Annotated in this window: 38 protein-coding genes; 25 read left to right on the top strand and 13 right to left on the bottom strand. The window is 68.5% G+C overall.

What is annotated here, in order from left to right:
• Nucleotides 1–22: 22 nt before the first annotated feature.
• Nucleotides 23–1,420 (top strand): 30S ribosomal protein S12 methylthiotransferase RimO, encoded by a 1,398-nt coding sequence (gene rimO / locus FHT26_RS20625; RefSeq protein WP_168561967.1) that lies wholly within the window; start codon nt 23–25, stop codon nt 1,418–1,420.
• Nucleotide 1,421: 1 nt separating this feature from the next.
• Nucleotides 1,422–2,648, top strand: a complete 1,227-nt coding sequence (locus tag FHT26_RS20630; RefSeq protein WP_168561968.1) for a PLP-dependent transferase — start codon at nt 1,422–1,424, stop codon at nt 2,646–2,648.
• Nucleotides 2,649–2,679: 31 nt separating this feature from the next.
• On the opposite strand, the gene smpB is transcribed toward FHT26_RS20630, so the two are convergent.
• Nucleotides 2,680–3,132, bottom strand: coding sequence for an SsrA-binding protein SmpB (smpB, locus tag FHT26_RS20635; protein ID WP_168561969.1), 453 nt, complete (start codon nt 3,130–3,132; stop codon nt 2,680–2,682).
• Nucleotides 3,133–3,178: 46 nt separating this feature from the next.
• Here smpB and FHT26_RS20640 point away from each other — a divergent pair, with 46 nt between their 5' ends.
• Nucleotides 3,179–3,643, top strand: a complete 465-nt coding sequence (locus FHT26_RS20640; RefSeq protein ID WP_168561970.1) for a type II toxin-antitoxin system RatA family toxin — start codon at nt 3,179–3,181, stop codon at nt 3,641–3,643.
• Between the two features lie 19 nt (nt 3,644–3,662).
• Nucleotides 3,663–3,944 carry an RnfH family protein gene (locus FHT26_RS20645; protein WP_168561971.1) on the top strand — a complete coding sequence of 94 codons (282 nt, stop codon included), beginning with the start codon at nt 3,663–3,665 and terminating at the stop codon, nt 3,942–3,944.
• 13 nt (nt 3,945–3,957) lie between these two features.
• On the opposite strand, the gene FHT26_RS20650 is transcribed toward FHT26_RS20645, so the two are convergent.
• Nucleotides 3,958–4,482 (bottom strand): DUF4124 domain-containing protein, encoded by a 525-nt coding sequence (locus FHT26_RS20650; RefSeq protein ID WP_168561972.1) that lies wholly within the window; start codon nt 4,480–4,482, stop codon nt 3,958–3,960.
• 210 nt (nt 4,483–4,692) lie between these two features.
• Here FHT26_RS20650 and guaB point away from each other — a divergent pair, with 210 nt between their 5' ends.
• From guaB to FHT26_RS20680, 6 genes are all read left to right on the top strand, one after another.
• Nucleotides 4,693–6,162 (top strand): IMP dehydrogenase, encoded by a 1,470-nt coding sequence (gene guaB / locus FHT26_RS20655; protein ID WP_056814637.1) that lies wholly within the window; start codon nt 4,693–4,695, stop codon nt 6,160–6,162.
• 26 nt (nt 6,163–6,188) lie between these two features.
• Nucleotides 6,189–7,472, top strand: coding sequence for an MFS transporter (locus tag FHT26_RS20660; protein ID WP_246868019.1), 1,284 nt, complete (start codon nt 6,189–6,191; stop codon nt 7,470–7,472).
• Between the two features lie 22 nt (nt 7,473–7,494).
• A complete protein-coding gene (guaA, locus tag FHT26_RS20665; RefSeq protein WP_168562017.1) occupies nt 7,495–9,078 on the top strand; it encodes a glutamine-hydrolyzing GMP synthase in 1,584 nt (527 codons plus the stop codon).
• Between the two features lie 146 nt (nt 9,079–9,224).
• Entirely contained in the window at nt 9,225–10,070 is an 846-nt protein-coding gene (locus FHT26_RS20670) for a DUF6502 family protein (protein ID WP_168561973.1), read from the top strand.
• A complete protein-coding gene (locus FHT26_RS20675) occupies nt 10,067–11,245 on the top strand; it encodes a DUF4382 domain-containing protein (protein ID WP_168561974.1) in 1,179 nt (392 codons plus the stop codon). Before FHT26_RS20670 ends, FHT26_RS20675 begins: the two co-directional genes overlap by 4 nt.
• Nucleotides 11,246–11,255: 10 nt before the next feature.
• The gene (locus FHT26_RS20680) at nt 11,256–11,726 is read left to right on the top strand and encodes a class I SAM-dependent methyltransferase (RefSeq protein ID WP_168561975.1); all 471 of its coding nucleotides are present in this window, start codon (nt 11,256–11,258) and stop codon (nt 11,724–11,726) included.
• Between the two features lie 154 nt (nt 11,727–11,880).
• On the opposite strand, the gene FHT26_RS20685 is transcribed toward FHT26_RS20680, so the two are convergent.
• The 6 genes from FHT26_RS20685 to FHT26_RS20715 form a co-directional block, all read right to left on the bottom strand.
• Nucleotides 11,881–12,906 carry a phage tail tip lysozyme gene (locus tag FHT26_RS20685; protein ID WP_246868020.1) on the bottom strand — a complete coding sequence of 342 codons (1,026 nt, stop codon included), beginning with the start codon at nt 12,904–12,906 and terminating at the stop codon, nt 11,881–11,883.
• Between the two features lie 165 nt (nt 12,907–13,071).
• The gene (locus FHT26_RS20695) at nt 13,072–14,304 is read right to left on the bottom strand and encodes an MFS transporter (RefSeq protein WP_168561976.1); all 1,233 of its coding nucleotides are present in this window, start codon (nt 14,302–14,304) and stop codon (nt 13,072–13,074) included.
• A gap of 98 nt (nt 14,305–14,402) precedes the next feature.
• Nucleotides 14,403–15,569 carry a mandelate racemase/muconate lactonizing enzyme family protein gene (locus FHT26_RS20700; RefSeq protein ID WP_168561977.1) on the bottom strand — a complete coding sequence of 389 codons (1,167 nt, stop codon included), beginning with the start codon at nt 15,567–15,569 and terminating at the stop codon, nt 14,403–14,405.
• A gap of 33 nt (nt 15,570–15,602) precedes the next feature.
• On the bottom strand, nt 15,603–16,298 hold the full coding sequence (locus FHT26_RS20705) for an SDR family oxidoreductase (protein ID WP_168561978.1): 696 nt from the start codon (nt 16,296–16,298) through the stop codon (nt 15,603–15,605).
• Nucleotides 16,288–17,265 carry a Bug family tripartite tricarboxylate transporter substrate binding protein gene (locus tag FHT26_RS20710; RefSeq protein ID WP_168561979.1) on the bottom strand — a complete coding sequence of 326 codons (978 nt, stop codon included), beginning with the start codon at nt 17,263–17,265 and terminating at the stop codon, nt 16,288–16,290. Before FHT26_RS20710 ends, FHT26_RS20705 begins: the two co-directional genes overlap by 11 nt.
• A gap of 29 nt (nt 17,266–17,294) precedes the next feature.
• Nucleotides 17,295–18,227 carry a dihydrodipicolinate synthase family protein gene (locus FHT26_RS20715; RefSeq protein WP_168561980.1) on the bottom strand — a complete coding sequence of 311 codons (933 nt, stop codon included), beginning with the start codon at nt 18,225–18,227 and terminating at the stop codon, nt 17,295–17,297.
• Between the two features lie 109 nt (nt 18,228–18,336).
• Here FHT26_RS20715 and FHT26_RS20720 point away from each other — a divergent pair, with 109 nt between their 5' ends.
• Both FHT26_RS20720 and FHT26_RS20725 read left to right on the top strand, forming a co-directional pair.
• Entirely contained in the window at nt 18,337–19,290 is a 954-nt protein-coding gene (locus FHT26_RS20720) for a LysR family transcriptional regulator (protein WP_168561981.1), read from the top strand.
• A 70-nt stretch (nt 19,291–19,360) separates the two neighbouring features.
• A complete protein-coding gene (locus FHT26_RS20725) occupies nt 19,361–19,771 on the top strand; it encodes a nuclear transport factor 2 family protein (protein ID WP_168561982.1) in 411 nt (136 codons plus the stop codon).
• A gap of 5 nt (nt 19,772–19,776) precedes the next feature.
• Here the strand turns inward: FHT26_RS20725 and FHT26_RS20730 are convergent, their stop codons facing one another.
• Genes FHT26_RS20730 through FHT26_RS20745 form a run of 4 tightly spaced genes read right to left on the bottom strand, consistent with a single transcriptional unit; the run spans nt 19,777 to nt 25,371 of the window.
• A complete protein-coding gene (locus FHT26_RS20730; RefSeq protein ID WP_168561983.1) occupies nt 19,777–20,589 on the bottom strand; it encodes an SDR family NAD(P)-dependent oxidoreductase in 813 nt (270 codons plus the stop codon).
• Nucleotides 20,586–21,539: a bifunctional helix-turn-helix transcriptional regulator/GNAT family N-acetyltransferase gene (locus tag FHT26_RS20735; protein WP_168561984.1), complete on the bottom strand. Its 954-nt coding sequence runs from the start codon at nt 21,537–21,539 to the stop codon at nt 20,586–20,588. Before FHT26_RS20735 ends, FHT26_RS20730 begins: the two co-directional genes overlap by 4 nt.
• 53 nt (nt 21,540–21,592) lie before the next feature.
• On the bottom strand, nt 21,593–22,903 hold the full coding sequence (locus tag FHT26_RS20740) for a M20/M25/M40 family metallo-hydrolase (RefSeq protein WP_168561985.1): 1,311 nt from the start codon (nt 22,901–22,903) through the stop codon (nt 21,593–21,595).
• A gap of 14 nt (nt 22,904–22,917) precedes the next feature.
• Nucleotides 22,918–25,371 carry an ATP-binding protein gene (locus tag FHT26_RS20745; protein ID WP_168561986.1) on the bottom strand — a complete coding sequence of 818 codons (2,454 nt, stop codon included), beginning with the start codon at nt 25,369–25,371 and terminating at the stop codon, nt 22,918–22,920.
• Between the two features lie 101 nt (nt 25,372–25,472).
• On the opposite strand from FHT26_RS20745, the gene FHT26_RS20750 reads away from it, so the two are divergent.
• The gene (locus FHT26_RS20750) at nt 25,473–25,652 is read left to right on the top strand and encodes a hypothetical protein (RefSeq protein ID WP_168561987.1); all 180 of its coding nucleotides are present in this window, start codon (nt 25,473–25,475) and stop codon (nt 25,650–25,652) included.
• Nucleotides 25,653–25,713: 61 nt separating this feature from the next.
• The gene (locus FHT26_RS20755; RefSeq protein ID WP_168561988.1) at nt 25,714–26,670 is read left to right on the top strand and encodes an NPP1 family protein; all 957 of its coding nucleotides are present in this window, start codon (nt 25,714–25,716) and stop codon (nt 26,668–26,670) included.
• Nucleotides 26,671–26,686: 16 nt separating this feature from the next.
• On the opposite strand, the gene FHT26_RS20760 is transcribed toward FHT26_RS20755, so the two are convergent.
• Nucleotides 26,687–27,115 carry a VOC family protein gene (locus FHT26_RS20760; RefSeq protein WP_168561989.1) on the bottom strand — a complete coding sequence of 143 codons (429 nt, stop codon included), beginning with the start codon at nt 27,113–27,115 and terminating at the stop codon, nt 26,687–26,689.
• A gap of 102 nt (nt 27,116–27,217) precedes the next feature.
• Between FHT26_RS20760 and FHT26_RS20765 the strand changes: the two genes are divergently transcribed.
• The 11 genes from FHT26_RS20765 (at nt 27,218) to FHT26_RS20815 (ending at nt 40,566) form a co-directional block, all read left to right on the top strand.
• Nucleotides 27,218–27,463 (top strand): DUF2191 domain-containing protein, encoded by a 246-nt coding sequence (locus FHT26_RS20765; RefSeq protein WP_168561990.1) that lies wholly within the window; start codon nt 27,218–27,220, stop codon nt 27,461–27,463.
• Nucleotides 27,453–27,893 carry a TA system VapC family ribonuclease toxin gene (locus FHT26_RS20770; RefSeq protein ID WP_168561991.1) on the top strand — a complete coding sequence of 147 codons (441 nt, stop codon included), beginning with the start codon at nt 27,453–27,455 and terminating at the stop codon, nt 27,891–27,893. Before FHT26_RS20765 ends, FHT26_RS20770 begins: the two co-directional genes overlap by 11 nt.
• Before the next feature lie 42 nt (nt 27,894–27,935).
• The gene (locus tag FHT26_RS20775; RefSeq protein ID WP_168561992.1) at nt 27,936–28,574 is read left to right on the top strand and encodes a 2'-5' RNA ligase family protein; all 639 of its coding nucleotides are present in this window, start codon (nt 27,936–27,938) and stop codon (nt 28,572–28,574) included.
• A gap of 151 nt (nt 28,575–28,725) precedes the next feature.
• Nucleotides 28,726–28,986, top strand: a complete 261-nt coding sequence (locus tag FHT26_RS20780; RefSeq protein ID WP_210427508.1) for a hypothetical protein — start codon at nt 28,726–28,728, stop codon at nt 28,984–28,986.
• Nucleotides 28,986–29,585, top strand: a complete 600-nt coding sequence (tadA, locus tag FHT26_RS20785) for a tRNA adenosine(34) deaminase TadA (protein WP_168561993.1) — start codon at nt 28,986–28,988, stop codon at nt 29,583–29,585. Before FHT26_RS20780 ends, tadA begins: the two co-directional genes overlap by 1 nt.
• A complete protein-coding gene (locus FHT26_RS20790) occupies nt 29,530–30,483 on the top strand; it encodes an LD-carboxypeptidase (protein ID WP_490362803.1) in 954 nt (317 codons plus the stop codon). The genes tadA and FHT26_RS20790 overlap by 56 nt, the downstream gene beginning before the upstream one ends.
• 215 nt (nt 30,484–30,698) lie before the next feature.
• Complete coding sequence (locus FHT26_RS20795; protein WP_168561994.1) at nt 30,699–32,942, top strand: ABC transporter substrate-binding protein; 2,244 nt, start codon at nt 30,699–30,701, stop codon at nt 32,940–32,942.
• A 3-nt stretch (nt 32,943–32,945) separates the two neighbouring features.
• A complete protein-coding gene (locus FHT26_RS20800) occupies nt 32,946–33,929 on the top strand; it encodes an ABC transporter permease (RefSeq protein WP_168561995.1) in 984 nt (327 codons plus the stop codon).
• 33 nt (nt 33,930–33,962) lie between these two features.
• Nucleotides 33,963–35,432 (top strand): ABC transporter permease, encoded by a 1,470-nt coding sequence (locus tag FHT26_RS20805; RefSeq protein ID WP_168561996.1) that lies wholly within the window; start codon nt 33,963–33,965, stop codon nt 35,430–35,432.
• Between the two features lie 21 nt (nt 35,433–35,453).
• The gene (locus FHT26_RS20810; RefSeq protein ID WP_168561997.1) at nt 35,454–37,307 is read left to right on the top strand and encodes an ABC transporter ATP-binding protein; all 1,854 of its coding nucleotides are present in this window, start codon (nt 35,454–35,456) and stop codon (nt 37,305–37,307) included.
• A 388-nt stretch (nt 37,308–37,695) separates the two neighbouring features.
• Nucleotides 37,696–40,566 carry a TonB-dependent receptor gene (locus FHT26_RS20815; protein ID WP_168561998.1) on the top strand — a complete coding sequence of 957 codons (2,871 nt, stop codon included), beginning with the start codon at nt 37,696–37,698 and terminating at the stop codon, nt 40,564–40,566.
• Nucleotides 40,567–40,823: the final 257 nt, after the last annotated feature.

A 40,823-nucleotide genomic window follows, 5' to 3' on the forward strand; every position in this document is an offset into this window, starting at 1 on the left:
GCGGATCTGGGAAAATCCGCGGATGACACAAGACACCCTGGCGCCAGCCACCCCTTCGGCCGCTGCGTCCCCCAAGATCGGCTTCGTCTCCCTCGGCTGCCCGAAGGCGCTGACCGATTCCGAGCTGATCCTCACGCAACTGCGCGCCGAGGGCTACGACACCTCCAAGACCTTCGCCGGCGCCGACCTGGTGATCGTCAACACCTGCGGCTTCATCGACGACGCCGTCAAGGAAAGCCTGGACACCATCGGCGAGGCGCTGGCCGAGAACGGCAAGGTCATCGTGACCGGCTGCCTCGGTGCCAAGGCTGGCGACGGCGGCGGCAACCTGGTGCGCCAGATGCACCCGAGCGTGCTGGCCGTCACCGGCCCGCATGCCACGAACGAGGTGATGGACGCGGTGCACCTGCACGTGCCGAAGCCGCACGACCCGTTCATCGACCTGGTGCCGGCGCAAGGCATCAAGCTGACGCCGCGCCACTACGCCTACCTGAAGATCAGCGAAGGATGCAACCACCGTTGCAGCTTCTGCATCATCCCGAGCATGCGCGGCGACCTGGTCTCGCGCCCGGTCGGCGACGTGCTCGGCGAGGCGCAGCGGCTGTTCGAATCCGGCGTCAAGGAACTGCTGGTGATCAGCCAGGACACCAGCGCCTATGGCGTCGACGTCAAGTACCGCACCGGTTTCTGGGACGGCAAGCCGGTGCGCACCCGCATGCTCGACCTGTGCGAGAAACTCGGTGAACTGGCCGAACGCCACGGCGCCTGGGTGCGGCTGCATTACGTCTACCCGTATCCGCATGTCGACGAGGTGCTGCCGCTGATGGCCCAGGGCCGCGTGCTGCCCTACCTCGACGTGCCGTTCCAGCATTCGCACCCCGACGTGCTGAAGCGCATGAAGCGCCCGGCCAACGGCGAGAAGAACCTCGACCGCCTGCAGCGCTGGCGCGAGATCTGCCCCGAGCTGGTGGTGCGCAGCACCTTCATCGCCGGCTTCCCCGGTGAGACCGAGGCCGAGTTCGAGCACCTGCTCGACTTCATGCGAGAGGCGCGCATCGACCGCGCCGGCTGCTTCGCCTACTCGCCGGTCGAGGGCGCGACGGCCAATGCGCTGCCCGACGCGGTGCCGGCCGAGCTGCGCGAAGAGCGCCGCGCCCGCTTCATGGCGGTGGCCGAGGAGGTGTCGGCGGCCAAGCTGCGCGAGCGCGTCGGCGCGACGATGCAGGTGCTGGTCGATTCGGCGCCGGCGCTCGGCCGCAAGGGCGGCGTCGGCCGCAGCTACGCCGATGCGCCCGAGATCGACGGCGTCGTGAAGCTGCTGCCGCCGGAGAAGGCGTCGAAGACGCTGAAGGTCGGCGAGTTCACGAAGGCGCGCATCGTCGGCACGCAGGGCCATGACCTCGTCGCGCAACCCATCTGAGATGGCAGGCGACGACAGCAAGCTCGATCAACGCACCGCGCTGATCCACCACCCGTACACGCCGCCGGCCGGCTTCGGCGCGGTGGCGCCCGGCGTCCACAAGGCGTCGACGGTGATCTTCCCGAGCACCGCCGCGCTGCATGCACGCACCTGGCGCGAGAAGACCGGCTACACCTACGGCCTGCACGGCACGCCGACCAGCTTCACGCTGGAAGAGCGCATCGCGACGCTCGAAGGCGGGCTGCAGACGCTGCTGGTGCCGAGCGGCCTCGCGGCGATCACGCTGGTCGACATGGCCTTGCTGAAGACCGGCGACGAGCTGCTGATCCCCGACAACGCCTACGGCCCGAGCAAGGAGCTCGCCCGCAACGAGCTGGCGCGCTGGGGCATCGCGCACCGCTTCTACGATGCGATGGACCCGGCCTCGCTGCAGGCCGCGATCGGCCCGGCGACGAAACTGGTGTGGCTGGAGGCCGCCGGCTCGGTGACGATGGAGTTCCCCGACCTGCCGGCGCTGATCGGGATCGCGCGAGACGCCGGCGTGCCTTGCGCGCTCGACAACACCTGGGGCGCCGGGCTGGCCTTCGATCCGTTCGCGCTCGGCGTCGACATCTCGATCCAGGCGCTGACCAAGTACCCGTCCGGCGGGGCCGACGTGCTGATGGGCTCGGTCACCACGCGCGACGAGGCGCTGCACCTGAAGCTGAAGTTCACGCACATGCGCATGGGCTGGGGCGTCGGCGCGAACGACGTGGAGTTCGTGCTGCGCGCGCTGCCGTCGCTCGCGCTGCGCTACGACGCGCAGGACCAGGCGAGCCGCACGCTCGCGCGCTGGTGGGCGGCGCGGCCCGAGGTGGCGCAGGTGCTGCACCCGGCGCTGCCGGCGTCGCCGGGGCACGCGGCCTGGCAGGCGCTGTGCACGCGGGCGGCGGGGCTGTTCTCGGTGGTGTTCGACGCGCGGTATTCGATCGCGCAGGTCGAGGCGGTGGTCGATGCGCTGCGGCTGCACAAGATCGGCTACTCGTGGGCCGGGCCGGTCAGCCTGGTGGTGCCGTACGACCTGGCAGCCATCCGCGCCAGGCCGGCCTGGCAGGGCGCGCTGCTGCGCTTCTCGGTGGGGCTGGAGGCGGTCGACGACCTGATCGCCGACTGCGAGCAGGCGCTGGGTGTTCTGCCCGGCGGCACCCGTGGAACCGGCTTTGCCGGGCCAACGGGTGCGCCCCCTTGAGGGGGTGGCGCGAAGCGCCTCCGGGGGTGGGTCAGCCTGAAACTTTGTGCCGCATCAGCCGGCCCTTCTCGCGCTCCCAGTCCTTTTCCTTCTCGGCGTGGCGCTTGTCGTGCTCGGCCTTGCCCTTGGCCAGCGCGATCTCCGCCTTCACGAGGCCGCCCTTGTAGTGCAGGTTCAGCGGCACCAGCGTGAAGCCGCGCTGCTCGACCTTGCCGACCAGGCGCTTGATCTCTTCCTTGCGCATCAGCAGCTTCTTCGTGCGGTCGGCCTCGGGGTTCACGTGCGTCGACGCGCTGCGCAGCGCATTGATCCGGCAGCCGATCAGGTAGAGCTCGCCGTCGCGGATCAGCACGTAGCCGTCGGTCAGCTGCACCTGGCCGGCGCGGATCGCCTTGATCTCCCAGCCGTGCAGCACCATGCCGGCCTCGTAGTGTTCCTCGAGGTGGTAGTCGTGACGGGCTCGGCGGTTTTCGGCAATCGACATGGGGTCCAGATGAGGTGCGTGGCGCTCAATACAATCCTGCGATTGTATGAAGCATGTCAAGAAGTCCGTCCTCCTCTGGTATTCGCCGCACGAGATGTACTCGCTCGTGACCGATATTCCGAGCTATCCGCAGTTCCTGCCGTGGTGCGAACGTGCCGAGGTGCTGAGCGAGGACGCCGGCGGCGTGACCGCCCGGCTCCAGCTGTCGTTCGCCGGGGTCGGCCAGGCGTTCACCACCCGCAACGAGCACGTGCCCGACGAAAGCGTCCACATGACGCTGGTCGACGGCCCGTTCTCGACGCTCGACGGCACCTGGCGTTTCCTGCCGCTGGCCGCGCCAGGTTCCGCGGGCCAGAACGGGCAGGCCGCCTGCAAGATCGAGTTCGAATTGCGCTACGAATTCGCCAACGGCGCGCTCGAGCTGGTGATCAGCCCGGTGTTCGACCGCATCGCCAACACGCTGGTCGATTCCTTCGTCAAGCGGGCGGAACAGGTGCATGGCGCCCGCTGAACCTGCCGGACCCGCTGCCATGCTCGCGGTCGAGGTGGCCTGGAGCCCGCAGGCCGGCGAGGTGAGGGTGGTGCCGCTGCGGCTGCCTGCCGGCAGCACGGTGCACGAGGCGCTGCGGCAGGCCGGGGTGCTGGAAGCGAGCGCGGGGCTGGACCTGACGCAATGCCGCGTCGGCGTGTGGGGCCACCTGCGCGAGCTGTCCGATGGCCTGCGGGATCGCGACCGGGTGGAGGTCTGGCGCGCGTTGCGCGTCGATCCGAAGGAAGCCCGGCGGCAGCGTTCCCGCCGGGGTCGAACCTGACTTGCAGTCCGCCTTACTTGCAGTCCGACGCGACGATCTCGCGGGTGCGCCTGGTTTCTTCGGCGCGGGCCTTGTCGTCGAGGATCTCGTGCTCGCCGCTGGCCGACGTGCGCGACATGCGGATGCCGTCTTCGAGCGCCTTCAACTGGCCCTTGGCCCGGGTGCAGTTGTCGGCACGTGCGGCGGCCTGCTTGTCTTCTTCGGCCTTGCGCTTCGCGACTTCATCCTGCTCGGTCTTGCGGCGCTTGGCTTCGAGCTCCGGATCGACCAGCTTCGGGCCGCTGGCCGCGCCGGAGGCCGGTGCCGCTTCAGCCGACGCGCCTTGCATCGGCGCGCGGCGGGCGCTGCCGGCCGGGCGCTGCAGGATGTCCGCGTCGGCGATGTTGCCGGGCGGCGGGATGTCGCTGTACTGCACGTGGCCTTTGCCGTCGCGCCACTTCCATTGGGCGAATGCGGCGCTGTGCAGGCCGATCGACAACAGCGCGAGGAGGGCGCAGGCACCGAGCCTGGCGGACGTGCGGGAAGGAAGAAATTGCATGGCCGAAAGTGTAGTTGCCTTGACATGTGTGCAGGCGCGGTGCTCTGTCACCTTTTGTATGGCGACGCCCGGTTGGCCGAAGATGGCCGTGAACTATTACCGCTTTGGCACGACACGCAGCGGCCGCCCCGATCGCTCGCGGCGAGACCCGCCCCGTGAACGGTCCGTCTGACATCCGTATAATTCGCTTTTGCGTCAGGAGTTTTTCTCATGCGCCTTCTTGGCAAAGCGCTCACCTTCGACGATGTGTTGTTGGTGCCAGCCTTCTCCCAGGTCCTTCCCCGCGACACCTCGCTCGCGACCCAGCTCTCCCGAAACATCCGCCTGAACCTTCCGCTCGTGTCCGCTGCGATGGACACCGTGACGGAGGCTCGCCTCGCGATCGCGATCGCGCAGGAAGGCGGCATCGGGATCGTCCACAAGAACCTCTCGCCGAAGCAGCAGGCTGCCGAGGTGGCGCGCGTCAAGCGCTATGAATCTGGCGTGCTGCGCGACCCGATCACCATCTCGCCCGGCGTGCCGGTGCGCGACGTGATCAACCTGTCGCGCCAGCACGGCATCTCGGGCTTCCCGGTGCTCGAGGACGGCAAGGTGGTCGGCATCGTGACCGGCCGCGACCTGCGCTTCGAGACGCGCATGGACATCCCGGTGCGCGAGATCATGACCCCGCGCGAGCGCTTGATCACGGTGCGCGACGGCGCGTCGCTCGCCGACGCCAAGGCGCTGATGCACAAGCACAAGCTCGAGCGCGTGGTGGTCGTCAACGACGCCTTCGAGCTGCGCGGCCTGTTCACCGTCAAGGACATCACGAAGCAGACCAACTTCCCGAATGCCGCGCGCGATTCGCACGGCAAGCTGCGCGTCGGCGCGGCGGTTGGAGTCGGCGAAGACACCGACGAGCGCCTCGAGCTGCTGGTGAAGGCCGGCGTCGATGCGGTCGTCGTCGACACCGCGCACGGCCACAGCGCCGGCGTGCTCGACCGGGTGCGCTGGGTCAAGAAGAACTACCCGCAGATCGACGTGATCGGGGGCAACATCGCCACCGGCGCGGCGGCGCTGGCGCTGGTCGAAGCCGGCGCCGACGGCGTCAAGGTCGGCATCGGCCCGGGCTCGATCTGCACCACCCGCATCGTCGCCGGTGTCGGCGTGCCGCAGATCACCGCGATCGACAACGTCGCCACTGCGCTGAAGGGCACCGGCGTTCCGCTGATCGCCGACGGCGGCGTGCGCTACTCGGGCGACATCGCGAAGGCCATCGCGGCCGGCGCCTGCACCGTGATGATGGGCGGCATGTTCGCCGGCACCGAAGAGGCGCCGGGCGAGATCGTGCTGTTCCAGGGCCGCAGCTACAAGAGCTACCGCGGCATGGGCTCCATCGGCGCGATGCAGCAGGGCTCGGCCGACCGCTACTTCCAGGACAACACCGGCGCCAACCCGAACGCCGACAAGCTGGTCCCGGAAGGCATCGAAGGCCGGGTGCCGTACAAGGGCTCGATGGTCAGCATCGTGTTCCAGATGGCCGGCGGCCTGCGCGCATCGATGGGCTACTGCGGCTGCCCGACGATCGACGACATGCGCGACCGCGCCGAGTTCGTCGAGATCACGTCGGCCGGCATCCGCGAGAGCCACGTGCACGACGTGCAGATCACGAAGGAAGCCCCCAACTACCGCATGGAGTGACGCCCGCACCCCGGGCGCCAGCGACCTTGACGACGAGTTCCACGACCTCGCCTGCGCAGCCGCCCGTCGGCCGCCCGGCCGCGATGCGCTTCATCCTGCTGACGGTGCTGATCGACATGATGGCGATCGGCCTGATCGTGCCGGTGCTGCCGGTGCTGGTCGGCCGCTTCGCCGCCAACCCGGCCGAGCAGGCGTTCTGGTACGGCGCGGTCGCGTTCACCTTCGGCTTCGCGAACTTCTTCAGTTCGCCGGTGCTCGGGGCGCTGTCCGACCGCTACGGCCGCCGGCCGGTGCTGCTGCTCGGCTTCTGCGGCTTCGCGTTCAGCTTCTTCGCGACCGCGCTCGCGACGCAGCTGTGGGTACTGGTCGCGGTGCGGTTGGTCAGCGGTGCGCTGCAGGCCAACGCGGCAGTGGCCAACGCCTACGTGGCCGACATCACGGCGCCGCAGGACCGGGCCAAGCGCTTCGGCCAGCTGGGCGCGATGTTCGGCATCGGCTTCATCCTCGGGCCGGTGATGGGCGGGCTGCTCGGTGCCATCGACATCCACTACCCGTTCTTCGCAGCCGGCACGCTGGCGCTGGTGAACCTGGTCTACGGGTACTTCGTGCTGCCGGAATCGCTGCCGCCGGAGCGCCGCAACAAGGCGTCGATGCGCTCGCTGAACCCGGTGGCCGCGCTGATGCACCTGGGCAGCCTGAAGGGCGTCGGCGGGCTGATCGCGGTGTCGGGCCTGTGCACGCTGGCGCAGTTCGTGTTGCACACCTCGTGGGTGCTGTACACCGGGCTGCGCTTCGACTGGGGCCCGCGCGAGAACGGCTGGTCGCTGTTCACCGTCGGTGTCGCGTCGGCCATCGTGCAGGGCATGCTGCTGCAGCGGCTGCTGAAGCGCTTCGGCGCGACGCGTCTGGCCACCATCGGCCTGGTGTCGAGCACGCTGGCCAACCTGGGCTGGGCGCTCGCGACCGAGGGCTGGATGATGTACGCGGTGATCGGCTTCAACCTGTTCGGCTTCACGGTGGCGGCGGCCATCCAGAGCATCGTCTCGAACGCCGCAGACCCGCGCACGCAAGGCCAGACCATGGGCGCGATGGCCGCGCTGACCAGCCTGACCGCGGTGATCGCGCCGGTGATCGGCGCGCCGCTGCTGGGCGTCGTGTCGCACCTGCCGCACAACGACTGGCGCGTCGGCGCGCCGTTCTTCTTCTGCAGCGCGTTGCTGGCCGCGGCCACCGTCGTCGCGATCCGCCATTTCTCTCGCCAGACCCTGTCGACCGCGCCGGCCACCGCCGCGCCGGCCGATGCCACCTGAAGACACCGACATCCGCTTCACCATGCACGACAAGATCCTCATCCTCGATTTCGGCTCCCAGGTCACGCAGCTGATTGCGCGCCGCGTGCGCGAGGCCCACGTGTATTGCGAGATCCACCCGAACGATGTCGGCGACGCGTTCATCCGCGAGTTCGCACCGAAGGGCATCATCCTGTCTGGCAGCCACGCCAGCACCTACGAAGAGCACGAGCTGCGCGCGCCGCAGGCGGTGTGGGACCTGGGCGTGCCGGTGCTGGGCATCTGCTACGGCATGTTCACGATGGCGGTGCAGCAGGGCGGGCAGGTCGAGGCCAGCACGCACCGCGAGTTCGGCTATGCCGAAGTGCGGGCGCACGGCCACACCGCGCTGCTGAAGGGCATCGAGGACTTCAGCACCCCCGAAGGCCACGGCATGCTGAAGGTGTGGATGAGCCACGGCGACAAGATCACCGCGCTGCCACCCGGCTTCAAGCTGATGGCGTCGACGCCGAGCTGCCCGATCGCCGGCATGGCCGACGAATCGCGCGGCTACTACGGCGTGCAGTTCCATCCCGAGGTCACGCACACCGTGCAGGGCCGCGAGCTGCTGAACCGGTTCGTGCTCGACATCGCGAAGGCGAAGCCCGACTGGGTGATGGGCGACTACATCAGCGAAGCGGTGGCGCGCATCCGCGAGCAGGTCGGCAGCGAAGAGGTGATCCTCGGGCTGTCGGGCGGCGTCGATTCGAGCGTCGCCGCGGCGCTGATCCACCGGGCCATCGGCGACCAGCTGACCTGCGTGTTCGTCGACCATGGCCTGCTGCGGCTCGACGAAGGCCGCATGGTGATGGAGATGTTCGCCGGCCGGCTGCATGCGAAGGTGATCCATGTCGACGCGAGCGAGCAGTTCCTCGGCCACCTGAAGGGCGTGACCGACCCCGAAGCCAAGCGCAAGATCATCGGCCGCGAATTCGTCGAGGTGTTCCAGGCCGAGGCGAAGAAGCTGAAGTCGGCCCGGTGGCTCGCGCAGGGCACGATCTACCCGGACGTGATCGAGAGCGGCGGCGCCAAGACGAAGAAGGCGGTGACGATCAAGAGCCACCACAACGTCGGCGGCCTGCCCGAGACGCTGGGGCTGAAGCTGCTGGAGCCGCTGCGCGAGCTGTTCAAGGATGAAGTGCGCGAGCTGGGCGTGGCGCTCGGCCTGCCGCCCGAGATGGTGTACCGCCACCCGTTCCCCGGGCCGGGCCTGGGCGTGCGCATCCTCGGCGAGGTGAAGAAGGAATTTGCCGACCTGCTGCGCCGGGCGGACGCGATCTTCATCGAAGAGCTGCGCAACGCGCGCGATGCCGGGACCGGCAAGACCTGGTACGAGCTGACGAGCCAGGCCTTCACGGTGTTCCTGCCGGTGAAGAGCGTCGGCGTGATGGGCGACGGCCGCACCTACGACTACGTGGTGGCGCTGCGCGCGGTGCAGACCAGCGACTTCATGACGGCCGACTGGGCCGAGCTGCCGTACAGCCTGCTGAAGAAGGTGTCGGGGCGGATCATCAACGAGGTGCGCGGCATCAACCGGGTGACGTACGACGTGTCGAGCAAGCCGCCGGCGACGATCGAGTGGGAGTGAGGCCTCGGCCGACTGGTTTCTCATCCGGGAAAAGCTCGCTGCGGCGAGCTTTTCTCATGGTGCGTCCAAATCAGAGCAGCCGGCGCCCTGAAGACATCCCGCGGAGGCATTTGACTCTTTCATGATTTGGGATAAAAATCCCAAAAATGAACCAAGCGACTGCCGTACAGAACGCCCTTGCCAGCGCCGTCACCCGCGTCTTGCGGCCCTTGGTGCGACTGCTGCTTCGACATTCGATCCCCTTCGCCGCCTTCCAGGAGTTGGCGAAGCATGTCTACGTCGAGGTGGCGCTCCAGGAGTTCGCGCTGCCGGGCAAGAAGGCATCGATCTCCCGCGCATCGATCCTGACAGGCCTTTCCCGCAAGGATGTTCAACGCTTGCTGGATGGCGAAGGCCCCGACAGCGCCGCCACCGCGCAGGAGTACAACCGCGCGGCCCGCGTCCTCACCGGATGGATCCGCGATGCGGACTACCTCGACCCCTCCGGTGAGCCCTTGCCGGTTGAATTCGACGGCGAGCGCAGCTTTGCGACGCTCGTCAAACGGTACAGCGGCGACATGCCTGCCCGGGCCGTGCTCGACGAATTGCTGCGCGTCGGCGCGATCGGCAGGCGCGAAGACGGGCTCATCGAGCCCTTGCAGCGCGCCTACGTGCCGCAGGCCGGCGTGCTGGAAAAGCTGAGCATCCTGGGGCGCGACGCCTCCGACCTGATCGACACCATCGATCACAACATCCAGCACGGTTCGACCGACCCGCGGTACCAGCGCAAGGTGATGTACGACAGCATCCCGTCGCGCGATCTGGGGGCGTTCCGCAAGCTCAGTGCCGCGAAGGCTCAAGCCTTGCTCGAGACCCTGGACGGCTGGCTTGCGGCGCATGACGTCGACGACGAGCCGGGCACGCTCCCCGTGCCTCGATCCCGCGTCGGGCTGGGCATCTATTACTTCGAGGAGCCGGTGACGGCTCCCGACACGCAAAGAGGTTCGACATGAAGACACTCAGAATCGCCGGCGCCGGCCTTGTTGCGTCCGTCCTGATCGCTGCGGGCTGCGGCGGCGGCGGCGGGATCGGCGGGACGGGACAGGACGCAGGCACGATGCGGGTGTCGATCGGCGACGCCCCGGCATGCGGGTACGAAGCGGTGAATGTCACCATCGAGCGGGTTCGGGTGAACAAGAGCCCGACTGCCGGTGAAGGCGACGCCGGCTGGTCGGAGGTGGTGCTGTCGCCGGCCCGTCGCATCGACCTGCTCACGCTCACCAACGGCGTGCTGGAAGACCTTGGGCAGACCTCGTTGCCGGCCGGCCGGTACACCCAGCTTCGGCTGGTGCTGGCGACCAATGATGCGGCGCATCCGCTTGCCAACTCGGTGGTGCCGACCGGTGGCCAGGAGACGGCGCTCGAGACACCCAGCGCCGAGCAGAGCGGTCTCAAGCTGAACCTCGACGTGGACGTCCCTGTCGGGAAGGTCGTCGACGTGGCCCTCGACTTCGACGCGTGCAGGTCGATCGTTCGACTCGGCAACTCCGGCCGCTACAACCTGAAGCCTGTCCTCTCCGCGACGACTGTCTTGTCGGACGCCGGGCAGCGGGTTGTCGGCTACGTGGACCCCGCCGCCTCGATCGCCGGAACGACGGTGTCGCTGCAAAGCGGCGGCACCGTGGTGAAGGCCGCTGCGCCGGACGCGACCGGGAAGTTCGTGCTGTACCCCGTTCCTGTCGGAAGCTACGACCTCGTGGTCAGCGCCACGGGCCGCGTGACGGCGGTGATGACGGGGGTGCCCGTGACCCTCGCGGCGTACACATACGTCGCCAGTGCCAGTGCACCGCTCGTTCCGCCGGTCTCCACGCCGGCCGACCGGCCGGTGGGCGGAACGGTGATGCCGGCACCGGCCACGGTTCGTGCGCTTCAAACGCTCGGCGGCGCCACCACCGTCGAGGTCCGAGGCGGCAACGTCGATGGCCTCACCGGCGCCTTCCAGCTGCTGCTGCCCAACGGCGCGCCCGTCGCATCGCCCTACGCCGCCGATCCGCTGTTGCTGAACTTCAAGGCGGACGCGGGCGCCGCGGGTCACTACGTCGTGGAGGCCACATCCTCCGGCGTCTCGAAGACGCAGGCGGTGGACACATCGGTCCCGGTCGCCGAGTTGAATTTCACATTCCCCTGATCCCGCAACGATGCCGCACACCAAAGAATACGCCCCGCGCTCCCAGGCTCGCGCCTTCACTCCGGGATGGGGGCCCGTCTCCGTGGCCATGTGGGAGCACGGCAAGGGCGGCCGTTCCATGAGGCTTCGCCCGACCTGCCTGTCCGTGATTGCCATCGGCGGGGAGAGCAGGGCGGATCTCGAAGACCTGCTGATGGAATGCGATGTGGAACTGACGGTCGTCGAACGATCCGCCGCCGTCATCGAAGACCTGAAGCAGCGTTTCGGCGCGCTTTCGAAGTACGTCGCGTGGAAGGTGGGAGACGTCGTCGACCTCGACCTGCCCGACCACGCCTACGATCTCTGGTTCGATGCGAGGCACTACCGAACGATGCTCTGCGAAGCGCAGCGAGCCAGGTACGTGGACAAGATGCGCCGTTGCGTGCGCACGGGCGGCACCACGATGGTGGCGGGGCATCCGGCCGGCCGGCGCGGCGATTAGGCGAGGGCGGGTCGAGAGTTCGAGGTTCGTCCGAGATCGCACGGGGCAGTCAGCTCCAGGCAGCCCCCTTCCGCGGTTCCAGTGCATCGCCGGATTCGAGCTGTCGCCGATGCTGACCCCCGCCGGCTGCCCGACCTCAAGGGCTGATGCCCGCTCAGCCCAGCTTCATCGCGTACTCCACCCGCGACGCCATCTGCGGGTCGCTCGGCTTCTCGAAGCTGTTGCAGAAGGCCGCGGTGGCTCCGGCCACGTCGTTCGTGCCCTTCACCGCGTCGATCGCGCCCTTGTAGTCGCCCTGCAGCTCCTGCTTCAGGTAGCCGTAGTTGGCGGCCTGGCTCGACGGATCGATGTTGTTGGCCTTGGCGAAGTCGATCAGGCCCTGCTTGCGCACGCCGCCCCACTGGGCGATGCCGTAGCCGTTGCCGTTGTCGTCGGCCATGTTGCCGTTCGGCCCGCCGATGCCGCCGCCCTGCGTGATGCCGGAATTCATGCCGCCGCTCTCGTGCCACAGGTTGCCGACGATGCCGGCGGCCTGCGCGTCGTTGAGGCCGAAGTCCTTCTTCAGGTTGTCCTTCCACTGCTGCGCGACCTGCAGGCTCTCGCCGGGCTGCAGCGCCTGGGTCTGGGCCGCGCCGCTCAGCGGGCCGGCATCGCCGCCACCGCTGGCCGGCTGGGCCGCCTGGGCCGGTGCCTCGGTCACCGCGGCAGGGCCCTGCTCGGGCTGCGGCATCGCCTGCGCGCCGGGGTTCGCGCCTTCCACCGGTGCGGCTGTCACGGCCTCGCCGCCGCCCCATCCGCCACCGCCACCACCCCCCACGCCGCCAAGGCCCGAGAGACCGCCACCCCCGCCACCTCCGCCACCACCGCCGCCGTCCGGCGAGGGGTTCTGCTGGAAGGCCGCCATGAACTGCATCATCATGTACGCCAGCATCTCCAGCAGCTGCGGGTTCATCGTGGTGGCGTTCGGGTCCATCTCGCCGTCCTGGCCTTCGGCACCGCAGGCGCCTTCGACCGACGGCTCCTCGCTCGGCAGCTCGGTGCTCAGTTGCAGGTCGGCCGACTCGTCGACCGGATGGCAGCCGCCGGCATGCGTGGCGCCCGGGGATCCCAGGTGGCCCATCGAGCCGTAGTGGCCCATCGGTCCGAAGTGGGACATCGGCGACATGACGCCTACGCTCATGAGGATCTCCTTCAGGCCGGCAAGCGGTGTGGTGGTATCCGCCATGCTCGGCCCGTCGCGTCCCTCGCGAGGCCAGCGGCGCGAAGTGCCGTGCGGCCATGCGAAGCCCTGTTGGCCGGCACGGCACTGCCGGACTCACGAATGCAGGGCCCGCCGCGCGCGGGCTCAGGCCGCCGCGCCGATCGCCTGGCGACGCGGCAGCCGCGTGAACGCCAGCGCCGACAGGAAGGCCCCGATGCCCAGCGCGAACGCGCCGACGAAGAGCCACAGGTAGCTCGACAGCGTGTCGTAGATCAGCCCGCCCAGCACCGGCCCGAGCGCCATGCCGAGGCTGCTGGCCATCGTGATGCCGCCGATCACCGTGCCCATCATGCGCAACGGAAAATTCTCGCGCGCCAGCACCGCGAACAGCGGCATCACGCCCGCGTAGGTGAAGCCGAACAGCGCGGCGACGGTGTAGAAGCTTCCCAGCTCGCGCGCGAACACATACCCCAGCACCACGAGCGCCTGGGCGAGCAGCGCCAGCACCAGCACGCGCGCGGCTCCGAAGCGGTCGCCGAGCAGCCCGAACACCAGGCGGCCGCCCAGGCCGGCGAGTCCTTCCAGGCTGTAGATCGACACCGCCGCCATCAGCGGGATGCCGCAGGTGACGGCGTAGCTCACCGTGTGGAAGATCGGCCCGGAGTGGGTGGCGCAGCTCAGGAAGCTGGTCGACACCAGGATCAGGAAAGGCGCGGAGCGGATGGCCTGCCCGACGGACGTGGCCGGCTCCTGCACCGCGCCCGGTGCCGCGGCCGACGCAGCCGGCGCGAGCGCCGGCGGGCGGCGCACCAGCAACGCCACCGGCACCATGATCGCCACGGCCAGGGCGGCGACGAGCTGCAGCGAGGTTCGCCAGCCGTGCCCCTGCACCAGCCAGGCCGCCAGCGGCGACATGGTCATCGGCGCCATGCCCATGCCGGCCGACACCAGCGACACCGCCAGGCTGCGCCGCGTGTCGAACCAGCCGGTGACGCAGGCCATCATCGGTGCAAAGATCGCCGCCGCGCCGAAGCCGACGATCGCGCCGAACGACAGCTGGAACGCGAGCAGCGATGTCGCCAGGCTGGACAGCGCGAGACCGGCGGCGAGCAGCAAGGCGCCGGCCAGCACCACGCTGCGCGGGCCCACGCGGTCGCTGAGGTGGCCCCAGGCGATGCTGCCGACCGCGAGCGCCGCGAAGGCCAGCGTCATCGCGGCGGAGATCCCGGTGGTGGACCAGCCGGTGTCCTGCGCGATCGGCCGCAGGAACACCGGCAGCGAGAACAGCCCGCCGATCGCCACGCAGCCGAGCACGCCTCCGGCGGCCACGATGACCCAGCGATAGTGCGCGCGCAGCGCGTCGGTCCAGGAAGGCATGGTTCGGCTCCTTGTCGGTGGGTGGCACGGCGGAACGATTGCGCCGCCTCACCTCCACGACGAACGACGGCCGGCCGACTCGACAACCCAGCGACAGCTCAGCCCGCCAGGGCCTTCATCTGCGCGTACAGGTCCGCCTTCCCCTCGAAGCCGATCCCCGGCAGCTCCGGCAAGGTGACGTACCCGTTGTCGACCTTCACGCCGTCGGGAAAGCCGCCGTAGGGCTGGAACAGGTCCGGATACGACTCGTTGCCGCCCAGCCCCAGCCCGGCCGCGATGGCCAGCGACATCTGGTGCCCGCCGTGCGGCACGCAGCGCGATGCCGACCAGCCGTGCGCCTTCAGCATCTCCAATGTGCGCAGGTACTCGACCAGCCCGTAGCTCAACGCGCAGTCGAACTGCAGCCAGTCGCGGTCGGGCCGCATGCCGCCGTAGCGGATCAGGTTGCGCGCATCCTGCATCGAGAACAGGTTCTCGCCGGTGGCCATCGGGCCCGCATAGTGCTGCGCCAGTTCGGCCTGCAAGGCGTAATCGAGCGGGTCGCCGGCTTCCTCGTACCAGAACAGGTCGTACTGCGACAGCGCCTTCGCATACGCGATCGCGGTCTCCAGGTCGAAGCGCCCGTTCGCGTCGACCGCCAGCTTCTGCCCCGGCCCGAGCAGGCGCAGCACGGCCTCGATGCGCCGGCAGTCCTCGGCCAGCGACGCGCCGCCGATCTTCTTCTTCACCACCGAATAGCCGCGGTCGAGGTAGCCGCGCATCTCGCGCTCCAGCCCGTCCAGCCCCTGGCCCGGCCAGTAGTAGCCGCCGGCGGCATAGACGAACACCTTGCGGTCGGCGCGGCCGTTGCCGTAGCGCTCGGCCAGCAGCTGGAACAGCGGCTTGCCCTCGATCTTCGCGACGGCGTCCCACACCGCCATGTCGATGGTGCCGACCGCCACCGAGCGTTCGCCGTGGCCGCCGGGTTTCTCGTTGGTCATCATCGTGGCCCACACCTTGTGCGGATCGATGTTGTCGCGCTCTGCATCGCGCAGGCTCGCCGGATCGGCCTCCAGGATGCGCGGCAGGAAGCGTTCGCGCATCAGCGCGCCCTGGCCGTAGCGGCCGTTGGAGTTGAAGCCGTAGCCGATCACCGGCTTGCCGTCGCGGATCACGTCGGTGACCACGGCGACCAGGCTCAGCGTCATCTTCGAGAAGTCGATGTAGGCGTTGCGGATGCTGGACTGGATGGGCTTGGTCTGTTCGCGTATCTCGATGATCTTCATGGGGTGGGTTCCTGGGGAGGGGCACAGCGGGGTTCAGCGCGGCAGCGAGGCGCCGCCGCAGATCTGGAGGTCCTGGCCGGTGATCGCGGCCGCGGCGGGGGAGAGCAGGAAGCCCACCAGCGCGGCGATCTCGTCGGGGCGGATGAGCCGGCCGATCGGCGGCAGCACGGGCGCGGCAGCCTGCCGGGCGGGGTCGTCGGTCATCGCCGTCTGCGTGGCGGCCGGCGACACCACGTTGACCGTCACGCCGTGCGCCACCACCTCGGCGGCCCAGCTGCGCGACAGGCCGGCCAGCGCGGCCTTGGTCGCCGCATACTGGCTGCGGCCGGCCTTGCCCTGCGCGACGCGGCTGCCGATCAGCACGACGCGGCCGTGCCCCGCGGCCACCATCGCCGGCAGCAGCCGGTTGCCGATGCGCTCGGCGGCATCGACGTGCAGGCGCCACATCAGTTCGCCGTCGGCGGGCTGCAGGCTGCCGAGGCTGCCCACGCGCAGCACGCCGGCGGCATGCACGAAGGCCTGGGCGACGGCCAGGTGCTGCAGCGCGGCGTCGGTCGCCGCGCCGTCGGCCAGGTCGACGCGCAGCGCATGGAAATGCAGGTGGTCGAGGGTGGCCGGCCCGAGGTCGAGGCCGCTGACCAGCCAGCCGTCTTCGAGCAGCGCCTGCGCGATGGCCCGCCCGATCCCGGAGCTGCTGCCGGTCACGACCGCATGGCGTTCATTCGGCACGGATCTTCCCCTCGGTCACGATGCGCTGCGACAGCGCCATGTCGTCCTTCTGGAAGCGCACGAAGTCGTCGATCGATCCCGGCGTCAGCAGCAGCCCCTGCGGCGTCAGCTGCTCGCGCATGTCGGTGCCCAGCGCCTTGTTGACCTCGGCGTTCAGGCGCACCGCGATCTCCTTCGGCAGGCTGGCCGGGCCCCACAGGCCGTACCAGCTGTAGAACTCGTAGCCCGCCACCGTCTCGCCGACGGTCGGCAGGTCGGGCTGGCTGGGCACGCGGTGCTTCGACGTGACGGCCAGCACCTTCAGCTGGCCCGCCTTCGCGAACGACGCCGAGCCGAGGATCGGGTCGATGAAGGCATCGACGCTGCCGCCGATCAGGTCCTGGTAGGCCGGCGCCGACCCTTTGTACGGCACGATCAGGTAGTCCATCTGCCCGGCGCGGCGCAGCATCTCGGTGCTCAGGTGCCCGGCCGAACCAGCCGAGCCGATCGCGAAAGTCAGCTTGCCCGGGTGGGCGCGCGCATAGGTCAGCAGGCCCTTGACGTCGTTGAACGGCAGGTTCTTGTTGACCGCGATCGCCAGCGGTGCCTTGGCCACCAGCGCCACCGGCGCAAAATCCTTCACCACGTCGTAGGCCGCGGTCTTCTGCGTCATCGGCGTGGTGGTGAAGGTCGATGCGCTGAACAGCAGCGTGTAGCCGTCGCCCGGGGCGCGGGCCACCGCCGAGGCGCCGATGGTGCCGGCGCCGCCGGCGCGGTTGTCGACGATCACCGTCTGGCCGAGTTGCTGGCCCAGCTTCTGCGCCAGCAGGCGACCCACCACGTCCAGCGTGCCGCCGGGCGGGAACGGGATGATCATCGTGATGGGCTTGGCCGGCCAGGGTTCGGCCCGTGCGACGGTGCCCAGGCCGAGCAGCGCGGCGGCTGTGGCAGCGGCGGCAGCGCCAAGAAGAAAGCGTTGGCGATTCATGTCGTCTCCTGTGTCTTGTCCGGGTGGGCTCAGCGCTTGAGCAGGCCGGCCTGGGCGACCGCGGCGCGCAGCGCGGCCATCTCCGCCTCGTTCGGCGCCTCGGTGGGCGGGCGCACGGTCGGCGCGTCCAGCACGCCGGCCAGGTACATGCCCATCTTCATGCGCGCATGGGCCTCGCCGGTCGGTTCGCCGCCGCCGTAGACGGCATCCTTCAGCGGCGTGATGACGGCCTGCACCGCGACGGCCCGCTTCAGGTCGCCGGCCTTCACCGCTTCCCACAGGTCGTTGATCAGGCTCGGGATGAAGGTCGCGAAGCCCACCAGCGCGCCGTCCACGCCTTGCACCATCGACGCCAGCAGGTACTCGTCGTGGCAGGTGAGGATCGCCTTGCTCGCATCGGCCTGGCGGATCGCGGCGATGTCGGCGGCGTACTTGTTCATGTCGCGCTGGCCGACCTTGAACGCGGCGACGGCGGGCAGGCGGGCCAGCTCCGCGAGCGTCGCCGACGAGTACGACGCGCGCGTCCATGCCGGGTAGACGTGCGCCACCAGGTCGAGCCCGACCGATGCGATGGCCTCGAAGTAGCGCATCACGTGGTCGGGCCGGAAGCCGAAGCGCAGCCAGTGGTGCGGCGGCATCACGTCCAGGGCCTTGGCGCCGGCTTCGCGTGCCATCGCGGCCTGCTCGGTGGCGTCGCGCGTGCCTTCGCAGACGATCGACGAGACCACCGGCAGCCGGCCCTGCAGCTCGTCGGCGACGATGCGCGTCACCTCGGCCCGCTCGCGCGGCAGCAGCGAGAACACCTCGCCGGTGTGGCCGTTGGTCATCACGGCCACCACGCCGGGCTGCGTGGCCAGCCACGACGCGTGCTTGCGCAGCGCGGGCTCGTCGATGCGGTGGTCGACGGTGAACGGGCAGGCGATCGCGGGGATGATGCCGCGGTAGTTCCGGATCGTGCGCATGGGTCGTGTCTCCTGTTGTTTGTTGAACAATCGCCGTGGATCTTGCGCGCCGCGGCCGTCCGTGGCCAATGCCGCTTGGGTCTTCTTCCATGCCTTGTGAGCACCGCCCATGAACCTGATCTGGCTCGACGATTTCCTGACCCTGGCGGCCAGCGGCAGCTTCTCGCGCGCGGCGCAGGAGCGGCACATGACGCAGCCGGCCTTCAGCCGCCGCGTGCGGGCGCTGGAGGACTGGCTGGGCGTGGTGCTGTTCGACCGCAGCACCCAGCCCGCGACGCTGACCGAGGCCGGCGAGTGGTTCCGCGCGGTGGCGCAGGAGCTGCTCACGCGCGTGGCGGGCATTCCCGACCAGGCGCGTGCGGTGGCCGATGCGAGTTCGGCGACGCTGCGCATCGCGTCCACCCATGCGCTGTCGTTCAGCTTCCTGCCGGGCTGGTTGCGGGGGCTGGAGTCTCGGCTGGCGACATGGCCAGGGCAGGGATCGGGGCAAGGGTCGGGGCAGGGGCCGGGCCCGGTGCAGCTGATCTCCGACGTGATGCAGCAATGCGAGGCGCTGATGCAGCAGGGCCGCGTGCAGTTCCTGTTGTGCCATGGCCATGACCAGGTGCCGAGCCGGCTGGACCCGGCATCGCACCACTCGGCCGTGGTCGGCCACGACGCGCTGTTGCCGGTGTCGGCGCCCGACGCGTCCGGCCGGCCGCGCCACTCGCTCGACGGTGCCGTCGGCAAACCGGTGCCGCTGCTGGAGTACAGCGCCGAGTCCGGCATCGGCCGCCTGGTGCGTGCGTTGCGGGGCAGCGCGCTGGCCGAAGCCGCGACGCAATCGGCACTGACGGCCCACCTGGCCAGTGTGCTGAAGACGATGGCGCTGGACGGCCGCGGCGTGGCCTGGCTGCCGCGCAGCCTGATTGCCGACGACCTGGCCGCCGGCCGCCTGGTCGCCGCCGGCGGCGCGCCGTGGGCGATCGAGGTCGAGATCCGCCTGTTCCGGCCGCGCGCGCCGTTGCCGCGGGCGGCCGAACGCTTCTGGGCCGTGGTCGAGCAGGCGCTCGAGCCGCGATGAACATGTCCGAAAGCGGCCAGCGCCTGCGCGGACGCCGTTCATCATCCGCGGCTTCCAACGGGAGAAGCCGATGCAGCAGGATGAAGCCGAAGACTTCGTGGCGCGATTTGCCCACGCGTGGGCCACGAAGGATGGGGATGCGTTCCTGGCCTTGTGGCATCCGGACGGCGAGTTGCATTCGCCGATCTACGACCGGGTGATCCTCGGCCGCGAGCTGGGGCGGCTGAACGAGCTGCAACGCAAGGCCACGCCCGCCCTCGTGTGGGAGCTGTTGTCGTGGACCTGCCGGGGCGACATCGTCCACATCGAATGGAAAAGCTCGAACCGCTACGGCGAGCGGGTGGTCTCCTGGTGCGGCGTGGACAGGATGACGCTCGAGACCGGGCGGATCCGGGAGGAGATCGTCTACGTGGATACCGCCCCGTTGCAGGCGATGAAGATGGGCATCGCGCTGCAGCCGCTGATCCACGTGCCGCGCTGAGTTCCCTAGCCTGCCAGGAATCCGCCGTCTGTCGCAAGCACGTGGCCCACGACATAGAGCGCCTCATCAGACATCAGCCAGATGACGGCGGCGGCCACTTCTTCCGGATGACCCATCCTGCGCAGCGGCAGGCCTGCCGCGACCGCGCGCATGTCCGCGATGCCGGCCGAACGCATCATGTCCGTGACCACGCGCCCCGGCGCGACGGCATTGATCCGGATCCCTGAGGATGCGTATTCCATTGCAGCCGAGCGCGTGAGCGAGTTGGCCGCTGCCTTCGACGCGCTGTAGAGCGACAGCCCCGCATTGGGATTGCGGATCCCGCTCACGCTGGTGTTGTTGACGATCGTTCCGCCGCCGCTCGCCAGCATGGCCGAAATGGCATGGCGCATCGCATGACAAAGTGCTCGCACGTTGGTGTCGAACACGCGGGCGTACACCTCGTCGCCTTGCTCCGCCAACGGCGCCCGGCGCTCCTGGTACCCCGCGTTGTTGAACACCGCGTCCAGCCTGCCGAACCGGGCTTGCGCCTGCCGGATGGTCGAGGCCACGTCGCATTCGCGGGTCACATCGGCCACGACGCAGAGACTGTCGGCACCGTGCTCGCGGATCTCGGCGGCGAGTGACTGGCCGAGCTCCTCTCTCCGGCCTGTCACGACGACGGCGGCGGCGCCTTCTGCGGCCATTCGCAGCGCCGTTGCGCGGCCGATGCCGCTGGTGGCGCCGGTGACCAGGCACACGCGGCCCTTCAGGCGGCCCGCGGTGGGAAGTTGCGGCGCGGCACCGGCGAGTTCCTCGATGGTGGGTGTCGAACTCATGGTCGCCTCCTCGCGAAACGCTGCTCGATGACGTCGTGGCCCCATGGCGCGCCAGGCCTCTCTTCCACGAAGATGAATCCGTGCGATTCGTAGAGATGCCGGGAGGCAGGCGACCCGCTGCAGGTTCTCACGCGTGTTTCAGAGAAGCCGCGCTTGTCGGCAAAGTCCAACGCGCGGGCCAGCAGCTTGCGCCCCACGCCGCGGCCCCGGACGCCGTCATCCACGATGAACCAGCGCAGGTGAGCGACTGCTGCACCCGGATCGTCACCGTCGATCGCGACCGAGCCGACGATGTCGCCACCTTGCACGGCCGTCCAGATGCCGTTCTGCGGGCTGTCGAGCCGGTCGCAGAATTCCGCTGCGCCTGCCGCGACAGCGGACTCGAGGCGTTGCGTGCAGCCAGCGTCCCGGGCGCAGGCCAGCGCATGCATCTGGGTGATCCTGGCGATGAGCCCCGGCTGGTAGCCCGGCACCACCTCGACCGCCGACGAGCCGGCACGGGCTCCGTGCCCGTCTCGCAGCGCCTTGCTGTAGAGCTGCAGTCCGTCGAGAACGGTGCGGTGCTGACCTGGCCTGAGGCGGCTCAGCGCATCGGCGACCTGGGCGCGCGCGTGGGCGTGAATGGCCGACACGCGCCGTCGCCCCGCCGGCGTCAGCGACAGCAACTTGATCCGGCTGTCGTGTTCGCCGGGCCCTTCGCAAACGTCGCCCGATTCCACGAGCTTGCGCAGCATGCGGCTGATGCTGGATTTTTCCAGGCGCAGACGCAGGCTCAGGTCCTTCGCACTGATGTCGCCGCTCTCCATCTCGATCAGGGCATGGACAGCGGACGGTGACAGGTCCATGCCCGCAAATCGGCCGCCCATGAACCCCCAGTCGCGCGCCATCGAGCGCGAGGCGGCTCGAATCTCCTCGACCAGGGATCGTTCCGCATTCACGACATTGCTCATATGGTTGCACAATACAACCATATGGGTGGATCATGCAACCGGCCCGGCCGAGGTCAGCGCGGCGCCGCTTGCGTGAGCCGGTAGATCAGCAGCGCGGCTCGGATGGCGCCCCGCTCGATCGATGCGATCTCGAGGTCTTCGTCGTCGGTGTGCGCACCGCGACCCTGCGCGCCGAGGCCGTCGATGCCGACGGTGTAGGGCGCGACGAATTGCACGTCGCCCGCGCCGCGCAGCGACGGATCGAGCACGTCGATGCGACCCAGGCCGGCATCCACGCTGGCTTTCGAGTAGAGCTCCACCAGCGTGCGGCCCGCCTCGGTCGGCGGCATCGGCGGGTAGCTCTCGCTGAAGCTGATCGTCGCCGAGGTGCCGGGCAGGTTGCCCGACGACACGATGGCCTGCATCTTCTGGCGTGCGCGTTCGCCCTGCTCGGGCGACAGGTAGCGCAGGTCGCTCAGCACCTGCGCATCGCGCGCGATCACGTTGGACTTGCCGAACGCGCTCGCCGTCGCCGTGTCGTCGGCATACGAGACAGTGGTGCCGCCGAAGACGAGGCCTGGGTTGAAGGTCAGGCTGGGCTCGATCACCTGTTCGCGAAACGCGTTGAGGATGCGCGCCGTCTCGTAGATCGCGCCGTATCCCGATTGCGGCGAGAACACGCCCATCGAATGCGCCGCCTTGCCCTTGACGTGCAAGGTCCAGCCGCCCGACGAGCGGCGCGCGATGCTGGCGGTGTCCACGCCGTCGTGCTTGTTGCTGCCCTCGAACGACAGCGCGTAGTCGGTGCGCTTGCCCATGGCCACCATGTCGGCACGGGCCGTCTGCAGCGGCCTGCCGCCACGCTCCTCGTCGCCGGTGAACATGATCTCGATGTTGGCGCGCTCCAGCGCACCCACGCCCTGCAGCGCGCGCAGTGCCTCGATCAGGATGACGTCGCCGCCCTTCATGTCGTTCACGCCCTGGCCGCGCACCCGGTCGCCCCGGCGCTCCCACAGCGGCACAGCGCTGCCCTGCTCGAACACCGTGTCCAGGTGCCCGAGCAGCAGCACGCGCTTGCCCTGGCCGCCTTCGTGCGTCGCGACCAGGTGCCCCGCGCGCTTCATCGCCGGCGGCATGTCGATCCAGCGGGTCTTGAAGCCCAGCGCGTCGAGCTCGGCCCGGAAGATCTCGCCGACGGCGCGCACGCCGTCGGGATTCAGCGTGCCGCTGTTGATGCGCACCGATTTCTCGAGCAGCTCCAGCGCCGCGGTCGTGCGCTGCCTGACGGCCGCGACGATCTGCTGCTCTGTTTCCGACAGCTGCGCGTGCGCGGTCCCGGTCAACGCAAGGAAGACGGTGGCGCCGGCGATGGCTCGTTTGAACATCGGTTGTCTCCAGTTCATGGTGGCGGGGTCAGCAGACCGTTGTGGGGAAATGAAGCAGCCAGTGTGTCCCATGCTTCGATCGACTGGCCAGGCGTCATCGCCGCACCCGCAGCCTGCTCGGCCTCGAACCGCGCCGCCCCCAGCGCCCCGCGCGATGCCGCCATCAGCGGCGCGATGAACGCCTCGTCCACCGGATCGGCCCGCTCTCCATCCTCGCGCCGTCCCGCCAGCGCTACGCCGAACAGCCTTGCCGCCTGCGCATGGTCCCCCAGCGCCGATGCCAGGCCCGCGGCCGCTTCCGCCAGCCGTGGTCCCATCTTCGACAGGCCGTCGCGCAGCACCAGCGGCCACAGCACCCGCAGCGTCTCGCATGCCGCCTGCAACTGCCCGGTGGTGACCTGCACCTGCGCCAGGTTGCATTGCAGCTGCCCGGTCACCGATGACGGCAGCTCGAGCCGCTGCGCCAGCGCGATGGCCTCGTCGTACAGCGCCTGCGCCTGCGCATGGCGGGCGACACCGCGATGGATTTCGGCGACGTTGTTCAGGCTGACCACCAGGCGGATGTCGGGCACGCCGCGCGAGCGCAGCAGTTCGGTCGCCTGCTCGTAGGCGGACAAGGCCTCGTCGGCGCGCCCGAGCGCATGCCATGCGTTGGCGCGCAGGCTCAAGGCCACCGCGCTGCGCTCGGCGTCGTCGGCCGATGCGGCGAGCTCGCCGCCCTGGTCGGCCCAGCGCAAGGCCTCGTCGTAGAAGCCGCGCTTGTAGGCGATGTGCGACATCGCCAGCAGCGCCTTGCCGCGCAGTGCGTCGTCGAGTCCCTGCGCATCTCGTGCCAGCGCGATGGTGCCCAGGCGGTAGCCCGCATCGAGCGGGCCGGCAAAGGTCCAGTAGCGGCCGAGCGCCGCCACGAAACGCCAGCCGGCGTGCGCGCCGCCGGGCAGGTGGGCGCACCAGTCGTGCGCCGCGATCAGGTTGTCCTGCTCCGCCTTCAGCCGGCGCAGCCACGTGTGCTCGCCCGGACCGTGCAGGTGCCCGCCGGCCTCCTCGGCAAATGCGACGAAGTGGGCCAGGCAGCGCGTCCGCACCGCCTGCGCTTCACCGGCTTCGTCGAGCAGGTCTTGCGCAAACTGGCGCACCGTCTCGAGCATGCGAAAGCGCGGTTCGGGCAGGGTCTCGGGCGCCATCGCGAGCAATGACTTGTCGTGCAGCTGCGTCAGGATCTGCAGCGCCTCGTAGTCGTCGTCGATGCCGGCCGCGACCGCCGCCGCGCCCAGCGTGCAGCCGCCGACGAACACCGAGAGCCGCGCGAAGACCCGCGCTTCCGGCGCCGACAGCAGCTTGACGCTCCACTGCAGCGTGGCGCTCAGCGTGCGGTGGCGCGGCGGTGCGTGCGAGCTGCCGGTGAGGAAGCGGAATCGGTCGTCCAGCCGCGCGCGGATCTCGTCGACCGCAAACATGCGCACGCGTGCCGCGGCCAGCTCGATCGCGAGCGCGAGGCCATCGAGCCGCCGGCAGATGTCGGCGACGACGGGCGCGTTGGCCGCGGTCAGCACGAAGTCGGGCTTCGCCAGTTGCGCGCGGTCGACGAACAAGCGCACCGCATCGGCCTCGAAGGCGGATGGCGGCGGCACATCGGCATCGTCCGCACCTGGCAGTTGCAGCGACCCCACCGCGAAGATCTGCTCGCCCGGCAAGCCCAGCGCCTCGCGGCTGGTGGCGAGGATGCGCAGCCCGGCGCAGGCGGCGAGCAGGCGGTCGACGAGCCGGGCCACGGCATCGATGAGGTGCTCGCAGTTGTCGAGCACCATCAGCGCGCTTGCGCTACCGATGTGCGCGCACAGCGCGTCGACCGGATCGGCGCTCGTGGCCTGCGGGGAGCCGGCGGCCGATGCCGCCGCGGCGTGCAGGCGCTGCGGGTCCTGCAAGGCGGCCAGGTCCACGAACCACGGACCCCCGGCAACGGCCCCGACCTGGCGCCGCGCCAGCTCGATCGCCAGCCGGGTCTTGCCGCTGCCGCCGGCGCCGGTGAGCGTCAGCAGCGGCGCCCGTTCCAGCAGCCCGGCGCAGTCGGCCAACGCGCGCTCGCGGCCGATGAAGCGGGTGCGCATCACCGGCAGGCGGTGCGGCGCGGGGGCGGGCCGGGCCGCAGCCTCGACGCGCCCGGCGTCGGCCTCGCGCGGCGCCGCAGTGAATTGGTACCCCCGCCGCTTCACGGTGGCAATCGCTTCCGGCCCCAGCAGCTTGCGCAGCGCCGAGATCTGCACCTGCAGGTTGTTCGGCTCGACCACCAGGCCGGGCCATGCCAGATCGATCAGCTCGTGCTGTCCCACCACCTGGTCGCGCCGCTGCGCCAGCGCGATCAGCACGTCGAGGGCCCGCACGCCGAGCGCTGCCGGTTGGCCGCCGTCCAGCAGCAGGCGTTCGGCGGGCCGCAGTTCGAAGCGGCCGAAGTGGAGCGGTGTCGACAAGGGTTGGTGCGGTTTCAGCTTGGTTTCAGGTGGGTGAAGGACGCGGCCAGGGCGCCTGCCGGACAGTCGCCCCATTGCCTCAGACCCCCGGGAGACTGCCGATGGATTTCATCACGATCATTGTCCGCACGCTGTCGCGCCGATCGACACCATCGCGCTTCACGATGGATCGCGGCCAGGGTGCTGCCGCGCCATGCGAAGCCGAGGCCGATGGCGACAGCCTGCGGCTCTATGTCGATGGCCGCTTCGAAGGTTGGATCGATGGCGTGGCGCGCTTGTAGCGTCAACACGCCGTCATGGGCGGGCCGCACAGTCCGCCGGCCATCCACTCCGTGTCCGACCATGACGCACCATTTCTTCTCTGCGGCCACCCTGAAGGTCGTTGCCATTGCCCTCATCGCGGTGAACGCGCTCGCGGCCCGCGCCGACGAACTGCCGCGCTGGGACACCGCCATCACGAAGTACAACGAGAAGCAGGTCCGCGACTTCCACCCGATGTTCGACTTCGATTCCGACGGCTGCTACCCGGCGACGCCGTTCAACCGCAACAACAACCTGAGCCAGAACCCGGGCCTGAATGCCACCGGCACGGTGCAGGGCGCCTGCCGCGACGGCGGCTGGGGCAACTATGCCAACACCATCCATCGCCAGCTCTGCCGCGAGACGGTGGAGGGCGGCGACCGCATCGAGCGCTGCGCGCATTTGTACGAGCTGTACTTCGAGAAGGACCAGGCGATCGGCCTGAGCTTCCTGGGCGGCCACCGGCACGACGTCGAGACGGTGATCGTCTGGACCGGCAAGAAGAACGGCGGCGACGACTTCATCTCGCACGTGTCGGTCAGCGCGCACGGCAACTACACCACGCGGCCGATGGCCGGGCTGGAGAACCACTGGGGCCACCCGCTGGTCGTGTACCACAAGGACGGCGCCGGCACGCACGCCTTCCGCTTCGCCAATGCCGATGACCATGCGCATGTGGAGTTCATCGGCAACTGGGGCGAGTTCTACGCGCCGGACATCATCAGCCACTACAGCGCCGTCGCGCAGTGGAACGGCGACGAGTGGACCCGCTACCAGGCCAACCGCAACTACCGCATCGCGCTGGAGAACTCGAACTTCGGCAGCGCGAGCTTCAAGACCCGCAACGACGGCGAGATCATGAACCAGGTCAACAACGCCGCGCCGCGCGGCGATGCGTTCTGGGCGAATGTCTGGTTCCTGTGGGACGACGTGTGGGCCACGCGCGCGAAGGAGTTCCAGGCGAATTATCCGCAGACGTATACGCGGATCAGCGAGTGATCGAGGCCTGGGCGCCTCAGAACGTGACCACCACCGATTCGGCGCTGCGTTTCGCCTCGCCGTGGAACACCGCCTCGATGTTGTTGCCGTCCGGGTCGAGCAGGAACGCGGCGTAGTAGCCCGGGTGGTACGGCCGCTCGCCGGGCTTGCCGTTGTCGCGGCCGCCGGCTTCGAGGCCGGCGCGGTAGAACGCATCCACCACCTTGCGGTCGCGCGCCTGGAAGGCGAGGTGGTGGCGGCCGGTCAGGTGGCCTTGCGCGGCCTGGCTGTCGGCGGTGGAGACGAACAGTTCGTCGATCCAGAAGTAGTCCGCGGCGCTGCCGCCCACCGGGATCTCCAGCACCCGGGCCACCGCTTCGTAGAAGCGCTTGCTGGCCGCGATATCCGACACGACGAGCTGCAGGTGATCGATGAGACGGCCGCGGTGAAGTTGCTGGGCTTCCATGGGGACTCCTCGGTGGTGGACGGCCCGGTCTGATTTGAACCGCCGCGCGGAGTTCCGCGCTCATCGAGGTGGAGTGGATACAGAAATCTGTATCATCTTCGAATGAAGACCACCCTCGACATCAACGACGAACTGTTGGCTACCGCGAAGGCGCTCGCTGCTCGCCAGCGAACCACGCTGACTCGCCTCATCGAAGAGGGCCTGAAGCTGCGGCTGAATGCCTGGCAGGGGGCGGCGCCGCGCGGCAAGTTGCGTCTGCCGGTGTTCAAGGGGCGTGGAGGGCTGGTGGCAGGCATCGACCCGCTCAGCAACAGATCGCTGCTGGAGGCGTTGGGCGATGACACCTGACGTGAACGTGCTGGTCGCGGCATTCCGCAGCGACCATCCCCACCATATCGTGGCCCGACCATGGCTTGAACAGGCCGTCGCCGCGGTGTCGTCCGGGACCACGCTGACGGTGATGCCGATGGTCGTGGCCAGCTTTCTGCGACTGGTGACCAGTCCCAGAATCTTCCGGTCTCCGACGCCGATCGAGCAGGCCGTCGACTTTGTCGATGCGCTGCTTGCCGTACCGGGGGTGCAATTGATGGAGCTGGGATCGGAGTGGCCCCGTTTGCGCCGGCTTTGCCTCGACAAGCAGTTCGCCGGCAATCTGCTACCCGACGCCTGGCTCGCTGCGGCCGTCGTGCACTCTGGCGAGCACCTCGTGAGTTTTGATCGGGATTTCAGGAAGTCGATCAACCGTGCTCACTTCACGCTGCTGGAGGCGTCGGCCTGACTGGCCGGTGCATGGCAAGAACGTCGGACGAATGTGTCGCAGATGAAAACGAACAAGACGATCCTCGCCGGGTCGGAGCAATTTGGCTTGCCGGGATTTGACGAGTTGCCCGCCGCGTCGACGCCGGCCTCGCCGGTGGTCATGGCTGGTCGCGCGGGCGCCGGCGCGCAGCACCTCGGTCTTTTTTTCGCCGTGCGGCCTCCACCTGCGCTTGCCCTGCGTGTCATCGAGCTGGCAACCCGCCTGCGCAACGAGCACGGCCTTGTCGGCAAACTGCTCACGCCGGAGCGCCTGCACGTCACGTTGCGCCCGATGGTCGACGACGAAGCACACCTCGACGCGGCGATGCGCGCCGGCGCGAGCTTGGTGCACGACGGCTTCGAGCTGGCCTTCGACCGCGCGATGAGCTTCCCCGGCAGCGGCGCGTTCGTGCTGCGCAGCAGCGGCAACCTGCCGGCGCTCGCCGCGTTCCGGCGCCGCTTGAACCTCGCGATGGGCGACACCGACGCGCAAGCCTCGCGCAGCGCCACGCCGCACATGACGCTGCTGTACGACCGCAAGCACGGCATCGCCGAGCATCCGATCGAACCGATCGGCTGGCACGCGAGCGAGTTCGTGCTGGTCCGCAGCCATGTCGGCTTCGGCCGCCACGAAACGCTGGGCGCCTGGCCGCTCGCTTGAATGCCGTCACCCGAAGCCGTTCCCCGGCATCCGGCCGTCGTTCCCGCCCGACCACCGGTACGCGCCGCACGCTGAGGTACGATGCCGACCGCCCCGAACCCGGCTACCCTGCGGCCCGCAGGCCCGGACTGGCATCGGGCGGGGATGACAGATGAAAGCCACCTTCGGATTCGTGTCGCTGCTGATCGCGCTGGCGATCATCGGCATCGTGATCAACAAGCAGTTGAAGGCCGTCGGCAAGGTGCCGGTGGTGGCCGCCGACGGCAGCGTGTCGCAGGGCGGCGCCGCCGCAAGCGGCACGGCGCGCGAGCAATCGCAGCAGCTGCAGCAGAAGGTTCGCAGCGACGTCGCCAAGGCGCTGGAGCAGGGCGCCGCGCAAGGCGCTGCCCGGCAGGACGACGCCGGCAAGTGATGTCGGCCGCCGACGAACACGCGATGCGCATCGCGCTCGACCAGGCCCGCAATGCGTGGCTGGTCGGCGAGGTGCCGGTGGGCGCGGTCATCATGCGCGCCGGCCAGGTCATCGCCACCGGCTACAACCGCCCGATCACCGAGCACGACCCGACCGCGCATGCCGAGATCGTCGCGTTGCGCCATGCCGCGACGCTGCTCGCCAACTACCGCCTGCCCGAGTGCGAGCTGTACGTGACGCTGGAGCCCTGCGCGATGTGCGCGATGGCCTTGATGCATGCGCGCTTCAAGCGCGTGGTGTTCGGTGCGCGCGACCCGAAGACCGGCGCGGCCGGGTCGGTGATCGACCTGTTCGCCGAAGCCCGGCTGAACCACCACACGCAGATCGAAGGCGGCGTGCTGGCCGGCGACTGCGGCGGCGTGCTGCGCGAGTTCTTCGCCGAACGCCGCGAGCTGTACCGGCAGCGTCGCGCCGGCCTGCAGATCCCATCCCCCGAGCCGGCTGACGAGCCGTCCGGCATCCCCACCGGAGAGGTACTCGAGATTGAGCCCGCACCATCCTTCCCACCTGCATTCGCACCACGATCACCATCACGATGATGAGCCGGCCGGGCGTTCGCTGACGATCCTGTCGCCGGCCGGCGTGGTCGCGAGCGCGGCACCGCTGCGCCGCGCGGTCAAGCGGCTGACGGCGCTCGGCTTCGAGGTGAGCGTCGACGAATCGGCGCTCGCGAAGCACCAGCGCTTCGCCGGCGACGACGACCTGCGCCTGGCCGCGCTGCACCGCGTGGCCGGCCAGGCGCCGTCGATCGCGATGGCGGCCCGCGGCGGCTACGGCCTCACGCGGCTGCTCGACCGCATCGACTGGAAGCTGCTTGCGCACAGCGTCGAGCACGGCACCCGCTGGGTCGGGTACAGCGACATGACGGCGCTGCAGCTCGGCCTGCTGGCGCACGCCAAGGCTGCCAGCTGGGCCGGCCCGATGGCCTGCGGCGACTTCGGCGCCGAGGTGCTCGACGAGGTGACGCCCGACTGCTTTTCCGAAGCGATGACCGGCGAACTGGAGGCCGTCGGCTTCCGCACCGAAGCCGGCTTCGACGGGCTGGAGCTGAAAGGCACGCTGTGGGGCGGCAACCTGTGCGTGCTGAACGCGCTGCTGGGCACGCCGCATTTCCCGAAGGTCAAGGGCGGCATCCTGTTCGTCGAGGACGTCAACGAGCACCCGTACAGGATCGAGCGCAGCCTGCTGCAGCTGCACCAGGCCGGCGTGCTCGGCGCCCAGAAAGCGGTTGTTCTCGGTGCATTCACCGAGTTCCGCAAATCGCCGCTGGACCGCGGGTACACGCTGAAGAGCATGGTCGAGCACCTGCGAAGCGTGACGAAAGTCCCGATCCTGACCGGTTTGCCGTTCGGCCACGTGCCGACCAAGCTGACACTCCCGGTCGGTCGCAAGGTCACCCTGCTGGTCGACGGCCGCAACGTCCTCATCGGGTGGTGATCCGGCAAGTTTCTTGCTAGCACCGAATGCCCTGCGGCCTTGCGCGGGGAATGCCTGTGGAAACCCCTGGCAAACCGGCTGCTCGCCGGGCTTTATCATTGCCGACTGCCTCGCGGCGACCTGGCCACAAGCCGGGTTGTGTGAGGCTCTTGTTTTTTGTCCGGCCCGTGCTTACCCGCACGCGCCGCTTGTCTGCTGTCGAAGGAGTGCGCGGGATGCGGGGATCTGGATCGTGGCTGGGCCGTGGGCTGGCAGCCCTGCTCGCCACCTGCGCCGTGCTGGCCGGCTGCGACAACAGCCCGCAGCCCAAGGGTGCCGCGCTGACGAACACGATGTTCACCGCGTACCAGGAGCGCTCGCCGCGCTACCTCGACCCGACCGCCTCGTACGCCAACAACGAAACGCCGATCACGTACCAGGTCTATGACCCGCTGTACGCCTACCACTACCTGAAGCGGCCGTTCGAGCTGATCCCGAAGACGGCCGCCGAGATCGCGCACCCGCACTACCTCGACAAGAACGGCCAGCCGCTGGCCGACGACGCGCCCGGCGAGCTGGTCGCCGAGAGCATCTACGACGTGAAGATCAAGCGCGGCGTGCTGTACGCGCCGCACCCGGCCTTCGCGAAGAACGAGCGCGGCGAGTACCTGTACCACGACCTGAAGCCGGCCGACACCGAAGGCAAGCGCTCGCCGTGGGACTTCGCGAAGACCGGCACCCGCGAGCTGGTCGCCGACGACTTCGTCTACGCGCTGAAGCGCCACGCGACGCCGCGCATCGAGGCACCGATCTACGGCATCTTCTCGGAATACGTGATCGGCCTGAAGGAGTACGGCGCGCAGATCAAGGCCGAGGACGCCAAGCTGCGCCAGGGGCTCGACCCGGCCTCGCTGGACAAGCCCTTCCTCGATTTCCGCAAGTGGCCGCTGGCCGGCGCGAGCGCTCTCGACGACCACACGCTGCGCATCCGCATCCGCGGCAAGTACCCGCAGTGGAAGTACTGGATGGCGATGACCTTCCTGGCGCCGGTGCCGTGGGAAGCCGACAAGTTCTACGCGCAGCCGGGCATGGCGAAGAACGGCCTCGCGCTGACGCGCTGGCCGGTCGGCACCGGCGCGTACATGCTGACCGAGTACGTGCAGGACCGCCTGCACGTGCTGAGCCGCAACCCGAACTACCGCGAAGACCTCTACCCCTGCGAAGGCGAGCCCGAGGACAAGGCCGCCGGGCTGCTGAAGGACTGCGGCAAGCCGATGCCCTTCATCGACAAGCTGGTCTTCAACAGCGAGAAGGAGAAGGTGCCGTACAAGGCCAAGTTCGTGCAGGGCTACCTCGATGAACCCGAGGTCGAGCGCGTCGACTGGGGCCCCGATTTCCTGGCCGATGCGAATGACTCCGACGAGGTCCGGAAGCGCTACGAAGAGCGCGGCTTCCAGTTCCCGCAGACGGTCGACATCTCGATCTGGTACCTCGGCTTCAACATGCTCGACCCGGTGGTCGGCAAGGGTGCGACGGCCGAAGAAGACGAGCGCCACCGCAAGCTGCGCCAGGCCGTCTCGATCGCGATCGACTGGGAAGAGGGCTACGGCCGCATCTTCATCCAGAAGGGTGGCGTCGCCGCGCACGGCCCGGTGCCGGCCGGCCTGTTCGGCTCGCGCCACGGCACGCCCGAGGGCTACAACCCGATCACCCACAAGATGGTCGACGGCAAGGTGGTGCGCCGCTCGATCGACGAGGCCAAGCAGCTGCTGGCCGAGGCCGGCTACCCCGATGGCCGCGATGCGAAGACCGGCCGCCCGCTGGTGCTGAACTACGACTTCCAGCGCGCGATCACGCCGGAATTCCGCGCCGAGCTCGACTGGATGGTCAAGCAGTTCGCGAAGATCGGCGTGCAGCTCGAGATCCGCGCGACCGACTTCAACCAGTACCAGGACAAGACGCTGAAGGGCAAGCACCAGATCTTCTGGGCCGGATGGCTCGCCGACTACCCCGATGCCGAGAACTTCCTGTTCCTGCTGTACGGGCCGAACTCGAAGAGCCGGCACGAGGGCGAGAACATCGCCAACTACGACAACCCCGAGTACGACAAGCGCTACAAGCAGCTGCAGCTGCTCGAAGACGGCCCGCAGAAGCAGAAGGTGATCGACGAGATGGTCGACATCGTGCGCAAGGACGCGGTGTGGTCGTTCGGCTACTACCCCTATGCGGCCGGCGCCTACCAGCAGTGGGTCACCAACGGCAAGCCGACCATCATGATCCGCGACATGGTGCGCTACCACCGGCTCGACCCGGCGCTGCGCGCCGTCAAGCAGGCCGAGTGGAACCACCCGGTGTACTGGCCGCTGCTGCTGATCGCGGCGGCGCTCGCGCTGCTCGCCTGGATCGCGCGGCGCGGCTTCGTCGCGCGCGAACGCGCCAACGCCCTGGCCGGCGTCGCCACCCGTCCCGCGAAAGCCTGACCGATGCTGAATTACGTGCTCCGCCGTGGCTTCTACGGCTTCCTGATCCTGCTCGGGGTCAACCTGTTCACCTTCCTGCTGTTCTTCACCGTCAACACGCCCGACGACATGGCGCGCCTGAACATCGGCGGCAAGCGCGTCACGCAGGAGCAGATCGAGAAGTGGAAGACCGAGCGCGGCTACGACAAGCCGCTGTACGTCAACGACAAGGCCAGCGGCGTCGAGCGCATCACCGACACGGTGTTCTGGGACCGCTCGGTCTCGCTGCTGGCGCTGAAGTTCGGCCGCTCGGACGCGCGCAGCGCGACCGACATCGGCCACGAGATCCGCACCCGCATGTGGGTCAGCCTGCAGCTCGCGGTGCCGCTGTTCCTGCTGCAGATCGTCGCGAGCGTCGGCTTCGCGCTGCTGCTGGTGTTCTTCAAGAACTCGCGCATCGACTTCTGGGGCGTGGTCGCCTGCGTGCTGATGCTGTCCATCAGCAGCCTGTTCTACATCATCGTCGGGCAGTTCCTGTTCTCGCGCATGTTCCGGCTGGTGCCGATCTCGGGCTTCGCACCGGGGCTCGACGCGGTGCGCTTCCTGATCCTGCCGGTGATCCTGTCGCTGCTGTCGCGCCTCGGCGGGGAAGGGCGGCTGTACCGCGCGATGTTCCTCGAGGAGATCGGCCGCGACTACGTACGCACCGCCCGCGCCAAGGGCCTGAGCGAGCCGCGCGTGCTGTTCCGCCACGTGCTGCCGAACGCGCTGATCCCGATCATCACCAGCGCCGGCAGCTACCTGCCCTACGTGTTCCTCGGCAGCCTGGTGTTCGAGAGCTTCTTCGGCATCCCGGGCCTCGGTGCCTACGTGATCGATGCGATCTCGGGCCAGGATTTCGCGATCCTGCGCTCCATCGTCTTCATCGGCTCGCTGCTGTACATCGGCACCTACATCCTCATCGACATCGCGTACACCTGGGTCGACCCCCGGGTCCGCCTGAGCTAAGAAGCCGCCGACGCGCGCACCGGGACTGAACTCATGCCGAAGATTGTTTTCCTGTGGTCGGACGTGGTGGTGATGCTGCTCGTGGCGGCCTTGCTGGTGTACGGCTGGCGCATCCACCGCAGCCCGAACCTGCGTGCGTCGTGGCTGAAGGTGTTCCGCGATCCGCCGGCGATGTGCTCGGCGGTGATCCTGCTGGTGTTCCTCGGCGTCGCGGTGGTCGACAGCGTGCACTTCCGGCGCGCGCTGCAGAACGCCGCGGGCGCCGGCGCGCAGCAGGCGCAGGCCTACGGCACGCGCACCGAATCGCTGCTCGACGTGATCCTCGCGACCCAGGTCGACGGCCGCGAGACCACCTACTCGGCACCGCTCGCGACGCGCGCCTTCACGAAGGATTCGCGCGAGGTCAACGGCCGCACCGAGCGCATCTTCCCGCGGCTCGACCATGGCGGCGCGCACCTGAAGGACGACGCGGCCGAATGGGCCGGCGACGTGGCAACGCGTGCGCTGCTCGGGCTGGCGGCCGGCCTGCTGGTCGGGCTGGCCATCGTGTCGGCGGTGGCCACGGTGGTGGCGCGCGTCAACGGCTGGACCTGGCGCCAGGCCTGGCACCAGCTGCTGCACAACCACACCGACCTGCCGCTGCGCGCCGGGCTGATCACCGTGCTCGCGCTGTGCGCGGTCTTCGGGCCGGTGTTCGCGCTCGCGACGCAGTACCACGTGTTCGGCACCGACCGCACCGGCAACGATGTGCTGTACCAGGCCTTCAAGAGCATCCGCACCGCGTTCGTGATCGGCAGCCTGTCGACGGTGGCGACGCTCCCGCTCGCGGTCGCGCTCGGCATCCTGGCCGGCTATTTCAAGGGCTGGATCGACGAGGTCATCCAGTACCTCTACACCACGCTGTCGTCGGTGCCCAACGTGCTGCTGATCGCCGCCTGCGTGCTGATGATGCAGGTCTTCATCGACACCCACCCGGACCTGTTCGAGACCGGCGCCGAGCGCGCCGACGTGCGGCTGTTCCTGCTGTGCGTGATCCTCGGGCTGACCGGCTGGGCCACGCTGTGCAGGCTGCTGCGCGCCGAGACGATGAAGCTGCGCGAGCTCGACTACGTGCAGGCCGCCACCGCGTTCGGCGTCAGCTCGTGGCGCATCATGGTGCGCCACATCTTCCCGAACGTCGTGCACCTGATCATCATCACGACGGTGCTCGACTTCTCGGCGCTGATCCTCTACGAAGCGGTGCTGTCGTACGTCGGCGTCGGCGTCGATCCGTCGATGAACAGCTTCGGCGGCATGATCAACCTGGCGCGCAACGAGATGTCGCGCGACCCGGTGGTGTGGTGGTCGTTCGCCGCGGCGTTCAGCTTCATGGTCGCGCTGGTGCTGGCGGCCAACCTGTTCGCCGACGGCGTGCGCGACGCCTTCGATCCGCGTGCGCGCAGCTTCCGCCCGCGCCGCAACCCGCTGGGCCGCCTGGCCCGCGTGGACCGTTCCTCCCGTTGAGCCGTCGCGAATCCACCCACCATGTTGCAAGTCCATGATCTGAAGGTGGCGCTCGACGCCGAGGCCGGCCTGGTGAAGGCCATCGACGGGCTGCGCCTGACCATCGCGCGCGGCGAGACCTTCGCGCTGGTCGGCGAGTCCGGCTGCGGCAAGAGCATGACGGCGCTCGCGCTGATGCGCCTGCTGCCCGACAACGGCCGCGTGACCGAAGGGTCGCTGCACGTCGAAGGCGAAGACGTGTTCGCGCTGCCCGAGTCGCGCATGCGCAGCGTGCGCGGCGGCAAGATCGGCATGATCTTCCAGGAGCCGTCGACCAGCCTGAACCCGGTCAAGCGCGTCGGCGAGCAGATCGTCGAGGCGATCGAGGCACACACCGAACTGCGCGGCGCCGCGGCGCGCGCCAAGGCCATCGAATGGCTCGGCAAGGTCGGCATCCCCGAGCCCGAGCGCCGCATCGACGAATACCCGTTCCGCCTGAGCGGCGGCCAGAAGCAGCGCGTGATGATCGCGATGACGCTGGCGGCCGAGCCCGATTTCCTGATCGCCGACGAGCCGACCACTGCGCTCGACGTGACGATCCAGGCGCAGATCCTCGACCTGCTGAAGCGCCTGCAGAGCGAGCAGGGCATGGGCCTGCTGCTGATCACGCACGACCTCGCGGTGGTGGCCGGCATGGCCCACCGCGTCGCGCTGATGTACGCCGGGCAGATCATCGAGGAAGCCGCCAGCGACGAGTTCTTCCGCGCGCCGAAGCACCCGTACGCGAAGCTGCTGCTGCGCGCGCTGCCCGATGCCGACAAGCGCGGCGGCCGGCTCGCGGCGATCCCCGGCACCGTGCCGCCGCTGTGGCAGGAGTTCACCGGCTGCCGCTTCGCGCCGCGCTGCGACCGGGTGATGCCCGAGTGCCACACGACCATTCCCGAGCTGATCGACCTCGGTGCGCGGCGCAACGTGCGCTGCATTCTGTATCGCGATGGTGCGATGCCGGCCGATGCCGCCCCGATCCAGGGCGAGGCGATCGTCGCGCTGACTGAAAAGCGCACCGAGACTGGTCTAGACCAGCCGCTGCTGCTGGATGTGAAGCAGCTGGCGGTGCGCTTCCCGATCCGCCGGGGCCTGCTGCAGCGTGCGCACGGGCATTTCAATGCGGTCGACGGCATTTCGTTCGCGATCCGTCCCGGCGAGACGCTGGCGCTGGTCGGCGAGTCCGGCTGTGGCAAGACGACGACCGGCAAGGCCATCGTGCAGCTGCTGCGCCACCAGGCGGTGATCGACGGGCAGGCGGTGTTCCAGGGCCGCGACCTGTTCACGCTGCAGGGCGACGCGCTGCGCGATGCGCGGCGTGCGGTGCAGATCATTTTCCAGGACCCGTTCGCATCGCTGAATCCGCGCATGCGGGTGTTCGATGTGCTCGAAGAGGGCCTGCTCGCGCTGCGCCCCGAACTCGACCTGACCGCGCGGCGCGAGCTGCTCGAGAAGCTGGTCGACCAGGTCGGCCTGCGGCGCGATGCGCTGCAGCGCTACCCGCACGAGTTCTCCGGCGGCCAGCGCCAGCGCATCGCGATCGCGCGGGCGCTGGCGGTCAACCCGAAGCTGATCGTCTGCGACGAGCCGACCTCGGCCCTCGACGTGTCGGTGCAGGCGCAGATCCTGAACCTGCTGCGCGAGCTGCAGCGCGAGCTCGGTGTGTCGTACCTTTTCATCACCCACAACATCGGTGTCGTCGAGTACATCGCCGACCACGTCGCGGTGATGCAGAAGGGGCGCATCGAGGAAGCGGGCACCACCGAATCGGTGCTCGCCTCACCGCAATCGAGCTACACGCGCACCTTGCTCGCGGCGGTGCCCCGGATCAGGGCCGAACTCGGCGCCTGATCCAACGCCGACGCACATCGACGGCATCGCGCCATCGATGGGAAAGAGCCCGCTTTCAGCGGGCCGGGCGGAGCCACGTTCATCGACGGCCGGAGGCTGTTGCACAGGGCCAACGACTGCGCGTTTCGAAGCTAGGGACGTGCGCCCAGGGACGCGTCGAAGTGTGTCACCGCATGAGCGCGCGATGCGCGACGCACCGGCCGCAAACCCGCATGGATACTGGCTTTTCTGACAAGCGCCCTGGTGCGCGACGAGCCTGCGCGTCGGCTGCACGCGCGAGCCTTCTGAAGCGATCAAGGAATACCCTAAAGGGACCACTTATCCCTTCAGTGACAATTCTTTTACATGTCTTAGCAGACAGGTCATGGCAGGTTCATGAAGCCGGCACATGACTTGCTGTGAGAGTGGGTTTATCGATCAACCTTTCAGTGTTTTAGGAGATCACATGTTTAGAAGAACGAAGGTCTGCACCGGCCTGATGTTGGCATTCGGCGGCAGCCTCGCACTTGGCTCGCTGCCCGCTCTCGCACAACAGCAGATGGAAAAGGTCGAGATCACCGGTTCGTCGATCAAGCGGATCGATGCCGAAACGGCACTGCCGGTCCAGGTGCTGACGCGCGAAGACATCGCCCGCACCGGCGCCACCACGGTCGAGCAGCTGCTGCAGACCGTCAGCGCGGTGAGCAGCTCGGGCGGCCTGACGGCCTCGTCGGGTTCCGGCGCCACCACCGGCGGCATCTCGTCGACCTCGCTGCGCGGCCTGTCGTCGACGCGCACGCTGGTGCTGTTGAACGGCCGCCGCATTGCGCCGTACGGCATCGGCTTCACGAACGACTCGGTGTCGGTCGACGTGAACAGCATCCCGCTGTCGGCGATCGAGCGCGTCGAAGTGCTGAAGGACGGCGCCTCCGCCGTCTACGGCTCCGACGCGATCGCCGGGGTGATCAACTTCATCCTGAAGCGCGATTTCGAAGGCACGGAAATCGCCGCCGAATACGGCACGCCGACCCGTGGCAGCGCCGCCAACTCGAAGCGCGCCAGCATCAGCTGGGGCAAGGGCAACCTGTCGACCGACCGCTACAACGTGATGCTGGTCGGCTCGTTCCAGAAGGAATCGGCGCTGTACGGGCGCGATCGCGACTTCGCGAGTCACTCGTACAACGTGGCCAACCAGGTGACCACGACCTCGGGCAACACCTTCCCGGCGAACGTGTCTTCGGTTCCCGGATCGACCTATACCGTCTCCGGCAACCCGACCAATGCACAGGGCTGCGTGCCGCCGTATTCGTCGATCGACCCGATCTTCGGTCCTGGTGCCTGCCGCTTTGACCCGGCATCGATGGTGGCCCTGCTGCCTGAATCCGAGCGCACCAGCATCTTCGGTTCGGCCAAGTTCCAACTGAGCGACAGCATCGAGGGCTTCGTCGAAGCGTCGTTCAACAAGAACAAGACGAACACCGTCATCCAGCCGGTGCCGCTGTCGGACCAGTTCACCATTCCGGCGAACAATCCGCTGGCCAACCAAGCGCCGTACAACGACCCGAATCTCACGACTTTCCCGTCGGCAACGGTCCTGCTGAGCCCGATGCTGAATGGCGCTCTTAATCCCTACTACCCGGCGGCATGGGTGCGCAGCAAGATCAACGGCACAGTCGCTGACGCCAACTTGCCGGTGCTGCGAGTTCGCTATCGTGCGGCCCTGAGCGGCAATCGCGACCTGACCGACATTGCCGAGGCGCCGCGTCTGACCTTCGGTGTCAAGGGTTCGGCTGCTGGCTGGGACTTCGATGTCGCCGCGTTGCACAGCCAGAGCAAGGTGCGTGAACAAGTCAACGACGGTTACCCGATCTACTCGAAGATTCTTCCGTTGTTGAATAGCGGTACCGTGAACTTCTTCGGCGACAACACGGCCGACACGCTGGCAGCGATTCGCGCTTCCAACTTCACTGGCGATGCCTACAAGGTCACGTCGACCCTGCAAAGCCTGAGCGGCCACGCTTCTCGTGAAGTCGCGCAACTCGATGCCGGTGCGGTGTCGGTCGCCGTGGGCGCGGAGTTCCGCAAGGAGAAGTACAAGTTCGACCCGAGCCTGGAAATCGCGCAAGGCGACATCTCCGGCTACGGCGGCAACCTCGGCGCAGTCGACAAGTCGCGCAACGTGACCTCGGTGTTCGGTGAGCTCGTGCTGCCGATCTTGAAGACCTTGGAAGCCGATGCGGCCGTCCGCTACGACAAGTACGAAGGCTCGGGTAACTCGACGACGCCGAAGCTGAGCCTGCGCTGGCAGCCGAGCAGCCAGTTCCTGTGGCGCGGCTCGGTCAGCAAGGGCTTCCGCGCGCCCAGCCTGGCCGACCTGTACTCGCCCGCAACCACGGGTGTTTCCCAGACCGGCCTGACCGACCCGGCACGTTGCCCCACGACCGGCGATGGCATCAAGGATTGCGAGACGCAGTTCCCGACCACCAACGGCGGCAAGACGACGCTGTCTTCCGAGAAGTCGACCAACTTCACGACCGGCATCGTGCTCGAGCCGACGAAGAACTTCTCGGCCGGCCTGGACTACTTCCACATCAATGTAAAGGACACGATCTCCAACGGCCTGCCGCAAGCGGTCATTCTGGGCAACTTGGCCAAGTACGGCAGTTACGTTACCCGCGGTCCGGTCGATCCGGCATTCCCGACCATTCCGGGTCCGATCATCAACATCGACCAGACCAACCTGAACACCGGCGAGACCAAGCTGGCGGGCGTGGACATCGACCTGAAGTGGCGCCTGCCTACTGCAGGGTTCGGCCGCTTCACGCTCGGCTTCAGCGGCACGTACTTCATCAAGTACGACACGCAGAACCCGGACGGCACGTTCTCGCCGAACGTCGGCAACCTGGAGAATGCGACGACCGGTGGTGTGATCCCGCGCTTGAAGACCTACCAGTTCGTGAATTGGGCAAATGGTCCGTGGGATGTGACCTTCGGCCTGAACTGGCAGAGTGGTTATCACGACGTTCCCGGAACGACCCAGGATCCGCAGACCGGCGAAGACATTCCGCTGCCGCGCCGCGTGAGCCCGTACGAGATCTATGACGCGCAAGTCACCTGGTCGGGCATCAAGGGCCTGCGCCTGACGCTGGGCGCGAAGAACCTGCTGGATTCGGATCCCCCGTACACCAACCAGAGCTTCTCGTTCCAGTCGGGCTACGACCCGCAGTACGCCGACCCGCGCGGTCGCTTCGTGTACGTGCGTGCCGCGTACGCCTTCTGATCGACCCACCGGTTGATCCGATAGACGAAGTCCTCGACTGACAGAGACCCTCGCACGAGGGTCTCTTCCCCATTGCCCGCAGGCCACAAGCCGGCGGGCATTTTTGTTAACCTCGAACGTTTGCGTTTCCACACTGGAGATCCCAGCGTATGGACTTTTCCAAGCGACAACGCGATCCCCGGCGGCATGTCGTCGGGATCGGCTTTGTCATTTTGTTTCACGCGGCGATTGTTTATGCGCTGCTGACCGGGCTGGCC

This window comes from Rhizobacter sp. SG703 (genome assembly GCF_012275445.1).
GTDB lineage: Bacteria > Pseudomonadota > Gammaproteobacteria > Burkholderiales > Burkholderiaceae_C > Rhizobacter.

Excerpts from the sequence above, each read along its gene's own strand:
- rimO (WP_168561967.1), top strand. The coding sequence starts at position 23 with ATGACACAAGACACCCTGGCGCCAGCCACCCCTTCGGCCGCTGCGTCC.
- FHT26_RS20630 (WP_168561968.1), top strand. The coding sequence starts at position 1,422 with ATGGCAGGCGACGACAGCAAGCTCGATCAACGCACCGCGCTGATCCAC.
- smpB (WP_168561969.1), bottom strand. The coding sequence starts at position 3,132 with ATGTCGATTGCCGAAAACCGCCGAGCCCGTCACGACTACCACCTCGAG.
- FHT26_RS20640 (WP_168561970.1), top strand. The coding sequence starts at position 3,179 with ATGAAGCATGTCAAGAAGTCCGTCCTCCTCTGGTATTCGCCGCACGAG.
- FHT26_RS20645 (WP_168561971.1), top strand. The coding sequence starts at position 3,663 with ATGCTCGCGGTCGAGGTGGCCTGGAGCCCGCAGGCCGGCGAGGTGAGG.
- FHT26_RS20650 (WP_168561972.1), bottom strand. The coding sequence starts at position 4,482 with ATGCAATTTCTTCCTTCCCGCACGTCCGCCAGGCTCGGTGCCTGCGCC.
- guaB (WP_056814637.1), top strand. The coding sequence starts at position 4,693 with ATGCGCCTTCTTGGCAAAGCGCTCACCTTCGACGATGTGTTGTTGGTG.
- guaA (WP_168562017.1), top strand. The coding sequence starts at position 7,495 with ATGCACGACAAGATCCTCATCCTCGATTTCGGCTCCCAGGTCACGCAG.
- FHT26_RS20670 (WP_168561973.1), top strand. The coding sequence starts at position 9,225 with ATGAACCAAGCGACTGCCGTACAGAACGCCCTTGCCAGCGCCGTCACC.
- FHT26_RS20675 (WP_168561974.1), top strand. The coding sequence starts at position 10,067 with ATGAAGACACTCAGAATCGCCGGCGCCGGCCTTGTTGCGTCCGTCCTG.
- FHT26_RS20680 (WP_168561975.1), top strand. The coding sequence starts at position 11,256 with ATGCCGCACACCAAAGAATACGCCCCGCGCTCCCAGGCTCGCGCCTTC.
- FHT26_RS20685 (WP_246868020.1), bottom strand. The coding sequence starts at position 12,906 with ATGAGCGTAGGCGTCATGTCGCCGATGTCCCACTTCGGACCGATGGGC.
- FHT26_RS20695 (WP_168561976.1), bottom strand. The coding sequence starts at position 14,304 with ATGCCTTCCTGGACCGACGCGCTGCGCGCGCACTATCGCTGGGTCATC.
- FHT26_RS20700 (WP_168561977.1), bottom strand. The coding sequence starts at position 15,569 with ATGAAGATCATCGAGATACGCGAACAGACCAAGCCCATCCAGTCCAGC.
- FHT26_RS20710 (WP_168561979.1), bottom strand. The coding sequence starts at position 17,265 with ATGAATCGCCAACGCTTTCTTCTTGGCGCTGCCGCCGCTGCCACAGCC.
- FHT26_RS20715 (WP_168561980.1), bottom strand. The coding sequence starts at position 18,227 with ATGCGCACGATCCGGAACTACCGCGGCATCATCCCCGCGATCGCCTGC.
- FHT26_RS20720 (WP_168561981.1), top strand. The coding sequence starts at position 18,337 with ATGAACCTGATCTGGCTCGACGATTTCCTGACCCTGGCGGCCAGCGGC.
- FHT26_RS20725 (WP_168561982.1), top strand. The coding sequence starts at position 19,361 with ATGCAGCAGGATGAAGCCGAAGACTTCGTGGCGCGATTTGCCCACGCG.
- FHT26_RS20730 (WP_168561983.1), bottom strand. The coding sequence starts at position 20,589 with ATGAGTTCGACACCCACCATCGAGGAACTCGCCGGTGCCGCGCCGCAA.
- FHT26_RS20735 (WP_168561984.1), bottom strand. The coding sequence starts at position 21,539 with ATGAGCAATGTCGTGAATGCGGAACGATCCCTGGTCGAGGAGATTCGA.
- FHT26_RS20740 (WP_168561985.1), bottom strand. The coding sequence starts at position 22,903 with ATGTTCAAACGAGCCATCGCCGGCGCCACCGTCTTCCTTGCGTTGACC.
- FHT26_RS20750 (WP_168561987.1), top strand. The coding sequence starts at position 25,473 with ATGGATTTCATCACGATCATTGTCCGCACGCTGTCGCGCCGATCGACA.
- FHT26_RS20755 (WP_168561988.1), top strand. The coding sequence starts at position 25,714 with ATGACGCACCATTTCTTCTCTGCGGCCACCCTGAAGGTCGTTGCCATT.
- FHT26_RS20760 (WP_168561989.1), bottom strand. The coding sequence starts at position 27,115 with ATGGAAGCCCAGCAACTTCACCGCGGCCGTCTCATCGATCACCTGCAG.
- FHT26_RS20765 (WP_168561990.1), top strand. The coding sequence starts at position 27,218 with ATGAAGACCACCCTCGACATCAACGACGAACTGTTGGCTACCGCGAAG.
- FHT26_RS20770 (WP_168561991.1), top strand. The coding sequence starts at position 27,453 with ATGACACCTGACGTGAACGTGCTGGTCGCGGCATTCCGCAGCGACCAT.
- FHT26_RS20775 (WP_168561992.1), top strand. The coding sequence starts at position 27,936 with ATGAAAACGAACAAGACGATCCTCGCCGGGTCGGAGCAATTTGGCTTG.
- FHT26_RS20780 (WP_210427508.1), top strand. The coding sequence starts at position 28,726 with ATGAAAGCCACCTTCGGATTCGTGTCGCTGCTGATCGCGCTGGCGATC.
- tadA (WP_168561993.1), top strand. The coding sequence starts at position 28,986 with ATGTCGGCCGCCGACGAACACGCGATGCGCATCGCGCTCGACCAGGCC.
- FHT26_RS20795 (WP_168561994.1), top strand. The coding sequence starts at position 30,699 with ATGCGGGGATCTGGATCGTGGCTGGGCCGTGGGCTGGCAGCCCTGCTC.
- FHT26_RS20800 (WP_168561995.1), top strand. The coding sequence starts at position 32,946 with ATGCTGAATTACGTGCTCCGCCGTGGCTTCTACGGCTTCCTGATCCTG.
- FHT26_RS20805 (WP_168561996.1), top strand. The coding sequence starts at position 33,963 with ATGCCGAAGATTGTTTTCCTGTGGTCGGACGTGGTGGTGATGCTGCTC.
- FHT26_RS20810 (WP_168561997.1), top strand. The coding sequence starts at position 35,454 with ATGTTGCAAGTCCATGATCTGAAGGTGGCGCTCGACGCCGAGGCCGGC.
- FHT26_RS20815 (WP_168561998.1), top strand. The coding sequence starts at position 37,696 with ATGACTTGCTGTGAGAGTGGGTTTATCGATCAACCTTTCAGTGTTTTA.